At 63.0% G+C, this 57671-nt stretch carries 54 protein-coding genes and 1 tRNA gene (2 of these 55 running past the window's edge); 13 read left to right on the top strand and 42 right to left on the bottom strand.

Translation table 11 applies throughout. The features are described 5' to 3' along the window. Positions 1-14: the 3' portion of a glutathione binding-like protein gene (locus HDG33_RS14500; protein WP_184028667.1), read on the top strand. It extends 688 nt beyond the left edge of the window; the window shows 14 of its 702 coding nt (coding positions 689-702); its start codon lies beyond the left edge, outside the window; the stop codon is at positions 12-14. Between the two features lie 98 nt (positions 15-112). Here HDG33_RS14500 and HDG33_RS14495 read toward each other — a convergent pair whose 3' ends face one another. The 30 genes from HDG33_RS14495 to HDG33_RS14350 form a co-directional block, all read right to left on the bottom strand. Further along, positions 113-589, bottom strand: coding sequence for a MaoC family dehydratase (locus tag HDG33_RS14495; protein WP_184028664.1), 477 nt, complete (start codon positions 587-589; stop codon positions 113-115). Then, the gene (locus HDG33_RS14490; protein WP_090803790.1) at positions 586-1044 is read right to left on the bottom strand and encodes a MaoC family dehydratase; all 459 of its coding nucleotides are present in this window, start codon (positions 1042-1044) and stop codon (positions 586-588) included. Before HDG33_RS14490 ends, HDG33_RS14495 begins: the two co-directional genes overlap by 4 nt. A gap of 33 nt (positions 1045-1077) precedes the next feature. After that, a complete protein-coding gene (locus HDG33_RS14485; protein WP_184028661.1) occupies positions 1078-2205 on the bottom strand; it encodes an acyl-CoA dehydrogenase family protein in 1128 nt (375 codons plus the stop codon). 10 nt (positions 2206-2215) lie between these two features. Further along, the gene (locus HDG33_RS14480) at positions 2216-3412 is read right to left on the bottom strand and encodes an acyl-CoA dehydrogenase family protein (protein WP_184028658.1); all 1197 of its coding nucleotides are present in this window, start codon (positions 3410-3412) and stop codon (positions 2216-2218) included. A 48-nt stretch (positions 3413-3460) separates the two neighbouring features. Next, positions 3461-3886, bottom strand: a complete 426-nt coding sequence (locus tag HDG33_RS14475; protein ID WP_184028639.1) for a DUF1178 family protein — start codon at positions 3884-3886, stop codon at positions 3461-3463. Positions 3887-4102: 216 nt separating this feature from the next. Beyond that, positions 4103-4627, bottom strand: coding sequence for an AlpA family transcriptional regulator (locus HDG33_RS14470; RefSeq protein WP_184028637.1), 525 nt, complete (start codon positions 4625-4627; stop codon positions 4103-4105). 107 nt (positions 4628-4734) lie between these two features. After that, on the bottom strand, positions 4735-4980 hold the full coding sequence (locus HDG33_RS14465) for a hypothetical protein (protein WP_090805657.1): 246 nt from the start codon (positions 4978-4980) through the stop codon (positions 4735-4737). A 306-nt stretch (positions 4981-5286) separates the two neighbouring features. Further along, positions 5287-5877: an NUDIX domain-containing protein gene (locus HDG33_RS14460; RefSeq protein ID WP_184028625.1), complete on the bottom strand. Its 591-nt coding sequence runs from the start codon at positions 5875-5877 to the stop codon at positions 5287-5289. 45 nt (positions 5878-5922) lie between these two features. Next, positions 5923-6219 (bottom strand): DUF2818 family protein, encoded by a 297-nt coding sequence (locus HDG33_RS14455; protein ID WP_018420024.1) that lies wholly within the window; start codon positions 6217-6219, stop codon positions 5923-5925. Next, positions 6219-7691 (bottom strand): NADH-quinone oxidoreductase subunit NuoN, encoded by a 1473-nt coding sequence (gene nuoN / locus HDG33_RS14450; protein WP_184028613.1) that lies wholly within the window; start codon positions 7689-7691, stop codon positions 6219-6221. Before nuoN ends, HDG33_RS14455 begins: the two co-directional genes overlap by 1 nt. Before the next feature lie 24 nt (positions 7692-7715). Next, positions 7716-9206: an NADH-quinone oxidoreductase subunit M gene (locus HDG33_RS14445; RefSeq protein ID WP_090803779.1), complete on the bottom strand. Its 1491-nt coding sequence runs from the start codon at positions 9204-9206 to the stop codon at positions 7716-7718. A gap of 14 nt (positions 9207-9220) precedes the next feature. Next, positions 9221-11272, bottom strand: a complete 2052-nt coding sequence (gene nuoL / locus HDG33_RS14440) for an NADH-quinone oxidoreductase subunit L (protein WP_184028602.1) — start codon at positions 11270-11272, stop codon at positions 9221-9223. Positions 11273-11289: 17 nt separating this feature from the next. Next, a complete protein-coding gene (gene nuoK / locus HDG33_RS14435; protein ID WP_006052894.1) occupies positions 11290-11595 on the bottom strand; it encodes an NADH-quinone oxidoreductase subunit NuoK in 306 nt (101 codons plus the stop codon). Between the two features lie 20 nt (positions 11596-11615). Next, the gene (locus tag HDG33_RS14430) at positions 11616-12308 is read right to left on the bottom strand and encodes an NADH-quinone oxidoreductase subunit J (protein ID WP_090803774.1); all 693 of its coding nucleotides are present in this window, start codon (positions 12306-12308) and stop codon (positions 11616-11618) included. Positions 12309-12498: 190 nt separating this feature from the next. After that, on the bottom strand, positions 12499-12987 hold the full coding sequence (gene nuoI, locus HDG33_RS14425; RefSeq protein WP_090803773.1) for an NADH-quinone oxidoreductase subunit NuoI: 489 nt from the start codon (positions 12985-12987) through the stop codon (positions 12499-12501). Positions 12988-13002: 15 nt separating this feature from the next. Further along, on the bottom strand, positions 13003-14067 hold the full coding sequence (nuoH, locus tag HDG33_RS14420) for an NADH-quinone oxidoreductase subunit NuoH (protein ID WP_184028583.1): 1065 nt from the start codon (positions 14065-14067) through the stop codon (positions 13003-13005). Next, a complete protein-coding gene (gene nuoG, locus HDG33_RS14415) occupies positions 14068-16401 on the bottom strand; it encodes an NADH-quinone oxidoreductase subunit NuoG (protein WP_184028580.1) in 2334 nt (777 codons plus the stop codon). Between the two features lie 142 nt (positions 16402-16543). Continuing rightward, the gene (nuoF, locus tag HDG33_RS14410; RefSeq protein WP_184028513.1) at positions 16544-17869 is read right to left on the bottom strand and encodes an NADH-quinone oxidoreductase subunit NuoF; all 1326 of its coding nucleotides are present in this window, start codon (positions 17867-17869) and stop codon (positions 16544-16546) included. Further along, complete coding sequence (gene nuoE, locus HDG33_RS14405; protein ID WP_027197216.1) at positions 17866-18351, bottom strand: NADH-quinone oxidoreductase subunit NuoE; 486 nt, start codon at positions 18349-18351, stop codon at positions 17866-17868. The genes nuoF and nuoE overlap by 4 nt, the downstream gene beginning before the upstream one ends. A gap of 133 nt (positions 18352-18484) precedes the next feature. Beyond that, positions 18485-19738: an NADH-quinone oxidoreductase subunit D gene (locus HDG33_RS14400; protein WP_184028510.1), complete on the bottom strand. Its 1254-nt coding sequence runs from the start codon at positions 19736-19738 to the stop codon at positions 18485-18487. Positions 19739-19747: 9 nt separating this feature from the next. Further along, positions 19748-20350: an NADH-quinone oxidoreductase subunit C gene (locus HDG33_RS14395; RefSeq protein WP_184028507.1), complete on the bottom strand. Its 603-nt coding sequence runs from the start codon at positions 20348-20350 to the stop codon at positions 19748-19750. 20 nt (positions 20351-20370) lie between these two features. Further along, complete coding sequence (locus HDG33_RS14390) at positions 20371-20850, bottom strand: NADH-quinone oxidoreductase subunit B family protein (RefSeq protein WP_006052903.1); 480 nt, start codon at positions 20848-20850, stop codon at positions 20371-20373. Positions 20851-20912: 62 nt separating this feature from the next. Next, positions 20913-21272, bottom strand: a complete 360-nt coding sequence (locus HDG33_RS14385) for an NADH-quinone oxidoreductase subunit A (protein ID WP_018420012.1) — start codon at positions 21270-21272, stop codon at positions 20913-20915. 158 nt (positions 21273-21430) lie between these two features. Further along, positions 21431-21515: transfer RNA gene (locus tag HDG33_RS14380), tRNA-Leu, on the bottom strand. Between the two features lie 112 nt (positions 21516-21627). Beyond that, the gene (secG, locus tag HDG33_RS14375; protein WP_184028767.1) at positions 21628-22014 is read right to left on the bottom strand and encodes a preprotein translocase subunit SecG; all 387 of its coding nucleotides are present in this window, start codon (positions 22012-22014) and stop codon (positions 21628-21630) included. Positions 22015-22096: 82 nt separating this feature from the next. Next, positions 22097-22873 (bottom strand): triose-phosphate isomerase, encoded by a 777-nt coding sequence (tpiA, locus tag HDG33_RS14370; protein WP_090803761.1) that lies wholly within the window; start codon positions 22871-22873, stop codon positions 22097-22099. 165 nt (positions 22874-23038) lie between these two features. After that, positions 23039-24055 (bottom strand): NAD(P)H-quinone oxidoreductase, encoded by a 1017-nt coding sequence (locus tag HDG33_RS14365; protein WP_184028504.1) that lies wholly within the window; start codon positions 24053-24055, stop codon positions 23039-23041. A 150-nt stretch (positions 24056-24205) separates the two neighbouring features. Continuing rightward, the gene (gene pnp, locus HDG33_RS14360; RefSeq protein ID WP_184028501.1) at positions 24206-26341 is read right to left on the bottom strand and encodes a polyribonucleotide nucleotidyltransferase; all 2136 of its coding nucleotides are present in this window, start codon (positions 26339-26341) and stop codon (positions 24206-24208) included. Positions 26342-26686: 345 nt separating this feature from the next. Next, positions 26687-26959 (bottom strand): 30S ribosomal protein S15, encoded by a 273-nt coding sequence (gene rpsO, locus HDG33_RS14355; protein WP_008920609.1) that lies wholly within the window; start codon positions 26957-26959, stop codon positions 26687-26689. A gap of 203 nt (positions 26960-27162) precedes the next feature. Further along, complete coding sequence (locus tag HDG33_RS14350; RefSeq protein WP_184028498.1) at positions 27163-28587, bottom strand: branched-chain amino acid ABC transporter substrate-binding protein; 1425 nt, start codon at positions 28585-28587, stop codon at positions 27163-27165. A gap of 187 nt (positions 28588-28774) precedes the next feature. Between HDG33_RS14350 and HDG33_RS14345 the strand changes: the two genes are divergently transcribed. The 3 genes from HDG33_RS14345 (at position 28775) to HDG33_RS14335 (ending at position 31860) form a co-directional block, all read left to right on the top strand. Further along, complete coding sequence (locus HDG33_RS14345) at positions 28775-29326, top strand: hypothetical protein (protein ID WP_184028494.1); 552 nt, start codon at positions 28775-28777, stop codon at positions 29324-29326. 226 nt (positions 29327-29552) lie between these two features. Beyond that, a complete protein-coding gene (locus HDG33_RS14340) occupies positions 29553-30188 on the top strand; it encodes a carbonic anhydrase (RefSeq protein ID WP_018420005.1) in 636 nt (211 codons plus the stop codon). A gap of 109 nt (positions 30189-30297) precedes the next feature. Then, positions 30298-31860 carry a SulP family inorganic anion transporter gene (locus HDG33_RS14335; RefSeq protein WP_184028491.1) on the top strand — a complete coding sequence of 521 codons (1563 nt, stop codon included), beginning with the start codon at positions 30298-30300 and terminating at the stop codon, positions 31858-31860. 126 nt (positions 31861-31986) lie between these two features. Here HDG33_RS14335 and HDG33_RS14330 read toward each other — a convergent pair whose 3' ends face one another. The 6 genes from HDG33_RS14330 to HDG33_RS14305 form a co-directional block, all read right to left on the bottom strand. Next, entirely contained in the window at positions 31987-33534 is a 1548-nt protein-coding gene (locus tag HDG33_RS14330; protein WP_184010172.1) for a 2-isopropylmalate synthase, read from the bottom strand. 368 nt (positions 33535-33902) lie between these two features. Beyond that, positions 33903-34775 carry a CDP-diacylglycerol--serine O-phosphatidyltransferase gene (gene pssA, locus HDG33_RS14325; protein ID WP_018420002.1) on the bottom strand — a complete coding sequence of 291 codons (873 nt, stop codon included), beginning with the start codon at positions 34773-34775 and terminating at the stop codon, positions 33903-33905. 24 nt (positions 34776-34799) lie between these two features. Continuing rightward, positions 34800-35438, bottom strand: a complete 639-nt coding sequence (locus HDG33_RS14320; RefSeq protein ID WP_018420001.1) for a phosphatidylserine decarboxylase — start codon at positions 35436-35438, stop codon at positions 34800-34802. A gap of 132 nt (positions 35439-35570) precedes the next feature. Continuing rightward, the gene (ilvC, locus tag HDG33_RS14315; protein WP_008920617.1) at positions 35571-36587 is read right to left on the bottom strand and encodes a ketol-acid reductoisomerase; all 1017 of its coding nucleotides are present in this window, start codon (positions 36585-36587) and stop codon (positions 35571-35573) included. Positions 36588-36693: 106 nt separating this feature from the next. Beyond that, complete coding sequence (ilvN, locus tag HDG33_RS14310) at positions 36694-37185, bottom strand: acetolactate synthase small subunit (RefSeq protein WP_018420000.1); 492 nt, start codon at positions 37183-37185, stop codon at positions 36694-36696. Between the two features lie 124 nt (positions 37186-37309). Beyond that, positions 37310-39073, bottom strand: coding sequence for an acetolactate synthase 3 catalytic subunit (locus HDG33_RS14305; RefSeq protein ID WP_184028488.1), 1764 nt, complete (start codon positions 39071-39073; stop codon positions 37310-37312). 355 nt (positions 39074-39428) lie between these two features. On the opposite strand from HDG33_RS14305, the gene HDG33_RS14300 reads away from it, so the two are divergent. The 5 genes from HDG33_RS14300 (at position 39429) to HDG33_RS14280 (ending at position 44470) form a co-directional block, all read left to right on the top strand. Continuing rightward, positions 39429-39992, top strand: a complete 564-nt coding sequence (locus HDG33_RS14300; protein WP_184028485.1) for an RNA polymerase sigma factor — start codon at positions 39429-39431, stop codon at positions 39990-39992. Continuing rightward, positions 39989-40420, top strand: coding sequence for a DUF3619 family protein (locus HDG33_RS14295; protein WP_184028482.1), 432 nt, complete (start codon positions 39989-39991; stop codon positions 40418-40420). The genes HDG33_RS14300 and HDG33_RS14295 overlap by 4 nt, the downstream gene beginning before the upstream one ends. A gap of 16 nt (positions 40421-40436) precedes the next feature. Continuing rightward, positions 40437-41204, top strand: a complete 768-nt coding sequence (locus HDG33_RS14290) for a DUF3106 domain-containing protein (protein WP_184028479.1) — start codon at positions 40437-40439, stop codon at positions 41202-41204. Positions 41205-41225: 21 nt separating this feature from the next. Then, entirely contained in the window at positions 41226-41750 is a 525-nt protein-coding gene (locus HDG33_RS14285) for an RDD family protein (RefSeq protein ID WP_184028476.1), read from the top strand. A gap of 815 nt (positions 41751-42565) precedes the next feature. Continuing rightward, positions 42566-44470, top strand: a complete 1905-nt coding sequence (locus HDG33_RS14280; protein ID WP_184028471.1) for a propionate--CoA ligase — start codon at positions 42566-42568, stop codon at positions 44468-44470. A gap of 44 nt (positions 44471-44514) precedes the next feature. On the opposite strand, the gene HDG33_RS14275 is transcribed toward HDG33_RS14280, so the two are convergent. Next, the gene (locus HDG33_RS14275) at positions 44515-45309 is read right to left on the bottom strand and encodes a 5'-methylthioadenosine/adenosylhomocysteine nucleosidase (RefSeq protein ID WP_018421182.1); all 795 of its coding nucleotides are present in this window, start codon (positions 45307-45309) and stop codon (positions 44515-44517) included. Beyond that, the gene (locus tag HDG33_RS14270) at positions 45306-47669 is read right to left on the bottom strand and encodes a UvrD-helicase domain-containing protein (protein WP_184028466.1); all 2364 of its coding nucleotides are present in this window, start codon (positions 47667-47669) and stop codon (positions 45306-45308) included. Before HDG33_RS14270 ends, HDG33_RS14275 begins: the two co-directional genes overlap by 4 nt. Before the next feature lie 882 nt (positions 47670-48551). On the opposite strand from HDG33_RS14270, the gene HDG33_RS14265 reads away from it, so the two are divergent. Together HDG33_RS14265 and galU are read left to right on the top strand one after the other, a co-directional pair. Further along, on the top strand, positions 48552-51431 hold the full coding sequence (locus HDG33_RS14265) for a valine--tRNA ligase (protein ID WP_184028463.1): 2880 nt from the start codon (positions 48552-48554) through the stop codon (positions 51429-51431). 63 nt (positions 51432-51494) lie between these two features. After that, positions 51495-52376 carry a UTP--glucose-1-phosphate uridylyltransferase GalU gene (gene galU / locus HDG33_RS14260; protein WP_090801031.1) on the top strand — a complete coding sequence of 294 codons (882 nt, stop codon included), beginning with the start codon at positions 51495-51497 and terminating at the stop codon, positions 52374-52376. A 99-nt stretch (positions 52377-52475) separates the two neighbouring features. Here galU and HDG33_RS14255 read toward each other — a convergent pair whose 3' ends face one another. The 4 genes from HDG33_RS14255 to HDG33_RS14240 form a co-directional block, all read right to left on the bottom strand. Next, entirely contained in the window at positions 52476-52703 is a 228-nt protein-coding gene (locus HDG33_RS14255; RefSeq protein WP_026225937.1) for a sulfurtransferase TusA family protein, read from the bottom strand. Positions 52704-52839: 136 nt separating this feature from the next. After that, positions 52840-53910 (bottom strand): Gfo/Idh/MocA family oxidoreductase, encoded by a 1071-nt coding sequence (locus HDG33_RS14250; RefSeq protein ID WP_184028458.1) that lies wholly within the window; start codon positions 53908-53910, stop codon positions 52840-52842. Next, entirely contained in the window at positions 53910-54926 is a 1017-nt protein-coding gene (gene iolG / locus HDG33_RS14245; RefSeq protein ID WP_184028454.1) for an inositol 2-dehydrogenase, read from the bottom strand. The genes HDG33_RS14250 and iolG overlap by 1 nt, the downstream gene beginning before the upstream one ends. Next, the gene (locus HDG33_RS14240) at positions 54919-55803 is read right to left on the bottom strand and encodes a MurR/RpiR family transcriptional regulator (protein ID WP_184028449.1); all 885 of its coding nucleotides are present in this window, start codon (positions 55801-55803) and stop codon (positions 54919-54921) included. Before HDG33_RS14240 ends, iolG begins: the two co-directional genes overlap by 8 nt. Positions 55804-56079: 276 nt before the next feature. On the opposite strand from HDG33_RS14240, the gene HDG33_RS14235 reads away from it, so the two are divergent. Next, a complete protein-coding gene (locus HDG33_RS14235; protein WP_026225938.1) occupies positions 56080-57126 on the top strand; it encodes a sugar ABC transporter substrate-binding protein in 1047 nt (348 codons plus the stop codon). 175 nt (positions 57127-57301) lie between these two features. Continuing rightward, positions 57302-57671 carry the 5' portion of an ABC transporter permease gene (locus HDG33_RS14230; RefSeq protein WP_184028446.1) on the top strand. It continues 821 nt past the right edge of the window, so the window shows 370 of its 1191 coding nt (coding positions 1-370); the start codon lies at positions 57302-57304; its stop codon lies off the right edge, out of view.

Genomic DNA, 57671 nt, shown 5'->3' with positions numbered 1-57671 from the left:
ACGCGAAACACTAGTTTCGGCCGTCTCGCTGACGCGGCTCGACACAAACAGAAAGCGCGAGCGGCATGCCTGCCGGCTCGCGCTTTTTCATTTCGTCTGCGAAGGGAAAACGCTAGAAGTAATGCCGCGTGATGAACTCCGCGACGCACACCGGTCGTTCGCTGCCCTGACACTCCAGCGTCACGTTCCACGCGAGTTGCACGCCGCTGTTGTCGACGTCGGTCACCGACTCGACGGCGAACTTCCCGCGCAGCGACGACCCCACGAGTACCGGCGACACGAAACGCACGCGGTTCAAGCCATAGTTGACACCCATGCGCTGCTCGATCTTCACCGTTTTGCCGAGCAAAGCCGGAATCAGCGACAGCGTCAAAAACCCATGCGCGACCGGGCCGCCAAACGGCGATTCGCGTTTGGCCCGCTCGGGATCGATGTGAATCCACTGATGATCGCCGGTTGCCTCGGCGAAACGGTCGACCCTCTCCTGATCGACGCTCAGCCATTCGCTGACGAGCGGCTCGGCGCCAATGAGCGCGCGCAAAGCACCCGCATTGTCGAAAGCGACTAGCGTCGCCGCGCTCGCCGTCATGCCGCCGCTCCCGGATTGCGCAGGCCGAACATGCCGTTCGAGCGCACGGTGATCACCGTTTCGCCGTGCTGATTGATGCCCTCCCAGCGTGTCGACACGATGCCGCGATCCGGCTTGCTCTGCGACACGCGCTTGTCGACGATGACGTTCATCATCGTGATCGTGTCGCCGACTCGTACCGGCTTGAGCCAGCGGATCTCGTCGATTCCGGGCGAACCCATCGATGTCGAATCCGCCAGTACCTTGCGCACGAGCATGCCCATCATTACCGAGCAGGTGTGCCAACCACTCGCGACGAGGCCGCGGAACGGCGATTCGGCCGCGGCGGCTTCGTCGAGATGAAACGGCTGCGGATCGAACTTCTGCGCGAACTCGACAATCTCCTCGCGCGTGAACATGTGCTTGCCGATTTCGCGGCTCGAGCCCACTTCCATGTCTTCGAAACTGATTTTCATCGTGCACCTCCTTTGTCCGGTGGAACGGCCCGATCAGTCTTCGGCGACCGCAAATCCGGGCAGCGTGGCAAACCGCGCGAGATGATGATCGACGTCGCCAAGCGTGGTCTCGATGATCGCGAGGCGCTTGAACAGATGCGCGGCCGCCACTTCGTTCGTGACACCCATGCCGCCGTGCAACTGCACCGCCTGTTGACCAACGAAACGCGCGGCCTGGCCGACCCGAACTTTTGCCGCGGAGATCGCTCGACGGCGCTCGTTCGCGTCTTCACTCGCGTAGCGCATCGCGGCCAGATACGTGATCGAGCGCGCCTGCTCCGCGTGGATCAGCATCTCGACCATGCGATGCTGCAACGCCTGGAAACGCGCGATCGGCTGGCCGAACTGCTGGCGCGTTTTGGTGTACTCGACGGTGGCGTGATTGAGCGCGTCGAGCGCGCCGAGCGCTTCCGCGCACAGCAGCAGCGTGCCGTAGTCGGCGATCTGCTCGAGGGTTGCCGCCCCCGCGTGTTCGCCGGCGAGCCGGCGCGCGGGCGTGCCATTGAATTCGAGCGTCGCGGCGCGTTGACCGTCGATCGTGCGGTACTCGGTGAGCGTGACGCCGGCCGCGTCACGCGCGACGACAAAGAGTGCGATCTCGCCATCGAGGCGCGCCGGCACGATCCAGTGGTCCGCCTGCGCGCCGTGCAGCACGACCGATTTGGTGCCGCTCAGCGTGTGCTGCGCACCCTGCCCGCTCGCGGTCGTCGCGACGTCGAACAGATCGTAGCGCGCATGCGGCTCGTGAAACGCCACGGCCAGCCTGGCTTCGCCCTGGGCCGCCCGTTCGAGCAGCGCGGCATCTTCGCCGTCGCCGGTGCCGGCAAGGCGCAGCGCTTCGATGCCGACCGCGGTCGCCCAAAACGGCTCGACGACGAGCGCGCGGCCGAGCTCCTGCATGACCACGAGCATGTCGATCGGACCACCGTTGAAGCCGCCCTGCGTTTCGGGCACCGGCAACGCGGTCAGCCCCAGTTCGGTGAACGCGGCCCAGTGCACAGCCGATACGCCCGCCTCCGAGCGCACGATCTGCTGGCGCGCTTCGAAGCCGTAGCTCCTGTCGAGATAGCGGCGCAGCGCATCGGCAAATTGCTGTTGTTCGTCGTTGAAAGTGAAGTCCATGCGCCGCTCCTCAAAGTCCGAGAATCATCTGCGCGATGATGTTCTTTTGAATTTCGTTCGAGCCGCCGTAAATCGACGTCTTGCGGAAGTTGAAGTAGTACGCGGCAAGCGGCGCGGCATCGTCGTCGCCGGCAAGACTGTGCTCGCGTTCGCCTTCGAGGAACGGCACGTCGAACGGCGCGGCCAGCGGGCCGATTGCTTCGAACATCAGCTCGGTGAGCCCCTGTTGCACTTCCGTGCCCTTGATCTTCAGCATCGACGCTTCCGGGCCCGGGCCGCGACCGCCCGCCTCGTTGGCTACCACCCGTTGCACGGTGACTTCCAGCGCCATCAACTCGATTTCGAGACTCGCTACCTTCGCCGCAAACACCGGATCGTGCAGCAGCGGCTTGCCGTTCTTTTTCTGATTCAGCGCGACACGCTTCAGAAACGCCAGCTCACGCTTCGACGCTCCAACTCGCGCAATGCCGGTACGCTCGTGGCCGAGCAGATATTTCGCGTACGTCCAGCCGCGATTTTCTTCGCCGACGAGATTCTCGACCGGCACTTTGACGTTTTCGAAGAACACCTCGTTGACTTCGTGATCTTCGTCGAGCGTGATGATGGGCCGCACCGTGATGCCCGGGGTTTTCATATCGATCAGCAGGAACGAGATGCCCTCCTGCTTTTTGGCGCCGCTATCGGTGCGCACGAGGCAGAACATCATGTCGGCGTGCTGGCCGAGCGTGGTCCAGGTCTTCTGGCCGTTGACCACGTAATGATCACCGACGCGCTCCGCGCGGGTGCGCAGCGACGCAAGGTCGGAGCCCGATCCCGGTTCCGAGTAGCCCTGACACCACCAGTCCGTGCCGTCGAGAATACGCGGCAGATAGTGGCGCTTCTGCGCCTCGTTACCGTACTTCATCAGCACCGGCGCAACCATCGACACACCGAAAGGCAGCACGGAAGGTGCGCCGATACGCGCGCACTCTTCTTCCCAGATATGTCGTTGCGTCGCGTCCCAGCCGGGGCCGCCGTATTCGCGCGGCCACGCGACTGCCGACCAACCTCGCGTGCCGAGCAGCCTGTGCCAGCTTGCGAAGTCTTCGCGGGAAAGCCGTTTGTGATTGAGAACCTTGTCGCTCAGCTCGCGAGGCAGATTCCCTTCGAGCCAGGCGCGGATGTCGGCGCGGAACGCGTCTTCAGCGGGGGAATAGTCCAGATTCATGCGTAGTGTCTCCTGGCCGCCGCCACCCGGCCGCCTGGAGCCACCGCGCTATTGCAGTGGTTCCTTCAGCGCAGCTGGGACCGGCAGCGGCATCACTTCGATGCCTTCCTCGACCAAGGCACGCGCATCCTCCGGTGTCGTGACACCGCGAATACTGCGCACAGGCGCTTCGTTGTAGTGAATGCGCCGTGCTTCCTCGGCGAAGCGGTCGCCCACGTTCTCCGTCTTCTCCAGTACCTCGCGCAGCGCGCGCATCATGTGCGCCTGCATTTGCTCCACGCCCGCCGGCGCCTTGGAGTCGGTCGCGCCCGACAGATTCAGACGCGGTGCCGAAGGCAAACGGCTCACCTCGTTCGCACCGCAGATCGGACATTCGACGAGATTGCGGGACTGCTGCGACTCGAAGTCATCGGTCGAAGCGAACCAGCCTTCAAACCGATGGCCGTGTGGACACTGTAAATCGAGGACCTTCATGTGGAATCAGGGCTTGCGTGCCAGTTTAGCGCAAAATGGAAATTTGTGAACGGTCGTTCGTAAAACTGTAGAGCCGACGCGCAACCGCCAGTAGCCGCAAGGGAATATGACGCGGGTGGGCGATTTTAACGCTTTACGGCAGGTGCTGCCGAAGGCGGCCCGGCTTGTAAGCGGTGCCACATCTGCTCCGCTCTACGGCCCGCTTGCGGCGCGCTGCTACGCCACGAGATTGCTTAGTTGACGGCTCACACGCGGTTCAATCTGACGGGCCTCCTTCGTCAGATTGATCTGCTTCGCGAGTTTTGCGACATCCGCCACACCGATCTCAATCTCGTAGCCGCCGCGCGCGGTCAGCCATTCGAGCACGTCCGCCAGATGCCACACCGATGCACTGCCTTCGTGGACCGGTGACGGGAAGTCGATTGCGTTGTTCAGCATCAGCTTGCGCATGTTTTGCCGCGACACGCCGGCCACCTCGGCCACGTCGGTCAGCCCTACGAAGTCAGGTCCCGCCTCGATCAGCTGCGCGGACGGCACCGCACCTTTCACGTCCTTGAGCGCGCTGGTGACAGCCGCGAGCGCGCTCGCGCCTTCACGGGTGAAAAGGAGCCCGAGGCGGCCGGGTTGCCCGACGCCAATCGTGGCGTCGTCGCACCCCGCTTCGCCCAACCGCTCGACGATTGCGTCTGCATCGCATTCTTCCGCGGCGAGGCGGTATTTCAACGTGAACACATATTCCATAAGTTACTCCTGTCTTCGTTGAGCCCAGGTTGTTGCGATTCCTGCTTGATACCTGCTTGATACCTGCTTGATACCTGCTTGATACCTGCGTGATACCTACGAACCCACTAGCGCCGTGCCGTGCAGTTGCCGACGATGCGCCGCAAGTGCCTGGCGTGATTGCCGGCATTCTTCGGCGTACTCCAGACGCTCGATATACAGAACTCCCCGCAACGACATTCGGCGTCTCTGTACGGGCAATGGATTTTTCCCCACGCATGACCTCTTCCGCCGTCCTGAACGCGCCAGCCGTGCTGCTCCGCGTATGCCAATGCGGCCTCGATCTCTTTCTTCATGTGCCTTGCTCGAACCATCGAGACCTCCAATTTAGTCGCTCCAGCGCGGGTTGTCAATTGACAACCCGCGCTGGAGCTGAAATGAGATCACTGCGATCTTTAACGTCAGTCATCCAAAAACAAAATCGACGACGAATTCGGTGATCGAGAGGTTCATGTTAGCCGGCCGCCGGCGCCACGACGAGCCAGCCAGATGGCATAGGAGACGGCTTATTTTTCGAGCCAGAAAGAAACCGCGAAGCCAATGAAAAGCCCCTGCCGGTCATCGACCAACAGGGGCTCCGTTCACCTGCAACGCGGATCAGCTATCGGGCAGACGCGAACTTATACCGTTTCGGGCGCCTCGGTCGGCCACGTACCCGACAGCACTTTCTCGAGCCAGAAGGTACCGATGATCGTCTTCACATCGGTGATCTTGCCCGTGCGCACCCACTCGGATACCTGCTCCACGGTCGCGGTGAAAAGTTCGAGAAACTCGCCTTCATCGAGGTTGCGCTCACCCGCGGTCAAGCCCCGCGCGAGATAGATATCAATGAATTCGGTCGAGTAAGAAATGATCGGGTGAATCCGAGTCAGGTACACGTACTCGCGCGCGGTATAGCCGGTTTCCTCGCGCAGTTCCCGGACCGCGCAGGCCAGCGCGCCCTCGTTCGGGTCGAGCTTGCCGGCCGGATATTCGACCATCACCTTGCCCATCGGATAGCGATACTGACTTTCGAGCAGCACGCGAGCGTCGTCGAACAAGGGGATCACCATGACGGCGCCCGGATGCTGAACGTATTCGCGCGTTGCCTGTTTGCCGTCGGGCAGTCGGACCGTATCGAACTTGACCGTCATGAACGGCCCTTGATGGACCGTCTTGCTGTCGATACAAGTCTCGGTTAGCGCGGCGTCGTGATTGGGAAGCTCAGCCATGTGCGGACCTCAGAACAGCCAGGCGCGCGCGACGGCGAGACGCCGTCAGCGGCGTTTGACGAGATATTGGAAGGTAAAGCCGGGGAAAGCGAACACGACGAACAGCGCGAACGTGATCGCGTAGAACTGCCAGCCCTGCTCGAAGCGATTTCCCGCGCGCGCTTCGAGCAAAAAGCCCAGCGCGCCGACCACGAAATACAGCACGATCAATTCGGCAATCCGGAGCCAGGCGCTTTTCTTCGCCGCTTTCAACGGCACCGCGGCGAAGAGGCGCTGATTCAGGAACGGCAGGTTGGCGCCGACCAGCGCCAACAGCACGATAAACCAGCCGGCAGCGGACATCAGAGCAGCAGCGTGTGCTGGATCGCCTGCAAGCAGGCGCGCAACAGCGGATCCGGCACGATACCGAGCACCAGCACGGCGACGCCGTTCAACGCGAGCAACGCGCGCGTGCTCGTGTCCGCCACGATCGGCGACTTGTCTTGCGGCTCGTCGAAGTACATCAGCTTGACGATACGCAGGTAGTAGAACGCGCCGAACAGCGACGTGATCACGGCGAGCACGGTGAGCCAGGTCAGGCCGGCGTTCATCGTCGCTTGCAGCACGGCGAGCTTCGCATAGAAGCCGACTGCCGGCGGAATACCCGCGAGCGAGAACATCATGATCATCATCACGAACGCGAATACCGCGCTGCGCTGATTGAGGCCCTTGAAGTCCTCCAGCGTGTCCGCTTCGAAGTCGCGGCGCGCGAGCAGCATGATGACGCCGAAGGTGCCGAGTGTCGTGATCAGGTAGACGATGCTGTAGAACATCGCCGAGCCGTACGCGTTCGCGGCGCCCGTGGTCTTCTGGTCGACCACGCCGGCGAGCAGGCCGAGCAGCACGAAGCCCATGTTCGAGATCGCCGAATACGCGAGCATCCGCTTGACGTTGCGCTGCACGATCCCGGTGATGTTGCCGACGATCAGCGACAGCGCCGCCAGAATCACCAGCATCTGCTGCCATTCGACCGCCAGCGGCAGCAGGCCCATCACGAGGAAACGCAGACCCCACGCGAACGCCGCGACCTTCGGGCCGCCGCCGACGATGAGCGTCATCGCCGTCGGTGCGCCCTGGTACACGTCAGGCACCCACATATGGAACGGCACCGCACCCATCTTGAACGCCACGCCCGCCACGATGAAGATGACGCCGAACAGCAGCACGGTCGGATCGTAGTGGCTCGTGCTGATCGCCTTGAACACTTCGTTCAGGTCGAGCGAGCCGGTCGCGCCATACAGCATCGAAACACCGTACAGCAGGAAGCCGGAAGCCAGCGCGCCGAGCACGTAGTACTTCATCGCCGCTTCGTTCGACGACGCCACTTCGCGACGCAGCGCGATCACCGCGTACAGCGACAGCGACATCAGTTCCAGACCGAGATACAGCGTCAGGAAGTTATTGCCCGAGATCATCACGATCTGGCCGAGCAGCGAGAACATGCCGAGCAGGAAGAAGTCGCCGCGGAACAGGCTACGGTCTTCGAGGTAGCGACGCGAATAAACGATCGTCACCGCATAGCCGAGCGACACCACTGCCTTCATCACATTGGCGAACGGATCGACCACGTACATGTGATCGAAGAAGTAATGCACTTGAGGGTCGAACGCATTGATCGCGAACCAGATCCCGGCGACGAGCGTCGAGTAGAACGCGATGAAATACGTGGTACGGCGACCCTCCTGGCCGACGAATGTGTCGTTGAGCCACGCGATGACAATGGCGAACATCACCAGTGCGTCGGGTAACAGAGCAGTCATAGGGGCGTTTTGCATGGTCTTAAATTCCTCCGCTCGTCGTTACTGAGGCAACGGCAGCTTCGATTGGGCAACGTGGGAGAGGAGGTTTTCCACGGATACGTGCATCACATCGGTAAAGGGCTTCGGGTACAGGCCCATGAACAGCGTCAGTGCGGCGAGCACAGCCAGCATGAAAAATTCGCGACGGTCGATGTCGAGCAGGTTCTTCACGTGGTCGTTCGCGACCGCGCCGAAGTACACGCGCTTGTACATCCACAGCGTGTAGGCCGCGCCGAGAATCAGCGTGACTGCCGCGCCACTCGCGATCCAGAAGTTGTACTGGACGGAGGCCAGAATCACCATGAATTCGCCGACGAAACCGGAAGTGCCCGGCAAGCCGCAATTCGCCATCGCGAACAGCATCACGAACGCCGCGAACTTCGGCATCACGTTGACGACGCCGCCGTAATCGGCGATCTGACGCGAGTGCATGCGGTCGTACAGTACGCCGATGCACAGGAACATCGCGCCCGACACGAAACCGTGCGAGATCATCTGCACGATCGCGCCTTCCGCACCGAGCTGATTGAAGATAAAGAAGCCGAGCGTGACAAAGCCCATGTGCGCGATCGACGAATACGCGACCAGTTTCTTCATGTCGGCCTGCACCATCGCGACGAGACCGATGTAGATCACCGCGATCAGCGACAGCGTGATGACGACCGGTGCGAGGAAATGGCTCGCATCAGGCGTGATCGGCAGCGAGAAGCGCAGGAAACCGTACGCACCGAGCTTCAGCATGATCGCGGCCAGCACGACCGAGCCGCCGGTCGGCGCTTCCACGTGCGCGTCCGGCAACCACGTGTGCACCGGCCACATCGGCACCTTCACCGCGAAGGCCAGGAAAAACGCGATAAACAGTAGCACCTGCGGCGTCATCGCGATCTGCGCGTGCTGCCACGTGGCGATGTCGAACGAGCCGGTCTGGTTGTACAGATAGATCAGCGCAACCAGCATCAGCAGCGAGCCCGCCAGCGTGTACAGGAAGAACTTGAATGCCGCGTACACGCGGTTCGCCCCGCCCCACACGCCGATGATGATGTACATCGGGATCAGCGTCGCTTCGAAGAACACGTAGAACAACAGGCCGTCGGCCGCGCTGAACACGCCGACCATGATGCCCGACAGGATCAGGAAGGCCGCGAGGTACTGGCCGACGTTCTTCGTGATCACTTCCCACGCCGCGATCACGACGATCACCGTGATCAACGCGGTCAACGCAACGAACCACATCGAAATGCCGTCCACGCCGAGGTGATACGTGATGTGGAAGCGCTCGATCCAGTTCGCCTGCTCGACGAACTGCAGCTCGGCGGTGCTCGAATCGAAGCTGGTGATCAGTGGCAGCGTGACGAGGAAGCTCAGAACCGAGCCGATCAGTGAAATCCAGCGCGCCGGGGCGGGGTTCTCGTCGTTGCCGATCGCGAGGACCAGCAGACCGAAGAAGATCGGCAACCAGATCGCGATGCTCAGAATCGGATAAGCGTGCATGGGTGTCCCTCGCCTTATTTGCCGCCGAGCGTTACGAACAGGGTCAGGAGCCCCAGCATGCCGATGATCATGGCGAACGCGTAGTGGTAGATGTAGCCGGATTGGAGGAAGCGGATCACGCTCGCGAACCAGCCGATAAAGCGTGCGCTGCCGTTGACGATGCCGTCGATCACGACCACGTCGCCTTCCTTCCACAGACCCCGGCCAATGGCCACCGCGCCTCGCGCAAACACGACTTCGTTGATCTTGTCCATGTAGTACTTGTTATCGAGCAACGTGTAGATCGGGCCGAATGCGCGCTTGATGACAGCGGGCAGATCCGGACGGACCAGATACAGGAACCATGCGACCACCACGCCTGCGAGCGCGAGCCACACAGGCAGGCCCGACACCGAGTGCAGACCCATCGACGCCCAGCCCTGGAATTCTTCGGTCATCTCATGCAGCGCCGGATGGCTCTCGCTGATGTAGATCACCTTGTCGAACGCGACGCCGTGCTGGAAGAAGTCGCCGAACAACATCGGACCGACGCCGATCGCGCCGATCACGATCGACGGAATCGCCAGCAGCACGAGCGGCACCCAGACGACCCACGGCGTTTCGTGCGGCTCGTGAGCGTGGTCGTCGTGACCATGACCATGATCGTCATGCCCATGCGACTCGGCCTCCGCGCCCATCGGCGATTCCGGGTGCTTCGGATTGCGGAAGCGCTCCTCACCGTGGAACACCATGAAATACATACGGAACGAATACAACGCGGTCACGAACACGCTTGCGACCACCGCGAAGTACGCGAAACCCGAGCCCGGCAGATGCGACAGTTTCACCGCGTCGATGATCGAGTCTTTCGAGTAGAAGCCCGAGAAGAACGGCGTGCCGATCAGCGCGAGCGAACCGATCAGCGACGTGATCCACGTAATCGGCATGTACTTGCGCAGGCCGCCCATGTTGCGCATGTCCTGATCGTGATGCATGCCGATGATCACCGAACCCGCGCCGAGGAACAGCAGCGCCTTGAAGAACGCGTGCGTCATCAGGTGAAACACGGCGACCGAATATGCCGACGCGCCGAGCGCGACCGTCATGTAACCGAGCTGCGACAGCGTGGAATAAGCGACCACACGCTTGATGTCGTTCTGGACGATTCCGAGGAAACCCATGAACAGCGCGGTAATCGCGCCGATGACCATGATGAACGACAGCGCCGTATCCGACAGTTCGAAGAGCGGCGACATGCGCGCGACCATGAAGATACCGGCCGTCACCATGGTCGCCGCGTGAATCAGCGCGGAGATCGGCGTCGGGCCTTCCATCGAGTCCGGCAGCCACACGTGCAGCGGGAACTGAGCCGACTTACCCATCGCGCCGATGAACAGGCAGATGCAAGCCACCGTCAGCAGGCCCCAGTCGGTACCCGGAAAGTTCAGCGCCGCGAGTTCGGTACGCTTCGCGAAGACTTCGCCGTAGTTCATCGAGCCGGCGAACGCGAACAGCAAACCGATGCCGAGCAGGAAACCGAAGTCGCCGACGCGGTTCACGATGAACGCCTTCATGTTCGCGTAGATCGCGCTCTCACGCTTGAAGTAGAAGCCGATCAGCAGGTACGAAACGAGACCCACCGCTTCCCAGCCGAAGAACAGCTGCAGGAAGTTGTTGCTCATCACGAGCATCAGCATCGAGAACGTGAACAGCGAGATGTACGAGAAGAAGCGCTGGTAGCCGTCGTCGTCGGCCATGTAGCCGATCGTGTAGATATGCACCATCAGCGACACGAAGTTCACCACGCAGATCATCATCGCGGTCAGCGAGTCGACCAGGAAACCGACTTCGAGCTGGGTCTTGCCGATTGACATCCATTGATAAACGGTAGCGTTGAAGCTCGCGCCGTCCATCACCTGGAAAAAGACCATGACCGACAGGATGAACGAAATCGCGACGCCGAGGATCGTGACCGAATGCGCACCCGCCCGCCCTATCGCCTTGCCGAACAGCCCCGCAATCAGGGAACCAGCGAGCGGTGCCAGCGGAATTGCCAACAGCAGGTTTTCATTGAGTATCGTGGACATAACCGCTTTTCCTGAAATTAACCTTTGAGCTGATCGAGATCCTCGACATTGATCGTGTCGAGACTACGGAACAGGGTCACCAGAATTGCGAGACCGATCGCCGCTTCGGCTGCCGCAACCGTCAGCACGAAGAAGACGAAAATCTGGCCATGCACGTCGCCCAGGTAGTGCGAGAACGCGACGAAATTGGTGTTCACCGCGAGCAGCATCAGTTCGATCGCCATCAGGATGATGATGACGTTGCGGCGGTTCAGGAAAATGCCGACGATGCTGATCGCAAACAGGATCGCGCCGAGGACAAGGTAATGGGCAAGGGTCAACATGATTTCTATCTCCTGTCCGCTCAGCTGTTCTTGGCCGGCGCCGAGTCGGCTGCTGCTGCAGCTGCCGCGGCAGCCGCTTGTTCCGCAGCGAGGGTCGCCGCGGTTTTCTCTGACGGCATCTTCACAACGCGCACGCGGTCCTGCACGCGCACCTTGACCTGTGCGCTGACGTTCTGACGCTTGCTGTCCTTCTTGTGGCTCGTAGTCAGCGCGATCGCCGCGATGATGGCAACCAGCAGGATCAGGCCGGCAATTTCGAACGCGAAGATGTAGTCGGTATAGATGACCTTGCCGATCAGGCGCGTGTTCGACCAGTCGCCCATGCCAGCGGCAGCCGCGGCCGTGTCGTGCAGCGCCGTGGTGGTCGCGCCGTAGCCGTGCCACAGGATCAGCGCGGTTTCGATCACGATGATCGCACCCACCGCCGAGGCCATCGGCACGAAGCGTTTGAAGTCCTTGCGCAGCACGTCGAGATTGACGTCCAGCATCATCACGACGAACAGGAACAGCACCATCACCGCGCCGACGTAGACCAGCACCAGCAGGATCGCGAGGAACTCGGCCTCCAGCAGCATCCAGATCGCCGCTGCGTTGAAGAACGCCAGCACGAGAAACAGTGCGGACGACACCGGGTTGCGCGAGGTGATCACCTTCAGCCCTGAAACCACCAGGAGCAGCGCGAAGATGTAGAACAGTACGGTCGTAAATTCCATGATTACCGGTTCATCGTTAGGCCATCGTCAGGCATTGTTCTTTGGCACCCGTGGCTGGCAAAAGCGGACGAAACCGCCAGAACCGCCACACAGGTGCGCCGTGCCGCGGCGTTCAGGCCGCGGCGGTCGGCCCGACAGCAGGCCGTGTTACTGCTTTTACTGCCGCATTTGCTGCAAGCGGGAAAACGCTTCAACGATACGGTGCGTCGGCTGCCTTGTTGGCGGCGATTTCTGCTTCGTAGCGGTCGCCAACGGCTAGCAGCATTTCCTTCGTGAAGTAAAGGTCGCCGCGCTTCTCGCCGTGATACTCGAGAATGTGCGTCTCGACGATCGAATCGACCGGGCAGCTTTCTTCGCAGAAACCGCAGAAGATGCACTTGGTCAGGTCGATGTCGTAGCGCGTCGTGCGGCGCGTGTTGTCCGCGCGCGTTTCCGATTCGATTGTGATCGCGAGCGCCGGGCACACTGCTTCGCACAGCTTGCACGCGATGCAGCGCTCTTCGCCGTTTTCATAGCGGCGCAGCGCATGCAGACCGCGGAAACGCGGCGAGATCGGGGTCTTCTCTTCAGGGAACTGCACGGTGATCTTGCGCTGGAACGCGTAGCGTCCGGTCAGCGCGAGGCCTTTCAGCAGTTCCGTGAGGAAGAAAGTCTTGAAGAAGTTTTGGATTGCGGTCATAGGTTCGTCCGCCCTTTATTTCCAGATGTTCAACGGCGACATGATCCAGAAGCCGACCACCACGAGCCACACCACGCAGACCGGAATGAAAACCTTCCAGCCGAGACGCATGATCTGGTCATAGCGATAGCGCGGGAACGTGGCACGCGCCCAGATGAACACCGACAACAGGAAGAAAACCTTGGCGACGAGCCAGACGATGCCCGGGATGAACGACAGGAACCCGAACGGGGCGCTCCAGCCGCCGAGGAACAGTGTTGCAGCCAATGCCGAGATCACGATCATGTTGATGTACTCGGCGAGGAAGAACAGCGCGAACGCCATACCCGAGTAATCGATCATGTGGCCCGCGACGATTTCCGATTCGCCCTCCACCACGTCGAACGGGTGGCGGTTCGTTTCGGCGATGCCCGAGATGAAGTACACGACGAACATCGGCAGCAGCGGCAGCCAGTTCCAGGACAGGAAGTTCAGGCCGTGCGAGGCGAAGAAGCCCTGCTCCTGCGAGCCGACGATGCCCGACAGGTTCAGCGTGCCGGCCGTCATCAGCACGACCACCAGCGCGAAGCCCATCGAGATTTCGTACGAGACCATCTGCGCGGCGGCGCGCATCGCGCCGAGGAACGCGTACTTCGAGTTCGACGCCCAGCCAGCCAGAATCACGCCATACACGCCGATCGACGAGATCGCCATCGCGTATAGCAGACCCGCGTTGATGTCGCCGAGCACCGCGCCCGCCTGGAAAGGAATCACCGCCCAGACCGCGAAGGCCGGCACCACCACCATGATCGGCGCGATCATGTAGATCCAGCGGCTTGCCTGAGCGGGCTGGATCACTTCCTTCAGCAGCAGTTTCAGCACGTCGGCGATCGGCTGCAAGAGCCCGGCGGGACCGACGCGGTTCGGACCGAGACGCACATGCATCCAGCCGATCAGCTTGCGCTCCCACAGGATCAGGTAAGCGACGCACAGCAGGATCACGACGGCCACCACCAGGATGCGCACGAGCGCCCACACCGTGGGCCATGCCACACCGAGAAGTTGGGTGCCGCCCGAGTTGATCGTATCGAACAAGCTCATTTACGCCTTCTCCACCACCAGTTCACCGAACAGGCTGCCCAGCGCTGCACCGGCAGGCGTAGCCGCCGATACGCGGACGACCGTCTCCGCAAGATTCGCATCGCGCACGGCCGGCAACTGCACCGCTTGCTCGCCCTGACGAACGCGCACCGCGTCGCCCTCTTTCAAACCCAGTTTGTCGAACAGCGCAGCCGGCAGGCCGACCGAATTCGCCGTACGGGCCGCCGCGGTCAGATGCAGCGACTCCGCGCGACGCACGAGCGCATCGGCATGATAGATCGGCACGTTCGCGAGACGCTCGAACTTGCCTTCCGGCGCCTTCGCGGCCTGGCCGCGCGTCACCGCGACGCTGGTGCGGTTCGATAGACGCGACTTCAGTTCGCCGTCGCCGAGCGCGGCCGCACGCACTTCTTCGACCGTGTCGTATTCGAAGCCCGGCGCGCCGAGCAGGCTGCCCAGCACGCGCAACACCTTCCAGGCCGGACGCGTGTCGCCGAGCGGACGCACGACGCCGTTGAACGCCTGCACCGTGCCTTCGGCATTGACGAACGTACCGCCCGATTCGGTGAATGGCGCGATCGGCAGCAGCACGTCGGCATAGTCGGCGCCGGTCTGGAACGGCGACATCACGACGACCATTTCGGCCTGCTTCAGCGCCGCAAGCGCCCGCGCCGGATTGGCCGTGTCGAATTCCGGCTCGAGATTCAACAGCAGATAGCCTTTGCGCGGCTGCTCGAACACTTCGCGCGCGTTCAGACCGCCTTCGCCCGGCAGCGCGTCCACGAGGTGCGCGCCGACAGTGTTGGCCGCTTCGGTCAGGAAGCCGAGCGTTGCACCTGTTGCCTCGGCAATCCATTGCGCTGCGGCGTGGATCGCCGCGAAGTCCGGATGACGGACCGCTTCGTTACCGAGCAGCACGACGCGGCGCTCGCCGGTAGTCAGCGATTTCGCTATCTGCTTGTGCGCGTCCGTCGGCTGCGTGCCCGCGAAAGCTTCCGGCAGCGCGACGCCCTTCGCTTCGCCCACCGCGCCGGCGATGCCCGCCAACACCTCGAGCCATGCCGACGGCGCCGCGACCACGCGTTGCGCCTGAGGGATCATCGCGTCGTCGTTGGTGGCCTGGAGCAGCGTAAGTGCCGAACCGCCTCGTGCGACCTGGCGCAAACGCGCGGCGAACAGCGGATGGTCACGGCGCAGATCCGAGCCGATCACGAGCGCCGCATCGACGTTCGACAGATCGGCGATCGTGCCGCCGAGCCACGGCGCGCCAGTAACGGGCGCCGAGAAATCCGACTGACGCAGACGGAAGTCGACGTTCGGCGTGCCGACCGCTTGCGCGATCTGCTTCAACAGGAACAGTTCTTCGACGGTGCTGTGCGCGCTCGACAGTGCGGCAAGCGCGTTCGCGCCGTGGTCACTCTTGATGCCCTTCAGACCCTTGACCACGTATTCGAGCGCGGTCTGCCAGTCGGTTTCGACCCACTGGCCGCCTTGCTTGAGCATCGGTTTGGTCAGACGCTCGGGGCTGTTCAGGCCTTCGTACGAGAAGCGGTCCTTGTCCGAGATCCAGCACTCGTTGATCGCTTCGTTTTCGAACGGCAGAACGCGCATCACGCGATTGTTCTTCACCTGCACGATGAGGTTCGCACCGACGGAATCGTGCGGGCTCACCGATTTGCGGCGTGACAGCTCCCACGTACGGGCGCTGTAGCGGAACGGCTTGCTCGTGAGCGCGCCGACCGGGCACAGGTCGATCATGTTGCCCGACAGTTCGGAGTCGACCGTCTTGCCGACGAACGATGTGATTTCCGCATGCTCGCCGCGACCCAGCATGCCGAGTTCCATCACCCCGGCGATTTCCTGGCCGAAGCGAACGCAACGCGTGCAGTGAATGCAGCGCGACATCTCTTCCATCGAGATCAGCGGACCCACGTTCTTGTGGAACACCACGCGCTTTTCTTCGCTATAGCGTGACGACGACTTGCCGTAACCAACGGCCAGATCCTGCAACTGGCATTCGCCACCCTGATCGCAAATCGGGCAGTCGAGCGGATGGTTGATCAGCAGGAATTCCATCACGGCTTGCTGGCCCTTCACCGCCTTGTCCGACCTGGTGCGCACGATCATGCCAGCCGACACCGGGGTCGCGCACGCGGGCACGGCCTTCGGCATCTTCTCGACATCGACCAGACACATCCGGCAGTTGGCCGCAATCGACAGCTTCTTGTGATAGCAGAAGTGAGGAATGTAGGTGTCGACCTTATGCGCAGCCTGGATCACCATGCTGCCTTCAGGCACCTCGACTTTCTTGCCGTCTATTTCCAGTTCAACCATGATGGTCAATCTTCCTTAACCTGTTACCGCTCAATCGTTCGCCTGTTCATCGCCCGCTTCGGGCCATGAATCCTGCGGTTGAGGTGTTCGTCTGGTAGTTATCCGTCAGCCGAACCTGGCGGGCCGACTCAGGCAGCCACCGTCAGGCAGCCACTGTTTCGGGCGCCGCCGCGCCGGCATGGCCGCCGACGAGGCAATGCTTGTGGGCGACGTGATATTCGAATTCGTCCCAGTAGTGCTTGAGCATGCCCCGAACCGGCATCGCGGCCGCGTCGCCGAGCGCGCAGATCGTGCGGCCCATGATGTTTTCCGCGACGGAGTTCAGCAGATCCAGATCTTCCTGGCGGCCGAGACCATGCTCGATACGATGCACGACGCGATACAGCCAGCCCGTGCCTTCACGGCAAGGCGTGCATTGACCGCACGACTCTTCGTAATAGAAGTACGACAGGCGCAGCAGCGAGCGCACCATGCAGCGCGTCTCGTCCATCACGATCACTGCGCCCGAGCCGAGCATCGAGCCGGCCTTCGCGATCGAGTCGTAATCCATGTCGGTCTGCATCATCATCTCGCCCGGAATCACCGGCGCCGACGAACCACCAGGAATCACAGCCTTGATCTTCTTGCCGCCGCGCATGCCGCCTGCGAGTTCCATCAGCGTCGCGAACGGCGTGCCGAGCGGAATTTCGTAATTGCCCGGACGCTCGACGTCGCCCGACACCGAGAAAATCTTCGTGCCGCCGTTGTTCGGCTTGCCGATTTCAAGGTAATTCTGCGGGCCGATGGCGAGCAGGAACGGCACCGCCGCAAACGTTTCGGTGTTGTTGATCGTGGTCGGCTTGCCGTACACGCCAAAGCTCGCCGGGAACGGCGGCTTGAAGCGCGGCTGACCCTTCTTGCCTTCGATCGATTCGAGCAGCGCGGTTTCTTCGCCACAGATGTACGCGCCGTAACCGTGATGCGCATGCAGCTCGAACGAAAAACCAGAGCCCATGATGTTGTCGCCGAGGAACCCGGCGCGGCGAGCTTCTTCCAACGCTTCTTCGAAGCGCTTATAGACTTCCCAGATTTCGCCGTGAATATAGTTGTAGCCGACCGTGATGCCCATCGCGTACGCGCCGATCGCCATACCTTCGATCAGCGAATGCGGATTGAAGCGCAGAATGTCGCGGTCCTTGAACGTACCCGGCTCGCCCTCGTCCGAATTACAGACGAGGTACTTCTGGCCCGGGAACTGACGCGGCATGAAGCTCCACTTCAGACCGGTCGGGAAGCCCGCGCCGCCGCGGCCGCGCAGACCCGACGCCTTGACGTCGGCGATCACCTGCTCGGGCGCGATCTTTTCTTCCAGGATGCGGCGCAGCTGGGCGTAACCGCCGCGAGCCACATAGTCTTCGAGATGCCAGTTGTCGCCGTTCAGTCCGGCGAGAATCAGCGGTTTGATGTGACGATCGTGTAAAGCCGTCATTTCGAAAGTTCCTCGAGCAGCTGGTCGATCTTCTCGCGGCTCATGAAGCTGCACATGCGTTGGTTGTTCACCAGCATCACCGGCGCGTCGCCGCACGAACCCATGCACTCACCCTCTTTCAGCGTGAATTTGCCATCGGGCGTGGTTTCGCCGAAGTCGATGCCGAGCTTCTGCTTCAGGTATTCAGCGGCGCTTTCGGAACCGCCGTCCGGGCCGAGCTGGCACGGCAGGTTCGTACAGAGCGTGATCTTGAACTTGCCGACCGGCGAGGTCTCATACATCGTGTAGAAGGTCGCTACCTCCTGCACGGCGATTGCCGGCATGCCGAGATAATCCGCGACGAACTGCATGAGTTCGGGCGACAGCCAGCCATGCTCCGTTTGAGCAATGGCCAACGCCGACATCACGGCGGACTGTTTCTGATCCGCGGGGTACTTTGCGACCGCACGATCGATTTCTTTCAGGCCTTCAGCTGAGATCATTTTCAGACACGACTCTTTCAATTCCTACCGAACGAAAACCTGTCGCTCACGTCATACTGCGACAGACCCGGCGTTCCTTTGCTTGACCCGCGTGGCGGTGCGACGACCGCAGACGCGCGTCGATGAATACGTCCTAGCGATCTATTTCGCCGAACACGATGTCCTGCGTGCCGATGATCGTCACGGCGTCGGCGATCATGTGGCCGCGCGCCATTTCGTCGAGCGCGGACAGGTGCGCATAGCCCGGGGCGCGGATCTTCAAACGATACGGCTTGTTGGCGCCGTCCGAGATCAGATAGATGCCGAACTCGCCCTTCGGATGTTCGACTGCGGCATACGCCTCGCCTTCGGGCACATGGAAGCCTTCGGTGAACAGCTTGAAGTGGTGGATCAGATCTTCCATGTTCGACTTCATGCCGACGCGCGACGGCGGCGCAACCTTGTGATTGTCCGTCATCACCGGGCCCGGATTGTTGCGCAGCCACTCAATGCACTGTTTCGCGATACGCGTGGACTGGCGCATTTCTTCGACGCGCACCAGATAGCGGTCATAGCAGTCGCCATTCACGCCGACCGGAATGTCGAAGTCGAGCTTGTCATAAACCTCATACGGCTGCTTCTTGCGCAGATCCCACTCGATGCCCGAGCCACGCAGCATCGCGCCGGTCATGCCGAGCTGCAGCGCGCGCTCCGGGCTGACCACGCCGATACCAACCAGACGCTGCTTCCAGATCCGGTTGTCGGTGAGCAGCGTTTCGTATTCGTCGACACACTTCGGGAAGCGCGTAAAGAAGTCGTCGATGAAGTCGAGCAGCGAACCCTGACGGTTTTCGTTCATCTTCGACAACGCCTTCGCATTGCGAATCTTCGACGCCTTGTATTGCGGCATTGCGTCAGGCAGATCGCGATAGACGCCGCCCGGGCGATAGTAGGCCGCGTGCATGCGCGCGCCCGACACCGCCTCGTACACGTCCATCAGGTCTTCGCGCTCGCGGAACGCATACAGGAACACCGCCATCGCACCGACGTCGAGCGCGTGCGAGCCAATCCACATCAGGTGATTCAACACGCGCGTGACTTCGTCGAACAGCACACGAATGTATTGCGCGCGCAGCGGCACGTCGATGCCGAGCAGCTTTTCAATGGCGAGCACGTAGCCGTGCTCGTTGGCCATCATCGACACGTAGTCGAGACGGTCCATGTACGGCACCGACTGGATGAACGTCTTGCTTTCGGCGAGCTTTTCAGTCGCGCGATGCAGCAGACCGATGTGCGGATCGGCGCGTTGGATCACTTCGCCGTCGAGTTCGAGCACGAGACGCAACACACCGTGCGCTGCCGGGTGCTGCGGACCAAAGTTGAGCGTGTAGTTCTTGATCTCTGCCATGACGTTCTCTTAGTGTTTCAGACCGCCATAGCGATCCTCGCGGATCACGCGCGGCGTGATTTCCCGCGGCTCGATCGTCACCGGCTGATAAACGACGCGCTTCTCTTCCGGGTCGTAACGCATCTCGACGTAGCCGGAGACCGGGAAATCCTTGCGGAACGGATGACCGATGAAACCGTAGTCGGTCAGAATGCGGCGCAGGTCCGGGTGACCTTCGAAGACGATGCCGTACAGGTCGAACGCTTCGCGCTCGTACCAGTTGACCGAATTCCAGATATCGACGACGGACGGCAGGATCGGCATGTTGTCGTCCGGCGCGAACACGCGCAGCCGCAGACGCCAGTTGTTTTGTACCGACAGCAGATGCAGCACTGCCGCAAAACGCGGGCCGTCGTAAGCGCCTTCGGCATAGGTCTGATAATCGACGCCGCACAGGTCGACACACTGCTCGAAACCGAGCGAGCGATCGTCGCGCAGACGCTTTGCCACGTTGAGGTAGTCGCCGGCCTTGACGACGATCGTCAATTCACCGACCGACTCGGTCACGCTCAACAGGAGGCCGCCAAAGGCCGCCTCGAGGTTCGCTTTCAGGGTCTCGAGTTTGCTTGCCATATTGTGGAGAGGCGTTGGCCTTATTGACGGGCGATGGTGTTAGTGCGGCGAATCTTGGCTTGCAGCTGGATCACGCCGTATACCAGCGCTTCCGCCGTGGGCGGACAACCCGGCACGTACACGTCGACCGGGACGATCCGGTCGCAGCCGCGCACCACCGAGTACGAGTAGTGGTAATAGCCACCGCCGTTCGCGCATGAGCCCATCGAGATCACCCACCGCGGCTCCGCCATCTGGTCGTAAACCTTGCGCAGAGCGGGCGCCATCTTGTTGCACAGCGTGCCGGCGACGATCATTACGTCCGACTGACGCGGACTCGGACGAAACACCACACCGAAACGGTCGAGATCATAACGGGCAGCGCCCGCATGCATCATCTCGACCGCGCAGCACGCAAGACCGAACGTCATCGGCCACAGCGAGCCGGTGCGCGTCCAGTTGATCAGTTTGTCCGCCGTAGTGGTGACAAACCCTTCCTTCAAGACCCCTTCGATACTCATTTGCTTTCCACTCCAGACGGGGCGGCAAGCCTGGCCACCCACGCAAACCGGCGATTAATCCATCATTCCCAGTCGAGGCCGCCCTTCTTCCAGATATAGGCAAAGCCAAGCAGGAACTCGAGCAGGAAAATCATCATTGCCGTGAACCCAGCCCAGCCGATGTCACGCAACGCCACGCCCCACGGGAACAGGAATGCGGTCTCAAGGTCGAAAATGATGAAGAGAATGGCGACGAGGTAGTAGCGCACGTCGAATTTCATGCGCGCATCTTCGAATGCTTCGAAGCCGCACTCGTACGGTGCGTTTTTCTCGGTGTCGGGCTTGTTGGGACCGAGGAGCTTGCCAATACTGACCAGTGCTACGCCTAAACCGGTGCCCACAATAAGGAACAGCAAAACGGGGAAATAGGCTGCGAGGTTCAAGACAATCCTCAATCGGTTGGTTCTAAGTGCCGTCAGGAGCATAGCACCCCTGACGCGAAATCACTTCCTCAACGCGCATGACGTAAGCCGTACAGCGATACGCCAGAAGTGAAAATGCCAGCCGAAGCGAAGCAAACGGCTGGCATTTAGATAACATTTGGTGCCGACGGCGAGACTCGAACTCGCACAGCTTTCGCCACTACCCCCTCAAGATAGCGTGTCTACCAATTTCACCACGTCGGCACTATATGCAATCCGGGAAAACAACTTGCAAAACCCGCGAATCGCTTCAAGACTTGAATTGTAACTTGCTTAAGCAGATTGTTCAACGCACAAGACCACGTCCGCCGCAAATTTATTTCGGCACGCCCGTCGCCGGAACCGACGCAGGCGCAGCCGGCGCTGCAGGCGATGCCGCCACCGGGGCCGAGCCCGCAGCCGGCGCCGAAGCCGCGACCGGCGCAGTAGCTGCCGCGCCCAGCACGCCTGCCGACGGCTTCACGTGATACGCACCAAGGTAAGTGAGTGCCAGTGTTGTGGCAAAGAACAGCGCTGCGAGCACTGCCGTGGTCCGCGACAGGAAGTTCGCCGAACCCGTCGCACCGAACAGGCTACCCGACGCGCCGCTGCCGAAAGCCGCGCCCATATCGGCACCTTTGCCGTGCTGCAGCAACACAAGTCCGATGACCCCGAACGCCGACAACAACTGAACGACGATAATCAATGTTTTCAAATACAGCATCACACTCACCTGAGTCTTTATTTAACCGCGCCGCACACTGTGTGTTGCGCGAAATGGAGTCATCCTCGCCGAGACGCCCAGCTTAACCAGCCACGCTGGTCGCAGCGGCCGCCTTGCAGATCGCCAGGAAATCCTGATCTTTCAACGACGCGCCGCCGATCAGGCCGCCGTCGATATCGAGCTGACGGAACAGTTCTTCCGCGTTGTCCGGCTTAACGCTGCCGCCGTATAGCAACGGCACGTCCGCCGCACCCTTGGCCGCGAGACGTGCGCGCAGAAACCCATGCACGGCCTGCGCCTGTGCCGCCGATGCGCTCTTGCCGGTGCCAATTGCCCACACCGGCTCATACGCGACGACGAGGCGAGCCGCTTCCTGAGCCGACAGCTTCGCGAGCACCTCGTCGAGCTGACCGCCGACGACCTGCTCGGTGCAACCCGCTTCGCGTTCTTCGAGCGTTTCGCCGACGCACACGATCGGCGTCAAACCCGCCTCGAGCACACGCTGCGCTTTCACCGCGACCAGTTCGGCGCTTTCGCGGTGATACGCGCGGCGCTCCGAGTGCCCGACGATCGCAAACGTGGCGCCGAAGTCCGTCACCATCGGCGCAGCCACTTCGCCGGTATAGGCGCCATGCGTGAACGCGGACACGTCCTGCACGCCCCACACGACCGGGCTGCCTTCGAGCAGCGACTGAGTCTGCCCGAGATAGAGGCTCGGCACGCACACACCGACGCGCACGTCGGCCGGCAATTCACTGGCGCCCTGTGCCACTGCCTGCAGCAACGCGGCGTTGGCGGCGAGCCGCCCATGCATCTTCCAGTTACCGACTACCAGTTTGGCTCGTTGTTGATTCGACATCGTCTCGTATTGTCCTGTCTTGCCAGTCCGGCCTGCTGCCGGCGGACTTCGCTCGCGCCTCGCTGCAGTTTGTTCCTGCGCTCGCGGCCCGCCCGTCCGATCGATCCGGCGCGCGCAAAACGCGCAATTTTACTGCGTGGGGTGGATCGGGTCAAACCGATGACGTCAAGCCTCCTGACCCCACGTCAACACGATCTTGCCGACGTGCGTGCCGCTTTCCATCAGCGCATGCGCGTCGGCAGCCTGGGCGGCCGGAAACACGCGATGCACGACCGGCTTGATGCGCCCAGCTTCGAGATGCGGCCACACGCGCTCCTTCAGTTGCGCGGCGATCTGCGCCTTGAACTCGATCGGCCGTGGTCGCAGTGTGGAACCGGTAACCGTCAGACGGCGGCGCAACACTTCGTTCAGGTTCAGCTCCGCCTTCGCGCCGCCGAGCAGCGCAATTAGTACGATACGGCCACCGTCGGCGAGAGCCGACAATTCGCGCGGCACGTAGCTGCCTGCCACCATGTCGAGGATCACGTCGACGCCACGATCGTTGGTCAGCGACTTGATGACTTCGACGAAATCTTCAGTCCTGTAGTTGATCGCGCGTTCGGCGCCGAGCGCTTCGCACGCGCGGCACTTTTCGTCCGAGCCCGCGGTCGCGAACACACGGAAGCCGAGCGCGTGCGCAATCTGGATCGCCGTCACGCCGATGCCGCTCGAACCACCCTGCACGAGCAGCGTTTCATTCGCACCGCCCTCGCCCTGGCCGAGCTGCGCGCGATTGAAGACGTTGCTCCACACCGTGAAAAAAGTCTCGGGCAGCGAAGCCGCTTCGATATCCGACAACCCCGTCGGCACCGGCAGGCATTGCAGCAGCGGCGCGGCCGCAAATTCCGCGTAGCCGCCGCCCGCGAGCAGCGCGCACACGCGATCGCCGATCTTCAGACCGAACGGGTTGTTCTTCGCGTCGATCGTGCCGCCGACGATCTCGCCCGCCACCTCCAGCCCCGGCAGATCCGACGCTCCCGGCGGCGGCGCATAGCCGCCCTTGCGCTGAAACACGTCCGGACGATTGATGCCGGATGCCGCCACCTTGATCAGCACCTCGCCAGCCTTGAGCTGCGGCGTCGGACGCTCCGCCAGCTTGAGGACTTCCGGCGCACCGAATTCAGTGATTTCGATCGCTTTCATCTGCGTCAACTCCAAGATTGGATTGCGTTACCTACCCGTTGCTGCCGTCTGCCATAGCGCCGCGCTGCGATTCGAATGCGCAACGCAATCCATCCTGCATGAAAAACGGCCGGCGCGCATGACACGGCCGGCCGTTTGTCCGCTACCGCCTTACTGCGGCGTCGGCTCGCCTTGCGGCGCGTCGTTCAGCAATGCCTTCGCCGACAGACGCACACGACCCTTCTCGTCCGTCTGGATGACCTTGACCTTCACCTGCTGGCCATCCTTCAGATAGTCGTTGATGTCCTTGATGCGCTCGTTCGCGATCTCGGAGATATGCAGCAGACCATCCTTACCCGGCAGGATGTTCACGATCGCGCCGAAGTCGAGCAGCTTGAGCACGGTGCCTTCGTACACCTGGCCCACTTCGACTTCCATCGTGATCGCTTCGATGCGACGCTTCGCTTCGGCCATGCCTTCGCTGTTCGTGCTCGCGATCGTGACGACGCCGTCATCCGAAATGTCGATCGTCGTGCCGGTTTCTTCGGTGAGCGCGCGGATCACCGAGCCGCCCTTGCCGATCACGTCGCGAATCTTTTCCGGGTTGATCTTGATCGTGATCATGCGCGGTGCGAACTCCGATAGTTGGGTGTTCGCGCCGGCCACGGCCGAGGTCATCTTGCCGAGGATGTGCATGCGGCCTTCCTTCGCCTGCGCGAGCGCGACCTGCATGATTTCCTTCGTGATGCCCTGAATCTTGATGTCCATCTGCAGCGCGGTCACGCCTTGTTCCGTACCCGCGACCTTGAAGTCCATGTCGCCGAGGTGATCTTCGTCGCCGAGAATGTCGGTCAGCACCGCAAAGCGATTACCTTCGAGGATCAGGCCCATCGCGATACCGGCGACGTGCGCCTTCATCGGCACGCCGGCGTCCATCAGCGCGAGGCAGCCGCCACACACCGAAGCCATCGACGACGAACCGTTCGACTCGGTGATTTCCGACACGACGCGGATCGAGTAGCCGAACTCGTCGGCGCTCGGCAGGCACGCGACGAGCGCGCGCTTGGCGAGACGGCCGTGACCGATTTCACGGCGCTTCGGCGAACCGACGCGGCCCGTTTCGCCCGTCGCGAACGGAGGCATGTTGTAGTGGAGCATGAAGCGTTCGCGGTACTCGCCTTCGAGCGCGTCGATGTTTTGCTCGTCGCCCTTCGTGCCGAGCGTCGCGACCACCATCGCCTGCGTCTCGCCGCGCGTGAACAGCGCCGAGCCGTGGGTACGCGGCAGCACGCCGGTGCGGATTTCGATCGGGCGCACGGTGCGCGTGTCGCGGCCGTCGATACGCGGCTCGCCGTTCAGGATCTGCGTACGGACGATCTTCGCTTCGATGTCGAACAGCACGTTGCCGACCGACGCCTTGTCGGCCGCCACGGTGCCCGCTGCCGCCGCTTCTTCCTCGAGCTTCGCCGAGGTCGCCGCGTAGACTTCCTTCAGCCTGGTCGAGCGAGCCTGCTTGTCGCGGATCTGGTAAGCAGCGAGCAGATCGGCCTGCGCGAGTTCGGTCACGCGTGCGATCAGCGCTTCGTTCTTTGCGGCAGGCTGCCAATCCCACTCGGGCTTGCCGCCTTCGCGGACGAGTTCGTGGATCGCGTCGATCGCGGTCTGCATCTGCTCGTGACCGAACACGACGGCGCCGAGCATCACTTCTTCGCTCAATTGCTGCGCTTCCGATTCGACCATCAGCACCGCGCGTTCCGTGCCGGCGACGACAAGGTCGAGTGCCGATTCCTTCATCTGCGGACGCGTCGGGTTCAGCACGTATTCGTTGTTGATGTAGGCCACGCGCGCCGCGCCGACCGGGCCGCTGAACGGCAGACCGGACACCGCGAGCGCCGCCGAGGCGCCGATCAGCGCAGGGATGTCGGCGGGGATTTCCGGATTCAGCGACAGCACGTGAATCACGACCTGCACTTCGTTGTAGAAGCCTTCCGGGAAGAGCGGACGCAGCGGACGGTCGATCAGGCGCGAGATCAGCGTCTCGCCTTCCGACGGACGGCCTTCGCGACGGAAGAAGCCACCCGGGATCTTGCCGGCGGCGTAAGTCTTTTCGATGTAATCGACGGTGAGGGGGAAGAAGTCCTGGCCCGGCTTCGCGGTTTTCGCGCCGACCACGGTGGCGAGCACCACGGTATCTTCGACGTCGACGATCACCGCGCCGCCCGCCTGGCGAGCGATTTCACCGGTTTCGAGGCGAACGTTGTGCTGCCCCCACTTAAACTCTTTGACGATCTTATTGAACATAGTCATTGCTTTTCCTCATCGTAATGCCGCGCGGACCGGAGCGGCGCGGCAACGCCAGGCCGGCGCCGCATGGGAAGAGTCGTGCTATGCCATTCCAGAGAGTCACGTGCTGCGACTGCGCGCGAACCGCTGGAATGACACAAAACTCCGCCCTGAAGCCCGGCCTTGTTTCCTGTTACTGCTTCTTCTACTGCTGTTCTGCTACTGCTACTGCGCTTGCCCGTAGACGCCGCGCGAACCGGCATACGCCGCGGATCACAGGCGGTGCGCGTTACACGAAGCGCGCCGCGCAAAAACAAAATGCCTGTATCAGCGAAACTGACACAGGCATCTTGCTGAACGACTGGCCGATTACTTACGCAGACCCAGCTTCTCGATCAGGCTGCGGTAACGATCCGCGTCCTTACCCTTCAGGTAGTCGAGCAACTTGCGACGGCGGCTCACCATGCGCAGCAGACCGCGGCGGCTGTGGTGATCCTTCGTGTGCTCCTTGAAGTGGGAGGTCAGTTCGTTGATACGGGTCGTGAGCAGCGCGACCTGAACTTCGGGGGAGCCGGTGTCGTTGGCTGCGCGTGCGAATTGCGCGACGACTTCGGACTTCTTGCTTGCTTCAACTGCGGACATGTCAATTTCCTTGATAACTGGACAGGCGGTCACGGAAGAAAGGCCGTGCCGTGGGATACCCGTTTCACCATTTACTGAGTCCCGTTCGTGGCTGAATTAACTGAATCAGAACCCAGCCCAACAACGGGACGCGTATTGTAGCACAGCCGATTCCGGCCGCGAACCCCGGGCCAGCAAGGCGGATGAGTGTCGCTCGCGGGCGCTCAGGGGCGCCGCATCCGGCAGACCGTCGGCAATAGTGTGCGCTCGGCTGGTATCGCCAGCACCGTGTGGAAGCCATAGCCCGACCCTTCGTTATCGAAATGCACGCCGGGTGTGCCTGCTTTGTCCATCTGCATCACGTAGAGGGGCTGGATCAGCTGATGGTCATCGGCGCGCATCCACGATGCGTGAATACCGTTGTCGAAGCGAATGCCCTCGAGCGCTTTCGCGACCGCCGTCGGAGCGGCGCTGCCGGCGCGGCTCATCGCGGCGGCGAGCGTTTCGATCATCAGTGGCATACGCAGCACCGGATAGTCGTCCTGGGCGGCCGGAAAGCGCGCGCGGAACGCCGCGTACCACGCGTCGGAGGCCGCGCCACCGACATTCGGATGCCACTCGGCCACCGCGATCACGTGACCCACGCCTGCGTCGCCAAGCGCGGCCGGCGCGCCGAGGCTGTTGCCGTAGAACGTGTAGAACTTCGTGTCGAGGCCCTGCTCGCGCGCCGCCTTCACGAGCAGCGTCAGGTCGTTGCCCCAGTTGCCGGTGATCACGGCGTCCGCGCCGCTCGCGCGGATCTTCGCGATGTACGGCGCGAAATCCTTCACGCGGCCGATCGGGTGAAATTCGTCGCCGACCACCGCGATGTCGGGACGCTTCGCCGCGAGCGTCGAACGCGCGAGGCTGCTCACGTCGTGTCCGAAGCTGTAATCCTGGTTCAGCAGGTACACCTTTTTCACCGCCTTGTCGCGCTCGATCACCTCGGCGAGCGCGGCCATCCGCATGCCGGCGTGCGCGTCGAAGCGGAAGTGCCAGAAGCTGCAGTCCGCGTTGGTGAGCGCGGGGTCGTCGGCGGAGTAGTTGAGGAACAGTTCGCGGTTGTCCGGCTCGCGGCTGTTCTGCTTCTCGATCGCGCCGATCAGCGCCGCGGCGACCGCCGAGCTATTGCCCTGCAGGATGTAGCCGATATGGCGATCCGCGGCCGCGCGCAATTGCGTCAGCGCTTCCTCCGTGCTGCCCTTGCTGTCGAGCACGACCAGTTCGAACGGATGCGCGCCGTCCGCGAGCTCCACGCCGCCGTGCGCGTTGACCTGCTCGACACCGAAACGCAGATTGCGCTCGACTGCCGCGCCCGCGTTCGCGAACGGGCCGGACATGCCTTCGATCAGCGCGAGCTGGATTGGCGCGCCGGTGAGTTTGCCGGCCGGCAGGCTGGCGGACTTGCTTGCGTGATTACCGGCCGGGCTTGCCGCCAGCGTGGCCGCGCGGCTCCCCGGCTTGCCGGTGGGCGGAACGGCCCCCTGCGCGGACGCCTGACTCGCGCCCGTCGAGGCCGGATTCGCCGCCTCAGCCACGCCAACTCCCGCCACCGCCATCGAAATCGCCGTCAGCGCAACCGCCGCCGCCCCTCGCCACATCGCCGTCATGGTCGTCCCGCCTGAATCTTCGAAGCGCGGATCATAGGATGACGCGCACGGAATAGGCAAGCCGGCGCATCCGTTACCGTTTGGTGGCGACGCACGTTCAAGCAACGCCGTTCTTTCGCCACAGCGCGTGTCAAAATAGTGCGTTTCGATGATAAGAACCGCAATTCAAACGCCATCGGAGGAATACATGCCGAACCGCCACCACCCCACGGCGGCTGCTATTACAGCCCCGGCCGGCGCCAGTCTGCGCCGCGCCGCGCTCGTTTGCCTGAGCGTGCTAGCGCTCGCCGGCTGCGCCCAGCCGTGGCAGCAGTATCAACAGGGAGCGGACGCATCGACGGTCATCGCGCGTCTCGGTCCGCCGCGCGAAACCTATGATCTGCCCGACGGCGGCAAGCGTCTGATGTGGCCGACCCAACCGATGGGCGAAACCACCACCGCCGCCGATATCAACGCAGCCGGCAAGATCATCAACATGCGCCAGGTGCTGCAGCCCAACGAGTTCTACCGCGCCGAGATCGGCAAATGGACACGCAGCGACGTGCTGGTGAACTTCGGCCGCCCGGTCGAAACGTCGTACTTCCCGCTGATGAGGCGCGAAGTCTGGACCTATCGCTATCTCGAAGACAACGTCTGGTACATGATGTACAACTTCTACTTCGATGACCAGGGCATCTTGCGCCTCACGCAGAAGACCCCCGACCCGCTGCACGACCCCGACCGCCGCAACCTGTTCTGAGCACTGAGCACCCTCTTCGGAAGAAGCACCAAATCTCAAAAAAGCCGCCTTCGATAGGCGGCTTTTTTATTGTTTAAGCATAAAACAGAATTTTATCCTGTTTACGTCAACAATTTTGCGAAAGAAAGGTTATTGTAAACGCCGTTCCGGCACCGGCTCGCAATCACGTGCAGACGCGGTTTCGGTCCGGTGCCAGGTCAATTGCCTCTCATACGGAGTTGCTACGATGAACCGACCCAAACACCTGCTGGTCGCCAACGTCGCGTGGGCCCATGAAACCGCGACGCGTAATCCGGCATTTTTTCGCGACCTGATGCGCGGACAGAATCCACACATTCTTTGGATCGGCTGCGCGGACAGCCGCGTGCCCGCCGAAACGATCACGCATTGCGAGCCCGGCGATCTGTTCGTCCATCGCAACATCGCCAACCTGTTTCATCCCGGCGACGACAACGTCGCGAGCGTCCTTGAATACGCGGTGCGGGTGCTCAAGGTCGGCCATGTGATCGTCTGCGGCCACTATGGCTGCGGCGGCGTGCGCGCCGCGCTGCTGCCGCCGGACCCCGCGCTGCCCCATGTGAACCGCCGTATCGCGCCGCTCTGCGCACTCGCCAAAACGCATCACTCGGAGCTGGACGGCGCGGCGACCGAGCCGGATCGCGTCAATCGCCTCGCCGAGCTGAACGTGCTCGAACAGGTGCGGCAGCTACGGGCGAGCCCGATCGTGCACGAGGCTGAGCCGGCGCCGCTCGTGCACGGCTGGATCTTTGCGCTCGACGACGGGCGCATCAAGGTTCTCACCTCCGGCTATACCGCCGACGACGCGATGACCTGCACGACCGCGGCGCACAGCGCGGCCTAGCGAAGCGCGTCGCCCGTCCCATTCGAACCGCGGACGGAGCCGACAGCGGAATCGTCATCGGGCCATACCTGTTCGTCGCCCATCGTCCCACCTCTCGCTCTTCGACACCATGGATAATCAAACCTCTTTCTCCGCGCTCCAGAGCGACGTGCTCGCCGGAACGGCCGTTTTTCTGGTGGCCCTGCCGCTTTGCCTCGGCATTGCTCACGCATCGGGCGTCGACCCGTTTGCCGGACTGGTGTCCGGCATCATTGGCGGGCTCGTGGTTGCCGCGCTGAGCGGCTCGCGTCTGAGCGTGAGCGGCCCGGCCGCGGGCCTCGTCGTGATCGTCGTCGACGGCATCGCACGGCTTGGCGGCTTTTCCGCGTTCCTGCTGGCCGTACTACTGTCGGGCGTCATCCAGTTCGGCTTCGGCATGCTCAAGGCCGGCCGGTACGCCGCCTACGTGCCGTCGCCGGTGATCAAGGGGATGCTCGCGGCCATCGGCGTGCTGTTGATCCTCAAGCAGCTCCCCGTTGCGCTGGGGCTGTCCGGCACCGCCGACTCCGTCCAGTCGGCGGCGGCGGTCGCAACGCCGCTCGGCCCAATCTCACTGACCGCCGTGCTGATCACACTGCTGTCGCTCGCGATCCTCGCCGGCTGGGAAACGCGCGCGCTGCGCCGCTTCGCTGTCGTGCGCATCATGCCCGCGCCGCTCGCGGTGGTGCTGCTCGGCATCGGCGCGACGCTCGCCCTCAATCTCGTCGCGCCATCGTTGGCACCGCCCGCCGAAGGGCGGGTCGCGCTGCCGTCGCTGGAATCGTTCGCGGCACTGCAGGCCGTGCTCGCGTCGGCCGACTTCGGCCCACGGTTCGCCCAGCTCATCAATCCCGACATATGGCGCGTTGCGATCACGATCGCCATCCTCGCAAGTCTCGAAACGCTACTGAGCCTCGAAGCGGTCGAACAGATCGATCCGGAGCGCCGCCGCGCGCCTCCCGATCGCGAGCTGAAGGCGCAGGGCGTGGGCAATCTGATCGCGGGTGCGATCGGCGGCCTGCCGATCACCGCCGTGATCGTGCGTAGCTCCGCGAACGTCCATGCCGGCGCAAAAAGCCGACTCTCGGCGATCGTTCACGGCGTGTTGCTTCTCGTCAGCGTGTTCGCGCTCACGAGCGTGATCAACCTGATCCCGCTCGCCTGCCTTGCCGCGATCCTGATCTTCACCGGGTTCAAACTCGCCAAGCCGTCGTTGTTCGCCGGGCTCGCGCGGCAGGGATTCGCGCCGTTCGCACCATTTATCGTCACAGTCGTCGGTGTGCTCGTCACCGATCTGCTGATCGGTATCGTGCTCGGCATCCTGTGCAGCATGCTGTTTGCGCTGTACGCAAACCTGCGCGGCCCGATCGTGCTCGCGCAGCATGGCGATCACTACCTGCTGTCGTTTCGCAAGGACGTGTCGTTTCTCGGTAAGGTGCCGCTCAAGCACTATCTGCAGCAGATTCCGGATGGCGCCACGGTTATCGTCGATGCGACACGCGCCGATTTCGTCGATCACGACGTGCGCGAACTGCTGGACGCGTTCGTCGCCGATGCGCCTCGCCGTGGGATTACCGTCGACGTCAGATTTCAAGTCCGCGAGCAGGCCCGCGCAACGCGCGGCTGGTCGCTGCGGCGCACGACGGCGGAGTAGTTTCGTCATATCGCGCCGCCGCAGCTGCGCGATGACGGCAGAAAAAAGCCCCGTGTGCCGAGCACCACGGGGCTTCTCCTCCGATCCACACAAGCGATCGCGCGCTACCGGCGCGCCATGCTCGCGTTACTCCGAGCGCTGCGGATTCACCTTGTCCGCATTCGAATACAGCTTGTTGAGCGCCGAAAAATATGCCTTCGCGGATGCCGCGACGATATCCGGATCAGTGCCCGTGCCGTTGACGATGCGCCCGCTCTTCGACAACCGCACGGTCACTTCGCCCTGCGCCTGCGTGCCGGTCGTGATCGCGTTGACCGAGTACAGCAGCAGTTCGGAGCCGCTGCCCACTTCCGTTTCGATCGCGTTGAGGGTGGCGTCGACCGGTCCGTTGCCGCGCGCTTCGCCGGTGATCTCTTTACCCTCTACCGAGAACACGACCTTCGCGTGCGGCTGCTCGCCGGTTTCGGAATGCTGCGACATCGACAGAAACTTGTAGTGCTCCTTCTCGTGCGCTTCCGCCGATTCCTCGTTGACGATGGCGATGATGTCTTCGTCGAAGATCTCCGCCTTGCGATCGGCGAGTTCCTTGAAGCGCGCGAACGCGGTGTTCAGTTCGGCTTCGCTGTCGAGCGCGATGCCAAGCTCCTGCAGACGCTGTTTGAACGCATTGCGGCCCGACAGCTTGCCGAGCACGATCTTGTTCGCGGCCCAACCCACGTCTTCCGCGCGCATGATTTCGTAGGTATCGCGCGCCTTCAGCACGCCATCCTGATGGATACCCGACGCATGCGCGAAAGCGTTCGCGCCGACCACGGCCTTGTTCGGCTGCACGACGAAGCCAGTGATCTGCGACACGAGCTTCGAGGCGGGCACGATCTGAGTCGTGTCGAGGCCGACGTCGAGTCCGAAGTAATCCTTGCGGGTCTTCACCGCCATTACGATTTCTTCGAGCGACGTATTGCCCGCGCGCTCGCCGAGCCCGTTGATCGTGCATTCGACCTGGCGCGCGCCGCCAATCTGCACGCCGGCGAGCGAATTCGCGACCGCCATGCCGAGGTCATTGTGGCAATGCACGGAGAACACCGCCTTGTGCGAGTTGGGAATGCGCTCGCGCAGCGTCTTGACGAGTTGGCCATAGAGTTCCGGCACGCCGTAGCCGACGGTGTCCGCGATGTTGATCGTGGTCGCGCCTTCGGCGATCACCGCTTCCAGCACACGGCACAGGAAGTCCAAATCCGAGCGGCTGCCGTCTTCCGGCGAGAATTCGACGTCGTCGGTGAACTTGCGCGCGAAACGCACCGCAAGCTTGGCCTGCTCGAATACCTGCTCGGGCGTCATCCGCAGCTTCTTCTCCATGTGCAGTGGCGACGTTGCGATGAACGTGTGGATGCGGAAATGATCGGCCGGCTTCAGTGCGTCGGCGGCCTTCTGTATGTCCTTGTCGTTCGCGCGCGCAAGCGAGCAGATCGTGCTGTCCTTCACGAGGCCGGCGATCGTATGGATCGCGTCGAAGTCGCCGTTCGAGCTGGCCGCGAAGCCCGCTTCGATCACGTCGACTTTCATCCGTTCGAGTTGCCTGGCGATGCGGATCTTCTCTTCCTTCGTCATCGACGCGCCGGGCGATTGCTCGCCGTCACGCAGCGTGGTGTCGAAAATGATCAGTTTGTCGGACATGTCGGGCCTCCTCGGGAGTCGTTCAGATGTGGGACCTGGTTTTGGAATGGGACGATGAGCGCCGCCGCTGGCAAGGTAGGGCGATCACGATGATCGCGGCCGGTGCGGACGGAACGCAAAAACGCATAAGGGCGTGAACGAAGCATGATGGCGCGGCGCTGCGAACGGCCTCGCCGACCCGGCAAAATCGGCCACGCCCACGCACTGATCCGACGACTATAGCGGCATTCCAGTCACCGCGCAATGCGCGCCGGGGCGGCCTGCGGCGCTGTCCGAAGCGACCGCGTAACGGCACCAACCAACGAAAAACGGCAGCCTGCAGGCTGCCGTTTTTCGTACGTCGCTGCGATGCAGCGCGGTTCAAATCTTCAACGGTCGTGCGACATCGAACGCGCCGGATTGGCCCGGCCGCGCACCGCCTGATACGCCCAGAACACGTAGCCGGACAGACCGTACAGCACGAACAGACCGAACAGCATCAACGGCGGATCGGACGACACGAGCACGAAGGCGACCACCACCAGCAGGATCACGCCGAACGGCACGCGATGCCGTACGTCGAGCGCCTTGCCGCTATAGAACGGCGCGTTCGACACCATCGTCACGCCCGCGTAGATGGTCAGCACGAAGGCGACCCACGGCAGCCAGACGAGCTTCAGCGGCACGCGGTTGTCGGTGGCGAGCCACACGAAACCGGCGATCAGTGCCGCCGCTGCCGGGCTCGGCATGCCCTGGAAGAAACGCTTGTCGACCACGCCGATATTCGTGTTGAAACGCGCGAGCCGTAGCGCCGCGCCGGAACAATAGACGAACGCCGCGAGCCAGCCCCACCGGCCGAGGTCCTTCAGGATCCACTCGTACATCACGAGCGCGGGCGCAACACCGAACGACACCATGTCCGACAGGCTGTCGAACTGCTCGCCGAACGCGCTTTGCGTATGCGTCATGCGCGCGACGCGACCGTCCATGCCATCGAGCACCATCGCGACGAAGATCGCGATCGCCGCGATCTCGAAGCGCACGTTCATCGCCTGCACGACGGCGAAGAAGCCGCAGAACAGCGCGGCCGTGGTGAATGCGTTCGGCAGCAGGTAGATGCCGCGTTTTCTGAGGAACTGCTGACGCTGCGCGCGCCGGCTGTCGGCGACCGGCGACTCCGTGACCACCGGCGGCTTGTTGCGACGAAACGGCCGCGGCAGCGGTCCACTGCTGCGGGGTCGACGCGGTTTGAATGCGGCCATTCGGACAACCTCCTGTATGCCGCTTTACAGCTCGGCGAGGATCGTGGACGACGCCGACACCTTCTCGCCGATCGACACGCGCGGACGGCTGCCCACCGGCAAATACACGTCGACGCGCGAACCGAAGCGGATGAATCCGTAACGCTGGCCGCGGGTCAGCGGCTCGCCTGCACGGACGTAGCAAAGAATCCGCCGCGCGATCAGCCCGGCAATCTGCACCGACGTGACCGTCTGGCCGCCGGCCATTTCGATTACGACCGCGTTGCGCTCGTTTTCGAGCGAGGCTTTATCGACCGCCGCGTTCAGATAGGCGCCAGGAAAGTATTCGACTTTCGAGATCGCACCGTCGACGGGCGAGCGCTGCGAGTGCACGTTGAACACGTTCATGAACACGCTGATCTTCAGCGCTTCGCGATTCGCATAAGGATCATGCGCGGTTTCTACCGCGACGATACGACCGTCGGCAGGACACAGCACCGCGTTGGCCTGCGTCGGAATCGGACGCGCCGGGTCGCGGAAAAACTGCACGATGAAGATCAGGATCAGCCAGAAGAGCCACGCAAAGCCGAACCCCGCGAAGGCGTGAACCAGTAATGCAACGACGGCCGCGATGGCGATGAACGGCCAGCCTTCTCGCGCGATGATCGGATGAGGGTAATTCATGGATGGCTTCTGTGTTTTTGTAAAACCGTAGGATAGCAAAAGCCGCCCAGGGTTCAGCACCCTTGGACGGCTTTTTGACTGTTCCGGCCGCCGCGCCGAAGCACCGCGCCGGACCTCGTTATATCGAGACGCTTAGTTCTTCGACTGGTCGACGAGCTTGTTCTTCGCTATCCACGGCATCATCGCGCGCAGCTTCGAGCCAACCTGCTCGATCTGGTGCTCGGCCGTCAGACGGCGACGCGATTGCAGCGTCGGTGCGCCAGCCTTGTTCTCGATGATGAAGCTCTTCGCGTATTCGCCGGTCTGGATGTCGGTCAGCACGGCCTTCATCGCCTTCTTCGTCTCAGCGGTCACGATGCGCGGCCCCGTCACGTACTCGCCGTACTCGGCGTTGTTCGAGATCGAGTAGTTCATGTTCGCAATGCCGCCTTCGTAGATCAGGTCGACGATCAGCTTCAGTTCGTGCAGACACTCGAAGTACGCCATTTCCGGCGCGTAACCCGCTTCGACCAGCGTTTCGAAGCCGGCCTTGATCAGGTCGACGGTACCGCCGCACAGCACAGCCTGCTCGCCGAACAGGTCGGTTTCGGTTTCTTCGCGGAAGTTCGTTTCGATGATGCCGGCCCGGCCGCCGCCGTTAGCCGCTGCGTACGACAGCGCGATGTCGCGCGCCGCGCCCGACTTGTCCTGCGCAACCGCGATCAGGTGCGGCACGCCGCCACCTTGGGAGTAGGTGCCGCGAACCGTGTGGCCCGGCGCCTTCGGCGCGATCATGATGACGTCGAGGTCGGCACGCGGGATCACCTGGCCGTAGTGAACGTTGAAGCCGTGCGCGAACGCGAGCGCTGCGCCCTGCTTGATGTTCGCGTGGACTTCCTTCGCGTACACGTCGGCGATCTGCTCGTCCGGCAGCAGCATCATGACGACGTCCGCGCCCTTCACCGCTTCCGCGACTTCCTTGACTTGCAGGCCGGCGTTTTCAGCCTTGCTCCACGATGCGCCGCCCTTGCGCAGACCGACCGTGATGTTCACGCCGCTTTCCTTCAGGTTCAGCGCGTGCGCATGGCCTTGCGAGCCATAGCCGATGATGGTGACCTGCTTGCCCTTGATGAGGGAGAGATCGGCGTCCTTGTCGTAGAAAACTTTCATGTCGGTTCCTTGGCTAGATTCGATGATTCAGATAAATTCAGGTACTGCGAATGTTGTTATTGCCGGCCGGGCGATACCGCGTTGCCCGGCCTTGCGAAACGCGACGTCAGACCTTCAGAATGCGCTCGCCGCGACCGATGCCCGAGCTGCCCGTGCGGACCGTCTCGAGAATCGCCGTGGAATCGAGCCCCTCGATGAAGGCGTCGAGCTTGTCGCTCGCCCCCGTCAATTCGATCGTGTAGGTCTTTTCGGTGACGTCGATGATGCGGCCGCGGAAAATGTCCGCCATCCGCTTCATCTCCTCACGTTCCTTGCCGACCGCCCTCACCTTGATCAGCATCAGCTCGCGTTCGATGTGGGCGCCCTCGGTAAGGTCGACCACTTTCACCACCTCGATCAGGCGGTTCAGATGCTTCGTGATCTGTTCGATCACGTCGTCCGAGCCAACGGAGACGATGGTCATGCGCGACAGCGAACGGTCTTCGGTCGGAGCCACCGTCAAGGTTTCAATGTTGTAGCCGCGTGCGGAGAACAGACCCACCACGCGCGACAGCGCGCCTGGTTCGTTTTCCAGCAGGACGGAAATGATGTGTCTCATGTTTCGCTTCTTCCAGATGATGTGTCGATGTCTGCGAGCGGAGCGGCGCCGCCTCGTCTGCCCTCGCCTTTTTTGAAGGCGCGCATCACGAAGCCGGCGCTGGAGTTATCCAGACGCCCCCTCGTTAAAGATCTTCCGAACCCATGAGCATCTCGGTGATGCCCTTGCCGGCCTGAACCATCGGCCAGACGTTTTCGGTCGGATCGGTCTGGAAGTCGAGAAACACCGTGCGATCCTTCAGGCGCAGCGCTTCCTTCAGCGCCGGTTCCACATCGGCCGTGCGCTCGATGCGCATGCCCACGTGTCCGTACGCTTCGGCGAGCTTCACGAAGTCCGGCAGCGCATCCATGTACGAATGCGAATAGCGTTTGCTGTATTCGATCTGCTGCCACTGGCGCACCATGCCCAGATAGCGGTTATTCAGCGAAATAATCTTGATCGGCAGGTCGTACTGCTTGCAGGTCGACAGCTCCTGGATGCACATCTGGATCGAGCCTTCGCCCGTGATGCACAGCACGTCGTCGTCCGGATGGGCCATCTTCACGCCCATCGCGGCCGGTAAGCCGAAGCCCATCGTGCCGAGGCCACCGGAATTGATCCAGCGACGCGGCTTGTTGAACTTGTAGAACTGCGCGGCCCACATCTGGTGCTGGCCCACGTCGGAGCACACGAACGCGTTGCCGTCGGTCAGCTCCCACGCCTTTTCGACCACGTACTGCGGCTTGATGATGTCGCTCTTGCGGTCGAACTTCAGGCAATCTTTCGCGCGCCAGCCTTCGATGTCCTTCCACCAGTCGGCGAGCGCCGCGGCGTCGGGGCCATGCTCGGCCGTCTGCAACTGCTCGATCAGTTCCTTCAGCACTTCCTTCACGTCGCCGACGATCGGAATGTCGACCTTGACGCGCTTGGAAATGGAAGAGGGATCGATGTCGATATGGATGATCTTGCGCGGCCGCGACGCGAAGTGGCTCGGATCGCCGATCACGCGGTCGTCGAAGCGCGCGCCGATCGCGATCAGCACGTCGCAGTGCTGCATCGCCATATTGGCTTCGTACGTGCCGTGCATGCCGAGCATGCCGAGGAATTTCTTGTCGCTCGAGCGGTAGCCGCCCAGACCCATTAGCGTATTGGTGACCGGGTAGCCAAGCAGATCGGCGAACTGGTTCAATTCACGCGACGCATCCGCGAGCACGATGCCGCCGCCGGTGTAGATATACGGACGCTTCGCCGACAGCAGCAGCGACACCGCCTTGCGGATCTGACCGGAGTGGCCCTTCGTGACCGGGTTGTATGAGCGCAGCGAAACGCTCTTGATCGGCTCGTATTGGCACGGCGTCTTCGACACGTCCTTCGGAATGTCGATCAGCACTGGGCCGGGACGGCCGGTACGGGCGATGTAGAAAGCTTTCTTGACGGTGGCGGCGAGATCGCGCACGTCCTTCACGAGGAAGTTGTGCTTCACGCAGGGACGCGTGATGCCGACCGTGTCGCATTCCTGGAATGCATCCTGACCGATCGCGGCAGTCGGCACCTGGCCGCTGATCACGACCAACGGGATCGAATCCATATAGGCAGTCGCGATGCCGGTCACCGCGTTGGTGACGCCGGGGCCGGAGGTCACGAGACACACGCCGACCTTGCCGGTGGAGCGCGCGTAGGCGTCCGCGGCATGCACGGCGGCCTGCTCGTGGCGCACGAGCACATGCTGGAACTTGTCCTGCTTGTACAGCTCGTCGTAAATGTAGAGTACCGAGCCGCCGGGATAGCCCCAGATGAACTCGACGTCTTCGTCGGCCAGTGCCTTCATGAGCACGGTGGCGCCGATAGAGTCTGCTTCGTGATGGGGGGTCGTATCCGACGTGGAGAATTCCGCGCTGGGCATATTCATTGATTCACCTTTCGAATTTTCGGCAAAAAATTGATCGGGTGCTCTCTGCCGGGCTTGTGGCTCGGGTTCAAGCGGCGCGTCCAGTTGACAGGGGGCTTCTTGGGCCACACCTCAATTGAGACAACTCACTTATGTTGCGAACCAGCGACGATAGCTTCTGACGCGCTCGCGGTCAAGAAAATATTGCCATTGGCTCGCGCGTAGGAGCGCGCGATCGGACGGAATGTCGACCGTCATGCAAATGCAAGCTTGAGCAGGTTTCACCCCTATCGGAGCAAAAGTTTGTTAGCATCCGCGAGTTTTACGACATTTTTCGACCGATTACGCGCACGCTTGCTGCGCCGACCCCAACCGGATGGCATCAGACAAGGAACTCGCCGATTTTCTGGCGGGCGTCGAAAGGCGCGCATTCAAGCAGACGGTCTACGCCGTGCGGGACGACGATGCGTCCCTCGACATCGTGCAAGACGCGATGATCAAGCTCGCCGAGAAATACGGCGACCGTCCGGCGGCCGAGCTGCCGCTGCTGTTTCAGCGTATTCTGCAGAATGCGACGCACGACTATTTCCGCCGTGCCAAAGTACGCAACACCTGGGTTAGTCTATTCTCGTCGCTCGGCAATGCCGACGACGACGAGTTCGATCCGCTGGAAACCTTCGAGGCCCAGGCGGGTTCGGCTGGCGCCGAGAGCAACGAACAGAAGCTCGAACGAGAGCAGGTCCTGCAGTCGATCGACAACGAGATCCAGAAATTACCGGCACGTCAACGGGAGGCGTTTCTCATGCGTTATTGGGAGGATATGGATGTCGCCGAGACTGCCGCCGCAATGGGCTGCTCCGAAGGCAGCGTGAAAACGCACTGCTCCCGGGCCACTCACACGCTGGCGCAAGCGCTCAAGGCGAAAGGAATCACGCTATGAGCTCCCTTGAAAACACAGAACTCGAGTTTGCGCGTCAACTGCGCCGCGCGCTTGACGAAAACACCGCCAGCCTCCCTCCCGCCACCGTCGACCGGCTCGCTGCCGCGCGTCGTGCCGCGTTGGCGCGCAAAAAGCCCGAAGCCGTCAGCGCGCCGGTGTTCGTGCCTGCGTTCGCCGGCATGCCGGCCGGGATAGCGGGGCTACCGCAGGGAGGCGTCGAGCCGCGCCGCCGCTGGCCGCTGCGCCGCTTCGCGCTCGCGTGGCCGCTGGCCGCGCTGGTCGTGAGCCTGATCGGCATCGCGTACTGGGAAGATCACCAGCGCACCGCCGAACTTGCCGATATCGATGCCGCCATGCTAAGCGACGACCTGCCGCTCAATGCCTATCTCGACCACGGCTTCAACGCGTATCTTTCACGCGCCCACTGAGCGGGAGATTCCTCGGGTGAGTTACAAGCGCGGCCTGGCCGTTGTTTTCGGATGCACGATCGCGGCCCTGGTGTCGTTTGTCGCGACCTATCCGCGCTTTCACCCGAGCCCGTCGTCGGCGGGCAATCCGTCGCCCGGCGTCAACGTCGCCGCGCCCGCGCCCGCCCCCGCACTTTCCGTCGAATTGCCCGGCCTGCCGGGCAGCAATAGCCCCCTCGCGTGGTCACGCCTGAGCGCCGCCGACCACGCCGCGCTGGCCCCATTCGCATCGCAATGGGATTCGTTTAGCGACGAACGCAAGCGAAAGTGGATGAAGATTGCGTCGCGATACGCAAAGATGTCGCCGGATGCGCAAAAGCGTCTGCATGAGCGCATGAGTGAATGGGTGCGCATGACGCCCGATCAGCGCCGCGTCGCGCGCGAAAACTACCAGGTTTCGAAGGAGTTGCCGCGCGAAGCGCGCCAGAACGCGTGGAAAGCGTACCAACAACTGCCCGAAGAAACGAAGGAGCGGCTCGCCGCGAGCGAACGCAAGCGTCGCCCCAGCGTCGTCAGCGCGCCGCCATCGGCTCGCAACGAGATCAAGGGCATCGACCGGTTCGTGAATGCGCGCGAGCACGGCGCCAGTGCTGCCGCGGCGGCGAGCGCCGCGCCGGCTGCCTCCGCGCCGGCCGCGGCCTCGCTGCCGGCAACGCCTGCGATTCCGGCGGCGGGCAGCTTCGTACCGGCGACGCCGGTGCCCGTGTCGCCTGCCGAAGCGCCGGCAATCTTCCACGGCTCCTGATTCCGACCCCGAACCCATTACGTGTCCCAGCCGCTCGCCACCCCCACGCTGCCTGCCGCCGCACCCGGCGGCACGGCGCCCACCGTCCGGCGACGGCTCGCGGCACTGCTCTACGAAGCGGTCATTCTGTTCGGCGTCGTGTTTCTCGCCGGCTATCTGTTCAGCACGCTGACGCAGCAGCGTAACGGGCTCACGCATCACAACCTGCTCGCCGGCTGGATCGGCCTCGTGGTTGGCGTGTACTTCGTCTGGTTCTGGACGCACGGCGGCCAGACGCTGCCGATGAAAACCTGGCGATTACGGGTTGTTGGCGCTGATGGCGCGCCGGTTTCGGTTGGGCGGGCGATTGCGCGGTATGTGTTCGCCTGGTTGTGGTTTTTGCCGCCGCTGGCGTTGCATCCACTTCTTGGGTTGCGGGTGCCGCAGACGCTTGTTATTGCGGGCGTCTGGTTCGTGGTGTGGGCCGCGAGTGGGCGTTTTGATCCGCAGCGACAGTTTTTGCATGATCGGCTCGCGGGGACGCGGGTGGTAGCGGTTGGGCGCTAGCGCGCGTGGGCGATGGGCCGAATGCCGTGCTCTCCTTGGGCGGGGGAGGCCTTTTTTGCCTTTGTTCGTGCGGTGTGGGCCTTTCCTTGTTGTCTTATCGGTCTATTAGCGTTGCCCCTGTGCGGGGCGGCACCTACTTTCTTTGCTGCTGCAAAGAAAGTAGGCAAAGAAGACAGCTAAAACCGCTAGCTCATAAGCAGGTCCCCTGGCTTGGAGGGGGTAGTGGTGCATCTGGAATCCGGGCCGCCGCACATTCCCCGTTCGTGACAAAGCCATCATCCCTCCCACTCCGCACTACGTGCGTCGCGGACGGGTCTGCCTGGGAAACCAATGGTTTGGCCCGCGCAGCGGGGGCCCTCGGCTGCGCCTCGGCGATGCGCCGAAACAACCAGCGGTTTTTGAACGGGGTTTCGGCGCGCGTAGCGCCGCCGGAAGAATGACTGCCTTGTCACTGGCGCGGAATGTGCGGGAGCCCGGATTCCAGATGCACCACTACCTCATGCAGACCGAGGGACCCGCTTAAGAGTTGGCGGTTTGAGCTGTCTTCTTTGCCTACTTTCTTTGCAGCAGCAAAGAAAGTAGGTGCCGCCCCGCACAGGGGCAACGCTAATAGACCGATAACAAAGCAAGGAAAGGCCAACCAACCCAGAACAACGACTTCCTTCTGTTGCCCTTCGCCCTTACGGCGAACCCGCTTGCCCCCCCTCCCGCCCGTGGCTATGCTTGTGCGCATAACCAGCACCGCACCGGGCGCGCAATTTACGATTCCGTTTCATCCAACCCCGTCCACTCCCGCCGCACGAGGATCGCCGCCGATGACCCGCTACCGCGATTTCCACCGCCGCTCGATCGACCACCCCGAAGCCTTCTGGCGCGAAGAAGCCCGGCGCATTCACTGGCACACGCCATTCGGCACCGTGCTCGACCGCTCGAAGCCGCCGTTCGCGCGCTGGTTCGTCGGCGGTCGCACGAACCTCTGCCACAACGCGGTCGACCGGCATCTGGCCGAACGCGCGCAGCAGAACGCGCTCGTCTACGTATCGACCGAAACCGGCATCGAGCGGCACTACACGTATGCCGATCTGTACGCCGAAATCAACCGGATGGCCGCCGCCATGCGCTCGCTCGGCGTGAAGCGCGGCGACGTCGTGCTGATCTATCTGCCGATGATCCCCGAGGCGCTGTTCGCGATGCTCGCGTGCGCGCGGCTCGGCGCGATCCACTCGGTCGTGTTCGGCGGCTTCGCGGCGCCGAACCTCGCCACGCGTATCGACGACGCGAAGCCCGTGCTGATCGTCACTGCGGACGCCGGCGCGCGCGGCGGCAAGGTGGTCGACTACACGCCGCTCGTCGACGAAGCGCTCGCGCGCGCCATGCACAAGACACCGCATGTGCTGCTGATCGACCGGCAGCTCGCGCCCGCGCGACTGAACGCGCCCTACCTCGTCGCCTACGAGCCGCTGCGCGAACAGTTCTTCGACGCCCACGTCCCGTGCGAGTGGCTCGAATCGAACGAGCCGTCGTACGTGCTGTACACGTCGGGCACGACCGGCAAACCGAAGGGCGTGCAGCGCGATGTCGGCGGCTATGCGGTCGCGCTCGCGGCATCGATGGAATACATCTTCGAGGGCAAGCCCGGCGACACCATGTTCACCGCGTCCGACGTCGGCTGGGTGGTCGGCCACAGCTACATCGTGTACGCGCCGCTGATCGCGGGGCTGACCACCGTGATGTACGAAGGCACGCCGATTCGTCCGGACGGCGGCATCTGGTGGCGGCTCGTCGAACAGCACAAGATCAACCTGATGTTCACCGCGCCGACCGCGATACGCGTGCTGAAGAAGCAGGACCCGGCGCTGATGAAGGCAGCCGATCTGTCGAGCCTGCGCACGCTGTTTCTCGCCGGCGAACCACTCGACGAACCGACCGCCGAATGGATCTCCAACGCGTTGAACAAGCCGGTGATCGACAACTACTGGCAGACCGAAACCGGCTGGCCGATGCTCGCGATTCCGCGCGGCATCGAGGCACTGCCGACCAAGCTCGGCTCGCCGGGCGTGCCCTCGATCGGCTATAGCCTGACCGTGCGCGACGAGCTGACCGGCGAGCCCTGCGCGCCCGGCGAGAAAGGCGTGCTGACGCTCGACTATCCGCTGCCGCCGGGCTGCATGTCGACGGTATGGGGCGACGACAAGCGCTTCGTCGGCACCTACTGGTCGAGCGTGCCGAACCAGCAGGTGTATTCGACGTTCGACTGGGGCGTGCAGGACGAGGACGGCTACGTGACGATCCTCGGCCGCACCGACGACGTCATCAACGTCGCGGGCCATCGCCTCGGCACGCGCGAGATCGAGGAGGCGCTGTCGAGCCATGCGGCTGTCGCGGAAGTCGCGGTGGTCGGTGTGACCGATCCGGTCAAGGGTCAGGCGGCGATGGCCTTCGTCGTGCTGCGCGGCGCGCAGGGAGAAGGCGACCCGAGCGAGCGCGCGCGGCTCGAAGCCGAGCTGGCGATGACGGTGGACCGCCATCTCGGCTCGATTGCGCGGCCCGCGCGCGTGGTGATGGTATCGATGCTGCCGAAGACGCGCTCCGGCAAGCTATTGCGCCGCGCTATCGCGGCGCTCGCCGAAGGGCGCGAGCCGGGCGATTTGCCGACGATCGAAGATCCGGCCGCGCTGCAGCAGGTGCGCGACGCGCTCGGCGACGGCAGGAAGGAATAAGCGGGCCAATCAGCGGGCGACCAGGCGGACGAACAAGCGGGCGCTCAGCCCGCGGTGTCCCGCGTGCCGAGAAAGCGCGCGAGAATCGCGTTCGAATACGTGCCCGCGATCCCGGTCAGGAACGACATGAACGATCCGGGCGCGTGGTCGTCGGCGGTATCGGAGATCGTGCGCACGACCGCGCACGGCACGCCGTACTCGTAGCAGACCTGCGCGATCGCCGCGCCTTCCATCTCGACCGCGAGCGCGTCGGGCAGCGCGTCGCGCAACGCCGCGACGGCCGCCGCGCTCGCGACGAACTGATCGCCGCTGACGATCAAGCCGCGATGCACGCGCGGCGCGCGCGTGCCGAAGCGCGCCGCGCAGGCCGCGCCTTCCTCGGCGACGAACTGCTCGCATGCGGCGGTTAGACGGTCGGCGAGCGCCGCATCGGTGGTGAAGCGCGACATGCCGAGCAGCGGCACCTCGAAGCGCGGAAAAAGCGGCGACGCGTCGACATCGTGCTGCATCAGCGCGCTCGCAACGACGATATCGCCGACATGCACGTCGCCGCCGACACCGCCCGCGACACCGGTGAACACGATCGCCTCGACATCGAATGCGTGGATCAGCGCACTGACCGTCGCGGCCGCCGCGACCTTGCCGACGCGCGCGAGCGTGACGACGCACGGCGTGCCGTGCACGGTGCCGACGTGGTAGTCACGCTGGCCGTGCGTGACCGTGCGCACGCCGGACTCGGCGCGCATCGCTTCGATCAGGTCGCCGAGTTCCTGCGGTAACGCGGCCAGAACGCCGAGCGGCCGCCGCGCATCGTGGCTGAGATTCAAGGGCGTGCTCATTCGACCGCCTGCAATTTAGCCACCGCCAGCGCCAGCCACTTTTCGCCGTGCCGCTTGAAGCGGACCTGCGCTTTCGCGTCGGTGCCGTTGCCCTCGAGTGCGGTGATCGTGCCTTCGCCGAACTTCGTATGGAACACCTGCTGGCCGACGCGGAAGCCCGTGTCGGCCGCGCGTTGCTCGTTCGCGAACGCGGGCGCCGGCGCGGAGGTCACCGCCGCCGTCGACGCCGAACCGCCGCCGTACCCCGGCCGCGCGAACCAGTCGCGCCCGTAGCCGGCGTTGTCCGAGCGGCCGCCCCAGCGCGAGCCCGCCTCGACCTTCGGCGTCAGCCACTTCAGCGTTTCCTGCGGCAATTCGTCGAAGAAACGCGAGCGGATGTTGTAGCGGGTCTGGCCGTGCAGCATCCGGCTCTGCGCGAAAGACAGGTACAGCCGCTCCTTCGCGCGCGTGATCGCGACGTACATCAGACGCCGCTCCTCTTCGAGGCCGTCGGCCTCCATCGCGCTGTTCTCGTGCGGGAACAGCCCCTCTTCGAGGCCGGTGATGAACACTGCGGTGAATTCGAGCCCCTTTGCCGCGTGCACCGTCATCAGCTGCACCGCTTCCTGGCCGGCCTGCGCCTGGTTGTCGCCCGCTTCGAGCGATGCGTGCGACAGAAAGCCCGCGAGCGGCGTCATCGTGTCGGGGTTTTGCGCCGGATCGGCGATGCCCGGCGCGTCGAGGACCACCGTGGTCGGATCGTCGGTCGCGACCGCGAGTTCGGGCGCGGCGCTGGCTCCTGGGCGCAGCGGAATCGAGCGCGCGGGCGTATCGAGCCCGTAGCCTTCCTCGCTGACGAACGCGGCGGCCGCGTTGACGAGTTCCTGCAGGTTCTCGAGCCGCTCCTGGCCTTCGCGCTCGTTCTGATAGAAGTCGGCGAGACCGCTCGCGCGGACCACGTACTCGACGGTCTCCGGCAGGCTCATCTGCTGCGTGTCGGCGCGCATCTTGCCGACGAGGTTCGCGAACGCGGCGAGGCTCGAGCCGGCCTTGCCGGCGACGTACGGAATCGCCGCGGCCATCGAGCAGTTGTACAGACGCGCCGCGTCGGCGAGCTGTTCGATCGAACGCGCGCCGATGCCGCGAGTCGGGAAATTGACGACGCGGCCGAACGCGGTGTCGTCGTTCGGGTTGTCGATCAGGCGCAGGTAGGCGAGCGCGTGCTTGACTTCCTGACGTTCGAAAAAGCGCAGGCCGCCATACACGCGATACGCGATGCCCGCGTTGACGAGCGTGTGCTCGATCGTGCGCGACTGCGCGTTGCTGCGGTAGAGCACCGCGATTTCGCTGCGCGACAGGCCGGTGTTGATCAGCGCGCGGATCTCTTCGACGATCCAGCCGGCCTCCTGCGAATCGGTCGCCGATTCGTAGACGCGCACCGGTTCGCCGTGACCCGCGTCGGTACGCAGATTCTTGCCGAGGCGTCGCGAGTTGTTCGCGATCAGCTGGTTGGCGGCATCGAGAATATGGCCGTGCGAACGATAGTTTTGCTCGAGCTTGATCAGATTGCGCACGTTGAACTCGTGCTCGAAGTCGCGCATGTTGCCGACGTTCGCGCCGCGGAACGCGTAGATCGACTGGTCGTCGTCGCCGACCGCGAAGATTGCGTTGTGCTGGCCCGCGAGCAGCTTCAGCCACGCGTATTGCAGCTTGTTGGTGTCCTGAAACTCGTCGACGAGGATGTGCCTGAAGCGCGCCTGGTAATGCGCGCGCAGCGGCGGATTGTGCGCGAGCAGTTCGTAGCAGCGCAGCAGCAGCTCGGGGAAGTCGACGACGCCTTCGCGCTGGCATTGCTGATCGTAGGCTTCGTAGAGTTCGACGAACTTGCGGTTGAAGTTGTCGGTGGCGTCGACGTCTTTGGGGCGCAGGCCCTGCTCTTTCGCGTTGTTGATGAAGTACTGGAGATTTTTCGCGGGGTACTTTTCGTCGTCGATGTTGAGGCCCTTCATCAGGCGCTTGATCGCCGACAGCTGGTCCGCGGTATCGAGAATCTGGAACGTGGCGGGCAGCCCGGCGTCGCGGTGATGCGCGCGCAGCATACGGTTGCACAGGCCGTGGAACGTGCCGATCCACATGCCGCGCGTGTCGATCGGCAATAGCGCCGAGAGGCGCGCCATCATTTCGCGGGCGGCTTTGTTCGTGAAGGTCACCGCGAGGACGGTCGCGGGGGACGCGAGGCCTTGCTGAATCAGCCACGCGATGCGGGTGATCAGGACGCGGGTTTTGCCGCTGCCGGCGCCCGCCAGGATCAGGGCGGGCTCATTCGGGAGCGTTACGGCGGCATGTTGTTCGGGGTTTAGATTCGAGAGGAGGTCGGGCATTTTTTTGCTTAGGCGCAGTTCGGGGGACATTATATGCCCCGGCGGGGGCGGCGCTTTTTTTGGTTTTTTTGTTCTTCTGGATATGGGTTGGGGTTTTTTCGTTGTTCTGGCTTTGTTGGCCTTTCCTTGTTGTCTTGTCGGTCTATTAGCGTTGCCCCTGTGCGGGGCGGCACCTACTTTCTTTGCTGCTGCAAAGAAAGTAGGCAAAGAAGACAGCTCAAACCGCCAACTCTTAAGCGGGTCCCTCGGTCCGCATGAGGTAGTGGTGCATCTGGAATCCGTGCTCTCGCACATTCCGCGCTTGTGACAAGGCTGTCATTCTTCCGGCGGCGCTACGCGCGCCGAAACCCCACTCAAAAACCACCGGTTGTTTCAGCGCATCGCCGAGGCACAGCCGAGGGCTCCCGCTGCGCGGGCCAAACCATTGGTTTCCCAGGCAGACCCGTCCGCGACGCACGTAGTGCGGAGTGGGAGGGATGACGGCTTTGTCACGAACGGGGAATGTGCGGGGGCACGGATTCCAGATGCACCACTATCCCTTCCAAGCCAGGGGACCCGCTTAAGAGTTTGCGGTTTTAGCTGTCTTCTTTGCCTACTTTCTTTGCAGCAGCAAAGAAAGTAGGTGCCGCCCCGCACAGGGGCAACGCTAATAGACCGATAAGTCAGCAAGGAAAGGCCAACCAAGCCAGAACAACGAAAAAAGCCCCGCCCCGCACAGGGGCAACGCTAATAGACCGATAACAAAGCAAGGAAAGGCCAACAAAGCCAGACCAACGAAAAAAGCGCAACCCCCCTGTCCACACCGGCCGCCGGCCGGCAAAAAACCTCGTCCAGCTATAATCACCCCTTCCCCGCCTCCAAAATCCTGCCTTTAACAGAAACATGAGCGACACCCCGAGCGACCCGACCTCGACGCTTGCAAAAAGCTTCGAACCCCACACCATCGAAGCCCACTGGGGCCCTGAATGGGAAAAGCGCACCTACGCCGCGCCCTCCTTCGACGCGAATCGCAAGGATTTCTCGATCCAGTTGCCGCCGCCGAACGTCACGGGCACGCTGCACATGGGCCACGCGTTCAACCAGACCATCATGGACGGCCTGACCCGCTATCACCGCATGCTCGGCGAGAACACGCTGTGGGTGCCGGGCACCGACCACGCGGGCATCGCCACGCAGATCGTCGTCGAACGCCAGCTCGACGCGCAGGGCGTGTCGCGCCACGACCTCGGCCGCGAGAAGTTCGTCGAGCGCGTGTGGGAGTGGAAGCAGCAATCCGGCTCCACGATCACGAATCAGGTGCGTCGTCTCGGTGCATCGATCGACTGGTCGCGCGAATACTTCACGATGGACGACAAGACGTCGGCCACCGTGCGCGACGTGTTCGTGCGTCTGTATGAACAGGGCCTGATCTATCGCGGCAAGCGCCTCGTGAACTGGGACCCGGTGCTGCTCACCGCCGTATCCGACCTCGAAGTGGTCAGCGAAGAAGAAAACGGCCACCTGTGGCACATCCACTATCCGTTGACCGACGGCTCGGGCCATCTGACCGTCGCCACCACCCGTCCGGAAACCATGCTCGGCGACACCGCCGTGATGGTGCACCCGGAAGACGAACGCTACGCCCACCTGATCGGCAAGACCATCACGCTGCCGCTGTCGAACCGCGAAGTGCCGATCATCGCCGACGATTACGTCGACCGCGAATTCGGCACAGGCGTCGTCAAGGTCACGCCCGCGCATGATTTCAACGATTATCAGGTCGGCCTGCGCCACAAGCTGCCGCAAATCGAAATCCTCACGCTCGACGCGAAGATCAACGACAACGCGCCCGAAAAATACCGCGGCCTCGACCGTTTCGAAGCCCGCAAGCTGGTGGTCGCCGATCTCGAGGCGCTCGGTGCGCTCGAATCGGTCAAGCCGCACAAGCTGATGGTGCCGCGCGGCGACCGCACCGGCGTCGTGATCGAGCCGATGCTGACCGACCAGTGGTTCGTCGCGATGAGCAAGCCGGCGCCCGAAGGCACGTTCAATCCGGGCAAGTCGATCACCGAAACCGCGCTCGACGTCGTGCGCAACGGCCAGATCAAATTCGTGCCGGAAAACTGGACCACCACGTACTACCAGTGGCTCGAAAACATCCAGGACTGGTGCATCTCGCGTCAGCTGTGGTGGGGTCATCAGATTCCGGCGTGGTACGGCGAGAACGGCGAAGTGTTCGTCGCCAGTACCGAGGAAGACGCGCGCGCGAAGGCCGTCGCGGCCGGCTACACGGGGGCGTTGAAGCGCGACGAAGACGTGCTCGACACGTGGTTCTCGTCCGCTCTGGTGCCGTTCTCGTCGCTCGGCTGGCCGAACGAAACCGAAGAGCTCAAGCACTTCATGCCGTCGTCGGTGCTCGTCACCGGCTTCGACATCATCTTCTTCTGGGTCGCGCGCATGGTCATGATGACCACGCACTTCACGGGCAAGGTGCCGTTCGAAACGGTCTATATGCACGGTCTGGTGCGCGACGCCGAAGGCCAGAAGATGTCGAAGAGCAAGGGCAACACGCTCGACCCGATCGACATCGTCGATGGCATCGACCTCGACGCGCTCGTCGCGAAGCGCACCACCGGCCTGATGAATCCGAAGCTGGCCGCGTCGATCGAGAAGAAGACCCGCAAGGAGTTTCCGGACGGCATTGCGGCGTTCGGCACCGACGCGCTGCGCTTCACGATGGCGTCGATGGCCACGCTCGGCCGCAACGTCAATTTCGACCTCGCGCGCTGCGAAGGCTATCGCAACTTCTGCAACAAGCTGTGGAACGCCACGCGCTTCGTGCTGATGAACTGCGAAGGCCACGACTGCGGTATCGGCCAGCCGGCGCAATGTGGCGAATGCGGGCCAGAAGGCAATCTGCATTTCTCGCAGGCCGACCGCTGGATCGTGTCGCAACTGCAGCGCGTGGAAGCGGAAGTCGTCAAGGGTTTTTCCGACTATCGTTTTGACAATGTGGCCAACGCCATATACAAGTTCGTATGGGACGAATATTGTGACTGGTACGTTGAACTCGCCAAAGTGCAGATCCAGACGGGGCAGCCGAACCAGCAGCGTGCCACGCGGCGGACGCTTTTGCGCGTGCTCGAAACGGTGCTGCGCCTCGCGCATCCGGTGATCCCGTTCATCACCGAAGCGCTGTGGCAGAAAGTGGCGCCGCTCGCGGGACGCTACCCGGAAGGCAAGGCCGAGGGCGAGGCGTCCATCATGGTGCAGCAGTACCCCGTCGCGGAGCCGTCGAAGCTCGATGAAGACGCCGAGCGGTGGGCGACCGACCTCAAAGCGGTGATCGATGCATGCCGGAATCTGCGCGGTGAAATGAACCTGTCGCCGGCGGTGAAGGTGCCGTTGCTCGCCACCGGCAATGCGGAGCGTCTTCGTACTTTCGCGCCTTACGCTCAGGCACTTGCGCGTCTGTCGGAGGTGCAGATCATCGCCGACGAGGCCGCGCTCGACGCCCAGGCGGATGGCGCGCCTATTGCTATCGTAGGAACGGACAAGCTCGTGTTGAAGGTCGAAATCGACGCAGCGGTCGAACGCGAACGCCTGTCGAAAGAGATCACGCGGTTGAGCGCCGAAATCGTCAAGTGCAACGGTAAGCTACAGAATCAGGCCTTCGTTGCGAAGGCGCCGGCGGCGGTCGTGGAACAGGAGCAGAAGCGGCTGGCCGATTTCGAAGCCACGGTCGGCAAGCTGAAAGCCCAACTGGCCCGCTTGCCGGCCTGACCGACGCGCCCGCCCCCCGTCAACGGCGGGCAAGGATTTAACCAGAGGACTCAGGGTATTCACATGCTAAAAGTTACGAAGGCGGTCTTTCCGGTAGCCGGTCTTGGCACCCGCTTCCTCCCCGCCACGAAGGCTAGCCCGAAGGAGATGCTGCCGATCGTCGACAAGCCGCTGATTCAGTACGCGGTCGAAGAGGCGATGGCGGCCGGCATCACCGAAATGATCTTCGTCACGGGCCGCAGCAAGCGCGCGATCGAAGACCATTTCGACAAGTCCTATGAGATCGAGGCCGAACTCGAGGCGCGCGGCAAGGACAAGCTGCTCGAACTCGTGCGCAGCATCAAGCCGAGCCACGTCGACTGCTTCTACGTGCGCCAGGCCGAGGCGCTGGGCCTCGGCCACGCCGTGCTGTGCGCCGAGAAGCTGGTAGGCGACAACCCTTTCGCCGTGATTCTCGCGGACGACCTGTTGTACGGCACGCCGCCCGTGATGACGCAGATGATCGAGGTGTTCGATCACTATCACAGCTCGGTGATCGGCGTCGAAGAGATCCCGCCGCAAGATACGAAATCGTACGGCATCGTCGACGGCAAGGAATGGGAAGACTCGATCATCAAGATGTCGGGCATCGTCGAAAAGCCGGAGCCGGGCGTGGCGCCGTCGAACCTCGGCGTGGTGGGCCGTTATGTGCTGAAGCCGCGCATCTTCGATCACCTGCGCTCCATCAAGCCGGGCGCGGGCGGTGAATTGCAACTGACGGACGCGATCCAGTCGCTGCTCGCCGACGAACAGGTGCTCGCGTACAAGTATCACGGCACACGTTTCGACTGCGGCAGCAAGCTGGGCTACCTGAAAGCGACCGTCGAGTTCGCCCTGCGTCACCCGGAAGTCGCCGCCGATTTCGAAGAATATCTGCGTACCCGCTCGCCGGTTCTCGAAGGCTGACGTCGAAAGTCCGGCTGAAGCGAAGAAGGCGCTGTACCCCGAATAATGGGGACAGCGCCTTCTTTTTTACATCGGACGGACAGTTTTACCGAATGCGGCTCAGCGACGCCGCATCAGAAACGTAAACACCTTGTCATGCGCCGAGCTTTCGACGATCTCGTTGCCGGTCTGCTTCGCGAACGCGGCGAAATCGCGCTGCGAGCCGGGATCGGTGGCGAGCACCTTGAGAATCTGGCCGCTTTCCATGTCGGCGAGCGCCTTTTTGGCGCGCAGGATGGGCAGCGGGCACATGAGCCCGCGCGCATCGACTTCCTTGTGAATCTGAATTTGCATCGACGATGACCTTCGGGACGGGGCGTCGCTGACGACGCCGGACAGAGGGTCAAATTCTACAGCAGGCGGAGCGGCGGCGCCGGGCATCGCCACGACGCCCATTTCCACGCGCGAGCCGTGCCGCGCGCCGTTACAGCGTCACCGCCTCACCGCGTTGCAGCGACTCGCGCAGCGCCACGCCGATACGCGTCGCTTCGAGCGCATCGGCGAGCGTCGCGCCACTCTGTGCCGCATCGCCCTTCCCCGGCCCTTTTTGCACCGATGCAACGAACGCGCGTGCTTCGTGCAGAAACGCGTCCTCGAACCGGTCGAAAAAGTTCGGCGTGCACTCGTTGCGAATGCCGGTCGCGTCGTAGATCTCGACGCGGTTCGCGCGCGGATTGCGGCCGATCGTCAGCGCGCCCGCCGTGCCGATCACTTCGCTATGCGTATCGTTGCCGTGCGCCTGGGTGCGCGACGCGTAGAACGCCGCGAGCTTGCCGCCCTCGAATTCGCAGATCGCGACACCGTTGTCGACATCGCCGAATTCGCGCAGACCCTCGTGCAGCGCGACCGTGCCCGCCGCGAACACGCGCGTCGCGCGCGGCTTGCCGAGCAGCCAGCGGGCGACGTCGATGTCGTGCACCGTGCAGTCGAGAAAGATGCCGCCCGAGGTCGCCGCGAAGCGCACGAAGAAACCGTCGTCGTCGTTTTTATCGGTGGTTTGCGAGCGCACGAGGAACGGCCGGCCGATCTGGCCGGCGGCGATTTTATCGAACGCGTCGCGGTAGCTCGGATCGAAGCGGCGCATGAAGCCGATCGTCGCCTGCAGGTGCGGATAGCGCGCCGCTTCGGCCAGCACGCGCTCGCATTCGGCGACATCGAGCGACAGCGGCTTTTCGCAGAACACATGCTTGCCGGCGCGCAATGCGTCGACGATCTGCTGCGCGTGCAGCGACGACGGCGTGACGAGCCATACCGCGTCGACGTGCGGATCAACGAGCAGGTCCGCGTAATCGGTGTAGAGACGCGGCTCATGCAGCGACCCATGCATTGCCCCATGCATCGCATCACGCGCCCATGCCAGTTCATCTTCGAGCGGACTGCACGCGGCCGTGAGCGTCGCGCCCGGCACGCGATACGCGAGATTCTCCGCATGCCGCTTGCCAAGCCGTCCAAGGCCGACCACGCCGATCCGCAAGCGCTCCGTGGCGGGCTTCATCACGCTGCCTCGCCGAGTTTGATCGCACGGCCCTCTCGCCACGACCGCGTCGCGGCTTCCGCGAGTTCGAGCGCTTTCAGGCCATCCGCGATGGTCGTGCGCACCGGCTTGCCGTGCGTGACCGCGTCGAAGAAATGCGCGATTTCGAGCGCGTAGGCCGCGCGATAGCGTTCGAGAAAAAACGCCTCGGGCACGTCGGTCGATACTTCCGTCTTCGAGTACGCGGTGACTTCGGTGGGCCGAACGTTGCCTGCCTGCAGCATGCCGGTGCTGCCGAGCACTTCGAAGCGCTGGTCGTAGCCGTAGGCAGCGCGCCGCGCGGTGTTGATCTGGCACAGCCGCCCGCGCTTCGTGCGGATCGTCACCGCGGTCGAATCGATGTCGCCCGCGTCGGCGATCGCGGGGTCGGTGAGGCAACTGCCGGTGGCGTGCAGCGTGTCGGCTTCGTCGTCGAGAATCCAGCGACAGATGTCGAAGTCGTGAATCAGCATGTCCTTGAAGATGCCGCCCGAGTGCCGGATGTACTCGAGCGGCGGCGCGCCCGGATCGCGGCTCGTGACGACGAGCATTTCCGGCGTGCCGATCTCGCCCGCGTCGAGACGCGCTTTCAACGCGGAGAACGTCGGATCGAAGCGCCGCTGAAAACCGATCATGCACACCACACCGGCGCGCTCCACCGCTTCTGCGCACATCCGCGCGCGCTCCAACGTGAGATCGACCGGCTTCTCGCAGAACACGTGCTTGTTCTGCGCGGCCGATTTGACGATCAGGTCCGCATGCGTGTCGGTGCTCGAACAGATCACGGTCGCGCCGATCGATGCATCGCCGATCGCGCCGTCGCTATCCGCAACCTGCGCGCCATGCTGCGCGGCGAGCGCGGCGGCCGCCTCGCGATTCACGTCGACCACGTATTTGAGCCGCACGCCGGGCTGCCGCGCGAGATTCGCCGCATGGATCTTGCCGATGCGCCCCGCGCCGAATACGGCGACGTCGATCGTGTTTACCGCGTCAGTCATCGTAGCCTCCAGTGTCGTTGGATTCTTCAACGTTCAGTTCGAGCTTGTACGCGAGCGCGATGAAGAGCGCCTGGCACAGGCAGATCGTGCTGGTCAGCGAGCGGAACGCGAACGCGCTGCCCTCTTTCACGTACAGCTGCGTGCTGGCGTAGCGTGCGAGCGGCGACAGTTGGCTATCCGTAATGACGAGCGTCTTCGCCTGATGATGATGCGCGACGCGCAGACAGTACTGCGTCTCCTTGCCGTATGGGGCGAAGCTGATCGCAATCACCACGTCGCCCTTCCTGACGCTGCGGATCTGCTCGCGATACATGCCGCCGAAGCCAGACACCAGATGCACGCGCTTGTGCGTGTGCTGCAACGCATAGACGATGTAGCTCGCGACCGGAAACGAGCGCCGCACGCCGATCACGTAGATGTTGTCGGCCTGCTGCAGCATCTTCACGGCGGCGTCGAACTGCTTGTCGTCGAGGCCCGCTTCGAGTTCTTCGAGGCCGCCGCGCGACGCGGCGATGAACTCGCGCGCGACCGCGCCGCCCGACAAGGTGCCGGGCTTCTCGTCGATCAGCTTGCGGATGCGCTGCTGATAGCTCGACGACGACACGCCCTGCCCCGCATACGCCTGACGAAACACCGCCTGCAGATCCGAAAACCCGGAAAAGCCGAAACGCTGCGCAAAGCGCACGACCGCCGACGGATGCACGCCGCAGCTCGCGGCGATATCGCTCGTGCGATCCATCATCACGCTCGCGCGATGCTGCTCGATGTACGTCGCGACGCTTTTCAACTGCCGCGGCAGCGACTCGTAGGTATCCGCGATGCGCTGCATCAATTCGTCGACGCTCGGCACCGCTTCTTCGGTGATCTGTTCCGCCATGACAGCCTCTCGGGGTTTCCTGCAATGCGGCAGACGCGCCCGCGGCGCGCCGCAACGTGCATCCGACGTTGCCGAGTATAGGCGGCCGCCCCGTCAAATGGAACGTATTTTCCATTTTTATTTCTCATGAAATTTTCTTTGCAAGGCTTCGGAAGATGACCTACTCTTGGTCGTGAGCGATGGCGCTTCGGCCTCGTTGTGTGGGTCATCGGAATGGAAAGCCGCCCGCCAGTCGCTCCCTCAATAACGAACGACAGACCGAGAAAGGTGGAGACAATGAGACTTTGCAGAGGCAAGGCAACGCTCAGGATTCTGGTGACGGCGTTGACGTTGGCGACGGGATTCGGCGCGGCCTCGGCCGCCCGCGCGGCGGACGCGCACTTCGTGCTGATCAGCCACGCGCCGGATTCGGACTCGTGGTGGAACACGATCAAGAATGCGATCAAGCAGGCCGACGAGGACTTCAACGTTCAGACCGACTACCGCAATCCGCCGAACGGCGACATCGCCGACATGGCGCGTCTCGTCGAGCAGGCGGCCGCGCGCAACTACGACGGCGTGATCGTGTCGATCGCCGACTTCGACGTACTGAAGAGCTCGATCGCGAAGGTCACCGAGAAGCACATTCCGCTCGTCACGATCAATTCGGGCACCGAGGAGCAAAGCGCGAAGCTCGGCGCGATCATGCACGTCGGCCAGCCCGAGTTCGCGGCCGGCAAAGCCGCCGGAGAAAAGGCCAAGGCCGCCGGCATCAAGTCGTTCCTGTGCGTGAACCACTACGCGACGAACCCGGCTTCGTTCGAACGCTGCCGCGGTTTCGCCGAAGCGATCGGCGCCAACTTCAAAACCTCGACGCTCGACACGGGCCAGGACCCGACCGGCGTGCAGTCGAAGGTCAGCGCGTTCCTGCGCAATCATCCGGATACCCAGGCGGTGCTGACGCTCGGTCCGCTGTCGGCCGATCCGACGCTGAAGGCGCTGCAGCAGATGGGCCTCGCCGGCAAGATCTGGTTCGCGACGTTCGACTTCGACAGCGACATCGCGAAGGGCATCCAGGACGGCACGATCCAGTTCGCGATCGACCAGCAACCGTACTTGCAGGGCTATATCCCGGTTGCCGTACTCGCGATCGTGAAGAAGGACCACACCACCGATCCGGCCAAAATCCGCGAGATCCTGCAGGCGAATCCGAAGTTCAAGGAGCGTCTTGCCACTTATGGGCTCACGCCGTCCTACGGGCCGCGCAATATCGGCTCGGGCCCGGGCTTCATCACGAAGGCCAACGTCGACAAGGTGCTGAAGTACGCCGGCCAGTACCGCTGAACGCACGGCAACGCATCGCATCGCGCGCCTAAGCCGCCGCGCCGGCGGCAAGGTTAAAAGGCAGTGACCGGCGGGACGCATGGCGTCTTGCCGGCGCCCGCCCGCTCAGCGGATTCGCAAACGCCCACGGCATTGCGCCGACCCGCCGGTCGCGGGCGTATCAAGGAGAGCTTCAATGGGTGTCGCCGACCTGTTTCATCCCCATCACCGCAAGCAACCGCCGCCTGATCCGCAGGACCCGGCAAAGTCCGCTGCGACGACCGCTTCGGCGTCCACCGGCGTCGACGAACGCGTGCGCGAGGAATCCTGGTTCCGTCATCTGCTCGGCCGACCGGAATTCGCGGCGCTCGCCGGCACCGTGATGGTGTTCATCGTGTTCGGCGTGGCGGCCGGCAACTCGGGGATGTTCAACCTCGACGGCGTGATGAACTGGTCGCAGGTCGCCGCCTATCTCGGTCTGATCTCGGTCGGCGCGTGCCTGCTGATGATCGCCGGCGAGTTCGATCTGTCGATCGGTTCGATGATCGGCTTTGCCGGCATGATGG

The sequence above is a fragment of the Paraburkholderia sp. Cpub6 genome (genome assembly GCF_014201065.1).
Classification (GTDB): Bacteria; Pseudomonadota; Gammaproteobacteria; order Burkholderiales; family Burkholderiaceae; genus Paraburkholderia; species Paraburkholderia tuberum.
Note: the sequence above shows the minus strand (reverse complement) of the source record. Positions and strands in the feature narration are given on the sequence as shown.

Bases quoted from the DNA above. Each gene is read 5' to 3' on its own strand.
- nuoL (WP_184028602.1), bottom strand. From the start codon at position 11,272: ATGTCCACGATACTCAATGAAAACCTGCTGTTGGCAATTCCGCTGGCA.
- nuoE (WP_027197216.1), bottom strand. From the start codon at position 18,351: ATGATCTCAGCTGAAGGCCTGAAAGAAATCGATCGTGCGGTCGCAAAG.
- HDG33_RS14445 (WP_090803779.1), bottom strand. From the start codon at position 9,206: ATGCACGCTTATCCGATTCTGAGCATCGCGATCTGGTTGCCGATCTTC.
- nuoI (WP_090803773.1), bottom strand. From the start codon at position 12,987: ATGACCGCAATCCAAAACTTCTTCAAGACTTTCTTCCTCACGGAACTG.
- tpiA (WP_090803761.1), bottom strand. From the start codon at position 22,873: ATGTCGAATCAACAACGAGCCAAACTGGTAGTCGGTAACTGGAAGATG.
- HDG33_RS14330 (WP_184010172.1), bottom strand. From the start codon at position 33,534: ATGTCCGACAAACTGATCATTTTCGACACCACGCTGCGTGACGGCGAG.
- HDG33_RS14365 (WP_184028504.1), bottom strand. From the start codon at position 24,055: ATGAAAGCGATCGAAATCACTGAATTCGGTGCGCCGGAAGTCCTCAAG.
- iolG (WP_184028454.1), bottom strand. From the start codon at position 54,926: ATGACTGACGCGGTAAACACGATCGACGTCGCCGTATTCGGCGCGGGG.
- nuoN (WP_184028613.1), bottom strand. From the start codon at position 7,691: ATGCAAAACGCCCCTATGACTGCTCTGTTACCCGACGCACTGGTGATG.
- HDG33_RS14395 (WP_184028507.1), bottom strand. From the start codon at position 20,350: ATGGCAAGCAAACTCGAGACCCTGAAAGCGAACCTCGAGGCGGCCTTT.
- HDG33_RS14340 (WP_018420005.1), top strand. From the start codon at position 29,553: ATGAACCGACCCAAACACCTGCTGGTCGCCAACGTCGCGTGGGCCCAT.
- nuoF (WP_184028513.1), bottom strand. From the start codon at position 17,869: ATGACGGCTTTACACGATCGTCACATCAAACCGCTGATTCTCGCCGGA.
- HDG33_RS14265 (WP_184028463.1), top strand. From the start codon at position 48,552: ATGAGCGACACCCCGAGCGACCCGACCTCGACGCTTGCAAAAAGCTTC.
- HDG33_RS14235 (WP_026225938.1), top strand. From the start codon at position 56,080: ATGAGACTTTGCAGAGGCAAGGCAACGCTCAGGATTCTGGTGACGGCG.
- HDG33_RS14400 (WP_184028510.1), bottom strand. From the start codon at position 19,738: ATGGCAGAGATCAAGAACTACACGCTCAACTTTGGTCCGCAGCACCCG.
- HDG33_RS14295 (WP_184028482.1), top strand. From the start codon at position 39,989: ATGAGCTCCCTTGAAAACACAGAACTCGAGTTTGCGCGTCAACTGCGC.
- HDG33_RS14320 (WP_018420001.1), bottom strand. From the start codon at position 35,438: ATGAATTACCCTCATCCGATCATCGCGCGAGAAGGCTGGCCGTTCATC.
- HDG33_RS14455 (WP_018420024.1), bottom strand. From the start codon at position 6,219: ATGTCCGCTGCCGGCTGGTTTATCGTGCTGTTGGCGCTGGTCGGCGCC.
- rpsO (WP_008920609.1), bottom strand. From the start codon at position 26,959: ATGTCCGCAGTTGAAGCAAGCAAGAAGTCCGAAGTCGTCGCGCAATTC.
- HDG33_RS14495 (WP_184028664.1), bottom strand. From the start codon at position 589: ATGACGGCGAGCGCGGCGACGCTAGTCGCTTTCGACAATGCGGGTGCT.
- HDG33_RS14250 (WP_184028458.1), bottom strand. From the start codon at position 53,910: ATGAAGCCCGCCACGGAGCGCTTGCGGATCGGCGTGGTCGGCCTTGGA.
- HDG33_RS14390 (WP_006052903.1), bottom strand. From the start codon at position 20,850: ATGAGTATCGAAGGGGTCTTGAAGGAAGGGTTTGTCACCACTACGGCG.
- HDG33_RS14460 (WP_184028625.1), bottom strand. From the start codon at position 5,877: ATGGCTGAGCTTCCCAATCACGACGCCGCGCTAACCGAGACTTGTATC.
- HDG33_RS14270 (WP_184028466.1), bottom strand. From the start codon at position 47,669: ATGCCCGACCTCCTCTCGAATCTAAACCCCGAACAACATGCCGCCGTA.
- HDG33_RS14480 (WP_184028658.1), bottom strand. From the start codon at position 3,412: ATGAATCTGGACTATTCCCCCGCTGAAGACGCGTTCCGCGCCGACATC.
- ilvN (WP_018420000.1), bottom strand. From the start codon at position 37,185: ATGAGACACATCATTTCCGTCCTGCTGGAAAACGAACCAGGCGCGCTG.
- HDG33_RS14345 (WP_184028494.1), top strand. From the start codon at position 28,775: ATGCCGAACCGCCACCACCCCACGGCGGCTGCTATTACAGCCCCGGCC.
- nuoG (WP_184028580.1), bottom strand. From the start codon at position 16,401: ATGGTTGAACTGGAAATAGACGGCAAGAAAGTCGAGGTGCCTGAAGGC.
- HDG33_RS14465 (WP_090805657.1), bottom strand. From the start codon at position 4,980: ATGGTTCGAGCAAGGCACATGAAGAAAGAGATCGAGGCCGCATTGGCA.
- nuoK (WP_006052894.1), bottom strand. From the start codon at position 11,595: ATGTTGACCCTTGCCCATTACCTTGTCCTCGGCGCGATCCTGTTTGCG.
- HDG33_RS14470 (WP_184028637.1), bottom strand. From the start codon at position 4,627: ATGGAATATGTGTTCACGTTGAAATACCGCCTCGCCGCGGAAGAATGC.
- HDG33_RS14335 (WP_184028491.1), top strand. From the start codon at position 30,298: ATGGATAATCAAACCTCTTTCTCCGCGCTCCAGAGCGACGTGCTCGCC.
- ilvC (WP_008920617.1), bottom strand. From the start codon at position 36,587: ATGAAAGTTTTCTACGACAAGGACGCCGATCTCTCCCTCATCAAGGGC.
- HDG33_RS14280 (WP_184028471.1), top strand. From the start codon at position 42,566: ATGACCCGCTACCGCGATTTCCACCGCCGCTCGATCGACCACCCCGAA.
- nuoH (WP_184028583.1), bottom strand. From the start codon at position 14,067: ATGAGCTTGTTCGATACGATCAACTCGGGCGGCACCCAACTTCTCGGT.
- secG (WP_184028767.1), bottom strand. From the start codon at position 22,014: ATGCTGTATTTGAAAACATTGATTATCGTCGTTCAGTTGTTGTCGGCG.
- HDG33_RS14430 (WP_090803774.1), bottom strand. From the start codon at position 12,308: ATGGAATTTACGACCGTACTGTTCTACATCTTCGCGCTGCTCCTGGTG.
- HDG33_RS14350 (WP_184028498.1), bottom strand. From the start codon at position 28,587: ATGACGGCGATGTGGCGAGGGGCGGCGGCGGTTGCGCTGACGGCGATT.
- HDG33_RS14475 (WP_184028639.1), bottom strand. From the start codon at position 3,886: ATGAAGGTCCTCGATTTACAGTGTCCACACGGCCATCGGTTTGAAGGC.
- HDG33_RS14490 (WP_090803790.1), bottom strand. From the start codon at position 1,044: ATGAAAATCAGTTTCGAAGACATGGAAGTGGGCTCGAGCCGCGAAATC.
- HDG33_RS14305 (WP_184028488.1), bottom strand. From the start codon at position 39,073: ATGAATATGCCCAGCGCGGAATTCTCCACGTCGGATACGACCCCCCAT.
- HDG33_RS14485 (WP_184028661.1), bottom strand. From the start codon at position 2,205: ATGGACTTCACTTTCAACGACGAACAACAGCAATTTGCCGATGCGCTG.
- HDG33_RS14240 (WP_184028449.1), bottom strand. From the start codon at position 55,803: ATGGCGGAACAGATCACCGAAGAAGCGGTGCCGAGCGTCGACGAATTG.
- pnp (WP_184028501.1), bottom strand. From the start codon at position 26,341: ATGACTATGTTCAATAAGATCGTCAAAGAGTTTAAGTGGGGGCAGCAC.
- HDG33_RS14300 (WP_184028485.1), top strand. From the start codon at position 39,429: ATGGCATCAGACAAGGAACTCGCCGATTTTCTGGCGGGCGTCGAAAGG.
- pssA (WP_018420002.1), bottom strand. From the start codon at position 34,775: ATGGCCGCATTCAAACCGCGTCGACCCCGCAGCAGTGGACCGCTGCCG.
- HDG33_RS14275 (WP_018421182.1), bottom strand. From the start codon at position 45,309: ATGAGCACGCCCTTGAATCTCAGCCACGATGCGCGGCGGCCGCTCGGC.
- galU (WP_090801031.1), top strand. From the start codon at position 51,495: ATGCTAAAAGTTACGAAGGCGGTCTTTCCGGTAGCCGGTCTTGGCACC.